Source organism: Streptomyces sp. NPDC006314 (genome assembly GCF_040613075.1).
Lineage (GTDB): Bacteria > Actinomycetota > Actinomycetes > Streptomycetales > Streptomycetaceae > Streptomyces.
On record NZ_JBEXRL010000027.1, the window covers coordinates 1 to 54937 of the forward strand.

General features: G+C 71.7%; 56 protein-coding genes and 1 pseudogene (1 of these 57 cut by a window edge). 32 read left to right on the forward strand and 25 right to left on the reverse strand.

Annotated features, from left to right (window positions below):
- Positions 1–156 precede the first annotated feature (156 nt).
- From ABZ079_RS32875 to ABZ079_RS32890, 4 genes and pseudogenes are all read left to right on the forward strand, one after another.
- A complete protein-coding gene (locus ABZ079_RS32875; protein ID WP_356943112.1) occupies positions 157–306 on the forward strand; it encodes a hypothetical protein in 150 nt (49 codons plus the stop codon).
- 150 nt (positions 307–456) lie between these two features.
- Positions 457–858 (forward strand): ester cyclase, encoded by a 402-nt coding sequence (locus ABZ079_RS32880; protein ID WP_356624158.1) that lies wholly within the window; start codon positions 457–459, stop codon positions 856–858.
- A 14-nt stretch (positions 859–872) separates the two neighbouring features.
- Positions 873–1499, forward strand: a complete 627-nt coding sequence (locus tag ABZ079_RS32885) for a hypothetical protein (protein ID WP_356943113.1) — start codon at positions 873–875, stop codon at positions 1497–1499.
- A 101-nt stretch (positions 1500–1600) separates the two neighbouring features.
- Positions 1601–1708 (forward strand): annotated as a pseudogene (locus ABZ079_RS32890) (IS5/IS1182 family transposase); the annotation flags it as partial.
- 186 nt (positions 1709–1894) lie between these two features.
- Here the strand turns inward: ABZ079_RS32890 and ABZ079_RS32895 are convergent.
- From ABZ079_RS32895 to ABZ079_RS32905, 3 genes are all read right to left on the reverse strand, one after another.
- Positions 1895–2686 carry an enoyl-CoA hydratase-related protein gene (locus ABZ079_RS32895; protein ID WP_356943114.1) on the reverse strand — a complete coding sequence of 264 codons (792 nt, stop codon included), beginning with the start codon at positions 2684–2686 and terminating at the stop codon, positions 1895–1897.
- A complete protein-coding gene (locus ABZ079_RS32900) occupies positions 2677–4914 on the reverse strand; it encodes an acetate--CoA ligase family protein (protein WP_356943115.1) in 2238 nt (745 codons plus the stop codon). The genes ABZ079_RS32895 and ABZ079_RS32900 overlap by 10 nt, the downstream gene beginning before the upstream one ends.
- A gap of 108 nt (positions 4915–5022) precedes the next feature.
- Entirely contained in the window at positions 5023–6201 is a 1179-nt protein-coding gene (locus ABZ079_RS32905; protein ID WP_356943116.1) for an NAD(P)/FAD-dependent oxidoreductase, read from the reverse strand.
- Between the two features lie 254 nt (positions 6202–6455).
- Here ABZ079_RS32905 and ABZ079_RS32910 point away from each other — a divergent pair, with 254 nt between their 5' ends.
- Entirely contained in the window at positions 6456–6905 is a 450-nt protein-coding gene (locus tag ABZ079_RS32910) for a DoxX family membrane protein (protein ID WP_356943117.1), read from the forward strand.
- Positions 6905–7327 (forward strand): Zn-ribbon domain-containing OB-fold protein, encoded by a 423-nt coding sequence (locus tag ABZ079_RS32915; protein ID WP_356943191.1) that lies wholly within the window; start codon positions 6905–6907, stop codon positions 7325–7327. Before ABZ079_RS32910 ends, ABZ079_RS32915 begins: the two co-directional genes overlap by 1 nt.
- Positions 7328–8200: 873 nt before the next feature.
- Here the strand turns inward: ABZ079_RS32915 and ABZ079_RS32920 are convergent.
- Together ABZ079_RS32920 and ABZ079_RS32925 are read right to left on the reverse strand one after the other, a co-directional pair.
- Positions 8201–8869, reverse strand: a complete 669-nt coding sequence (locus tag ABZ079_RS32920; protein WP_356943118.1) for a pyridoxal 5'-phosphate synthase — start codon at positions 8867–8869, stop codon at positions 8201–8203.
- A gap of 77 nt (positions 8870–8946) precedes the next feature.
- Positions 8947–10119, reverse strand: coding sequence for an acetyl-CoA acetyltransferase (locus ABZ079_RS32925; protein WP_356943119.1), 1173 nt, complete (start codon positions 10117–10119; stop codon positions 8947–8949).
- Positions 10120–10232: 113 nt separating this feature from the next.
- Between ABZ079_RS32925 and ABZ079_RS32930 the strand changes: the two genes are divergently transcribed.
- Both ABZ079_RS32930 and ABZ079_RS32935 read left to right on the forward strand, forming a co-directional pair.
- A complete protein-coding gene (locus ABZ079_RS32930; RefSeq protein WP_356943120.1) occupies positions 10233–11417 on the forward strand; it encodes an acyl-CoA dehydrogenase family protein in 1185 nt (394 codons plus the stop codon).
- Entirely contained in the window at positions 11417–11902 is a 486-nt protein-coding gene (locus ABZ079_RS32935; RefSeq protein WP_356943121.1) for a nitroreductase family deazaflavin-dependent oxidoreductase, read from the forward strand. Before ABZ079_RS32930 ends, ABZ079_RS32935 begins: the two co-directional genes overlap by 1 nt.
- A 68-nt stretch (positions 11903–11970) precedes the next feature.
- Here the strand turns inward: ABZ079_RS32935 and ABZ079_RS32940 are convergent, their stop codons facing one another.
- Positions 11971–12591, reverse strand: a complete 621-nt coding sequence (locus tag ABZ079_RS32940; RefSeq protein ID WP_356943122.1) for a LysE family translocator — start codon at positions 12589–12591, stop codon at positions 11971–11973.
- A gap of 82 nt (positions 12592–12673) precedes the next feature.
- Between ABZ079_RS32940 and ABZ079_RS32945 the strand changes: the two genes are divergently transcribed.
- Positions 12674–13126, forward strand: coding sequence for an Lrp/AsnC family transcriptional regulator (locus ABZ079_RS32945; protein WP_356943123.1), 453 nt, complete (start codon positions 12674–12676; stop codon positions 13124–13126).
- A gap of 76 nt (positions 13127–13202) precedes the next feature.
- On the opposite strand, the gene ABZ079_RS32950 is transcribed toward ABZ079_RS32945, so the two are convergent.
- Positions 13203–13838: a TetR family transcriptional regulator gene (locus ABZ079_RS32950; RefSeq protein WP_356943192.1), complete on the reverse strand. Its 636-nt coding sequence runs from the start codon at positions 13836–13838 to the stop codon at positions 13203–13205.
- 135 nt (positions 13839–13973) lie between these two features.
- On the opposite strand from ABZ079_RS32950, the gene ABZ079_RS32955 reads away from it, so the two are divergent.
- The 3 genes from ABZ079_RS32955 to ABZ079_RS32965 all read left to right on the forward strand — a co-directional run bounded on the left by ABZ079_RS32955 (position 13974) and on the right by ABZ079_RS32965 (position 17953).
- Positions 13974–14708, forward strand: coding sequence for a VOC family protein (locus ABZ079_RS32955; RefSeq protein ID WP_356943124.1), 735 nt, complete (start codon positions 13974–13976; stop codon positions 14706–14708).
- Positions 14709–14877: 169 nt separating this feature from the next.
- The gene (locus ABZ079_RS32960) at positions 14878–17220 is read left to right on the forward strand and encodes a serine/threonine-protein kinase (protein ID WP_356943125.1); all 2343 of its coding nucleotides are present in this window, start codon (positions 14878–14880) and stop codon (positions 17218–17220) included.
- Positions 17221–17344: 124 nt separating this feature from the next.
- A complete protein-coding gene (locus tag ABZ079_RS32965) occupies positions 17345–17953 on the forward strand; it encodes a hypothetical protein (RefSeq protein WP_356943126.1) in 609 nt (202 codons plus the stop codon).
- Here ABZ079_RS32965 and ABZ079_RS32970 read toward each other — a convergent pair.
- From ABZ079_RS32970 to ABZ079_RS32980, 3 genes are read right to left on the reverse strand one after another with little or no spacing between them, the layout of a single operon-like run.
- Positions 17950–18723 carry an enoyl-CoA hydratase/isomerase family protein gene (locus tag ABZ079_RS32970; RefSeq protein ID WP_356943127.1) on the reverse strand — a complete coding sequence of 258 codons (774 nt, stop codon included), beginning with the start codon at positions 18721–18723 and terminating at the stop codon, positions 17950–17952. The two genes, ABZ079_RS32965 and ABZ079_RS32970, sit on opposite strands and share 4 nt — an antisense overlap.
- The gene (locus ABZ079_RS32975; RefSeq protein WP_356943128.1) at positions 18720–19127 is read right to left on the reverse strand and encodes an OB-fold domain-containing protein; all 408 of its coding nucleotides are present in this window, start codon (positions 19125–19127) and stop codon (positions 18720–18722) included. Before ABZ079_RS32975 ends, ABZ079_RS32970 begins: the two co-directional genes overlap by 4 nt.
- A 2-nt stretch (positions 19128–19129) precedes the next feature.
- Positions 19130–20284 carry a lipid-transfer protein gene (locus ABZ079_RS32980; protein ID WP_356943129.1) on the reverse strand — a complete coding sequence of 385 codons (1155 nt, stop codon included), beginning with the start codon at positions 20282–20284 and terminating at the stop codon, positions 19130–19132.
- A gap of 81 nt (positions 20285–20365) precedes the next feature.
- On the opposite strand from ABZ079_RS32980, the gene ABZ079_RS32985 reads away from it, so the two are divergent.
- Complete coding sequence (locus ABZ079_RS32985; RefSeq protein ID WP_356943130.1) at positions 20366–21964, forward strand: FadD3 family acyl-CoA ligase; 1599 nt, start codon at positions 20366–20368, stop codon at positions 21962–21964.
- 161 nt (positions 21965–22125) lie between these two features.
- Here the strand turns inward: ABZ079_RS32985 and ABZ079_RS32990 are convergent, their stop codons facing one another.
- Positions 22126–22305: a sigma-like protein gene (locus tag ABZ079_RS32990; protein WP_356943131.1), complete on the reverse strand. Its 180-nt coding sequence runs from the start codon at positions 22303–22305 to the stop codon at positions 22126–22128.
- Between the two features lie 203 nt (positions 22306–22508).
- The gene (locus tag ABZ079_RS32995) at positions 22509–25490 is read right to left on the reverse strand and encodes a BTAD domain-containing putative transcriptional regulator (protein ID WP_356943132.1); all 2982 of its coding nucleotides are present in this window, start codon (positions 25488–25490) and stop codon (positions 22509–22511) included.
- Between the two features lie 189 nt (positions 25491–25679).
- Between ABZ079_RS32995 and ABZ079_RS33000 the strand changes: the two genes are divergently transcribed.
- The 6 genes from ABZ079_RS33000 to ABZ079_RS33025 all read left to right on the forward strand — a co-directional run bounded on the left by ABZ079_RS33000 (position 25680) and on the right by ABZ079_RS33025 (position 33123).
- Entirely contained in the window at positions 25680–26912 is a 1233-nt protein-coding gene (locus tag ABZ079_RS33000) for an amidohydrolase family protein (RefSeq protein WP_356943133.1), read from the forward strand.
- The gene (locus ABZ079_RS33005; protein WP_356943134.1) at positions 26909–27832 is read left to right on the forward strand and encodes a TIGR03619 family F420-dependent LLM class oxidoreductase; all 924 of its coding nucleotides are present in this window, start codon (positions 26909–26911) and stop codon (positions 27830–27832) included. The genes ABZ079_RS33000 and ABZ079_RS33005 overlap by 4 nt, the downstream gene beginning before the upstream one ends.
- Before the next feature lie 16 nt (positions 27833–27848).
- Positions 27849–28619, forward strand: a complete 771-nt coding sequence (locus ABZ079_RS33010; protein ID WP_356943135.1) for an SDR family oxidoreductase — start codon at positions 27849–27851, stop codon at positions 28617–28619.
- A gap of 113 nt (positions 28620–28732) precedes the next feature.
- Positions 28733–29851, forward strand: coding sequence for an LLM class flavin-dependent oxidoreductase (locus ABZ079_RS33015; protein ID WP_356943136.1), 1119 nt, complete (start codon positions 28733–28735; stop codon positions 29849–29851).
- Positions 29852–29944: 93 nt separating this feature from the next.
- A complete protein-coding gene (locus tag ABZ079_RS33020; protein ID WP_356943137.1) occupies positions 29945–31675 on the forward strand; it encodes a D-aminoacylase in 1731 nt (576 codons plus the stop codon).
- Positions 31672–33123, forward strand: a complete 1452-nt coding sequence (locus tag ABZ079_RS33025; protein WP_356943138.1) for an aldehyde dehydrogenase family protein — start codon at positions 31672–31674, stop codon at positions 33121–33123. Before ABZ079_RS33020 ends, ABZ079_RS33025 begins: the two co-directional genes overlap by 4 nt.
- A gap of 88 nt (positions 33124–33211) precedes the next feature.
- Here the strand turns inward: ABZ079_RS33025 and ABZ079_RS33030 are convergent, their stop codons facing one another.
- Both ABZ079_RS33030 and ABZ079_RS33035 read right to left on the reverse strand, forming a co-directional pair.
- Positions 33212–33403, reverse strand: coding sequence for a hypothetical protein (locus ABZ079_RS33030; RefSeq protein ID WP_356943195.1), 192 nt, complete (start codon positions 33401–33403; stop codon positions 33212–33214).
- Positions 33404–33422: 19 nt separating this feature from the next.
- Entirely contained in the window at positions 33423–33818 is a 396-nt protein-coding gene (locus ABZ079_RS33035; RefSeq protein WP_356943193.1) for a nitroreductase/quinone reductase family protein, read from the reverse strand.
- 151 nt (positions 33819–33969) lie between these two features.
- Here ABZ079_RS33035 and ABZ079_RS33040 point away from each other — a divergent pair, with 151 nt between their 5' ends.
- Genes ABZ079_RS33040 through ABZ079_RS33065 form a run of 6 tightly spaced genes read left to right on the forward strand, consistent with a single transcriptional unit; the run spans position 33970 to position 37883 of the window.
- Complete coding sequence (locus ABZ079_RS33040) at positions 33970–34344, forward strand: hypothetical protein (protein ID WP_356943139.1); 375 nt, start codon at positions 33970–33972, stop codon at positions 34342–34344.
- Positions 34345–34358: 14 nt separating this feature from the next.
- Positions 34359–35945: a peptidoglycan-binding protein gene (locus ABZ079_RS33045; protein WP_356943140.1), complete on the forward strand. Its 1587-nt coding sequence runs from the start codon at positions 34359–34361 to the stop codon at positions 35943–35945.
- A 2-nt stretch (positions 35946–35947) separates the two neighbouring features.
- A complete protein-coding gene (locus tag ABZ079_RS33050; protein ID WP_356943141.1) occupies positions 35948–36469 on the forward strand; it encodes a protease inhibitor I42 family protein in 522 nt (173 codons plus the stop codon).
- Positions 36470–36491: 22 nt separating this feature from the next.
- Positions 36492–36899: a hypothetical protein gene (locus ABZ079_RS33055; protein WP_356943142.1), complete on the forward strand. Its 408-nt coding sequence runs from the start codon at positions 36492–36494 to the stop codon at positions 36897–36899.
- Positions 36896–37465 carry a protease inhibitor I42 family protein gene (locus ABZ079_RS33060; RefSeq protein WP_356943143.1) on the forward strand — a complete coding sequence of 190 codons (570 nt, stop codon included), beginning with the start codon at positions 36896–36898 and terminating at the stop codon, positions 37463–37465. Before ABZ079_RS33055 ends, ABZ079_RS33060 begins: the two co-directional genes overlap by 4 nt.
- Positions 37466–37487: 22 nt before the next feature.
- Positions 37488–37883, forward strand: coding sequence for a hypothetical protein (locus ABZ079_RS33065; protein ID WP_356943144.1), 396 nt, complete (start codon positions 37488–37490; stop codon positions 37881–37883).
- 215 nt (positions 37884–38098) lie between these two features.
- Here the strand turns inward: ABZ079_RS33065 and ABZ079_RS33070 are convergent, their stop codons facing one another.
- Complete coding sequence (locus ABZ079_RS33070) at positions 38099–38659, reverse strand: hypothetical protein (protein ID WP_356943145.1); 561 nt, start codon at positions 38657–38659, stop codon at positions 38099–38101.
- Between the two features lie 106 nt (positions 38660–38765).
- Here ABZ079_RS33070 and ABZ079_RS33075 point away from each other — a divergent pair, with 106 nt between their 5' ends.
- Positions 38766–39278: a PadR family transcriptional regulator gene (locus ABZ079_RS33075; RefSeq protein ID WP_356943146.1), complete on the forward strand. Its 513-nt coding sequence runs from the start codon at positions 38766–38768 to the stop codon at positions 39276–39278.
- Here ABZ079_RS33075 and ABZ079_RS33080 read toward each other — a convergent pair.
- Complete coding sequence (locus ABZ079_RS33080; RefSeq protein WP_356943147.1) at positions 39271–40665, reverse strand: CehA/McbA family metallohydrolase; 1395 nt, start codon at positions 40663–40665, stop codon at positions 39271–39273. The two genes, ABZ079_RS33075 and ABZ079_RS33080, sit on opposite strands and share 8 nt — an antisense overlap.
- Positions 40666–40879: 214 nt before the next feature.
- On the opposite strand from ABZ079_RS33080, the gene ABZ079_RS33085 reads away from it, so the two are divergent.
- Entirely contained in the window at positions 40880–43465 is a 2586-nt protein-coding gene (locus tag ABZ079_RS33085) for a bifunctional FO biosynthesis protein CofGH (RefSeq protein ID WP_356943148.1), read from the forward strand.
- Between the two features lie 58 nt (positions 43466–43523).
- Positions 43524–44084 (forward strand): hypothetical protein, encoded by a 561-nt coding sequence (locus tag ABZ079_RS33090; RefSeq protein ID WP_356943149.1) that lies wholly within the window; start codon positions 43524–43526, stop codon positions 44082–44084.
- On the opposite strand, the gene ABZ079_RS33095 is transcribed toward ABZ079_RS33090, so the two are convergent.
- Genes ABZ079_RS33095 through ABZ079_RS33105 form a run of 3 tightly spaced genes read right to left on the reverse strand, consistent with a single transcriptional unit; the run spans position 44081 to position 45622 of the window.
- Positions 44081–44587: a DUF2165 domain-containing protein gene (locus tag ABZ079_RS33095; RefSeq protein ID WP_356943194.1), complete on the reverse strand. Its 507-nt coding sequence runs from the start codon at positions 44585–44587 to the stop codon at positions 44081–44083. The genes ABZ079_RS33090 and ABZ079_RS33095 overlap by 4 nt on opposite strands.
- A gap of 37 nt (positions 44588–44624) precedes the next feature.
- Positions 44625–44813 (reverse strand): DUF397 domain-containing protein, encoded by a 189-nt coding sequence (locus tag ABZ079_RS33100; protein ID WP_356943150.1) that lies wholly within the window; start codon positions 44811–44813, stop codon positions 44625–44627.
- Positions 44810–45622 (reverse strand): helix-turn-helix transcriptional regulator, encoded by an 813-nt coding sequence (locus ABZ079_RS33105; RefSeq protein WP_356943151.1) that lies wholly within the window; start codon positions 45620–45622, stop codon positions 44810–44812. Before ABZ079_RS33105 ends, ABZ079_RS33100 begins: the two co-directional genes overlap by 4 nt.
- Positions 45623–45734: 112 nt before the next feature.
- Here ABZ079_RS33105 and ABZ079_RS33110 point away from each other — a divergent pair, with 112 nt between their 5' ends.
- Positions 45735–46142, forward strand: a complete 408-nt coding sequence (locus ABZ079_RS33110) for an ATP-binding protein (protein WP_356943152.1) — start codon at positions 45735–45737, stop codon at positions 46140–46142.
- 131 nt (positions 46143–46273) lie between these two features.
- Here ABZ079_RS33110 and ABZ079_RS33115 read toward each other — a convergent pair whose 3' ends face one another.
- From ABZ079_RS33115 to ABZ079_RS33125, 3 genes are read right to left on the reverse strand one after another with little or no spacing between them, the layout of a single operon-like run.
- The gene (locus ABZ079_RS33115; RefSeq protein WP_356943153.1) at positions 46274–47065 is read right to left on the reverse strand and encodes an ABC transporter permease; all 792 of its coding nucleotides are present in this window, start codon (positions 47063–47065) and stop codon (positions 46274–46276) included.
- A complete protein-coding gene (locus ABZ079_RS33120) occupies positions 47062–48018 on the reverse strand; it encodes an ATP-binding cassette domain-containing protein (protein WP_356943154.1) in 957 nt (318 codons plus the stop codon). Before ABZ079_RS33120 ends, ABZ079_RS33115 begins: the two co-directional genes overlap by 4 nt.
- A 13-nt stretch (positions 48019–48031) precedes the next feature.
- Positions 48032–48700, reverse strand: coding sequence for a DUF4097 family beta strand repeat-containing protein (locus ABZ079_RS33125; protein WP_356943155.1), 669 nt, complete (start codon positions 48698–48700; stop codon positions 48032–48034).
- 223 nt (positions 48701–48923) lie between these two features.
- Here ABZ079_RS33125 and ABZ079_RS33130 point away from each other — a divergent pair, with 223 nt between their 5' ends.
- On the forward strand, positions 48924–49679 hold the full coding sequence (locus ABZ079_RS33130; protein ID WP_356943156.1) for a helix-turn-helix domain-containing protein: 756 nt from the start codon (positions 48924–48926) through the stop codon (positions 49677–49679).
- A gap of 94 nt (positions 49680–49773) precedes the next feature.
- On the opposite strand, the gene ABZ079_RS33135 is transcribed toward ABZ079_RS33130, so the two are convergent.
- Positions 49774–50799: an alpha/beta hydrolase gene (locus ABZ079_RS33135; protein WP_356943157.1), complete on the reverse strand. Its 1026-nt coding sequence runs from the start codon at positions 50797–50799 to the stop codon at positions 49774–49776.
- A 104-nt stretch (positions 50800–50903) separates the two neighbouring features.
- Between ABZ079_RS33135 and ABZ079_RS33140 the strand changes: the two genes are divergently transcribed.
- Both ABZ079_RS33140 and ABZ079_RS33145 read left to right on the forward strand, forming a co-directional pair.
- Entirely contained in the window at positions 50904–51644 is a 741-nt protein-coding gene (locus tag ABZ079_RS33140) for a TetR/AcrR family transcriptional regulator C-terminal domain-containing protein (protein ID WP_356943158.1), read from the forward strand.
- A gap of 140 nt (positions 51645–51784) precedes the next feature.
- On the forward strand, positions 51785–52900 hold the full coding sequence (locus ABZ079_RS33145; protein ID WP_356943159.1) for an ADP-ribosylglycohydrolase family protein: 1116 nt from the start codon (positions 51785–51787) through the stop codon (positions 52898–52900).
- Positions 52901–53136: 236 nt separating this feature from the next.
- On the opposite strand, the gene ABZ079_RS33150 is transcribed toward ABZ079_RS33145, so the two are convergent.
- On the reverse strand, positions 53137–54696 hold the full coding sequence (locus tag ABZ079_RS33150) for a sodium:solute symporter family protein (protein WP_356943160.1): 1560 nt from the start codon (positions 54694–54696) through the stop codon (positions 53137–53139).
- Positions 54697–54822: 126 nt separating this feature from the next.
- A protein-coding gene (locus tag ABZ079_RS33155; protein WP_356943161.1) for an SDR family oxidoreductase crosses the window boundary here: on the reverse strand, positions 54823–54937 show its end. It continues 674 nt past the right edge of the window; 115 of the gene's 789 nt are visible here — the last part of the coding sequence; its start codon lies off the right edge, out of view; it ends in the stop codon at positions 54823–54825.

Sequence of the window (54937 nt, forward strand, 5' to 3'; positions counted from 1 at the left end):
AGATCTGGAGACAACGGGCGAAGGCTTGAAAGACACAACATCAGGCTCCCACCAGCTAGCCCGTCATACCCACTGAACTAACGAAAAGATCAGTAAGACACCGTTTCTTATGGCGCGAGGGAGCTCCCACACCCGGGATCGCTCAGATCGGCGGAAGTGACGAGAACATACGGCTCCTCCGAGCCGCGTATAGCGGAGATCGCCGAGGGGCAGTGGGCGGGCAACACCGTCCGCGACGCGATCCGCAACATGCAGGCGGCGGTCGCGACGGTCACCACGGTCGCCGCCGTCACCGCGGCGACCTGAGCGCGGACCGGCCGCAGAGCCGAGACTCCCGGCTGCCGTCAGAGAACTCGGCATGGTGTCCTCCAGATGGCGGGCACCACCGGGCGTCCGCCGAGCGGCGCGATGGACGAGACCATAGATTCGGCCCTGTCGTCCCACAGAGGAGCCCCCATGACAGCGGAGTCCGACAAGGCACTCGTCCGCCGATTCTTCGAGGAGGTGTGGAATCAGAACAATCTCGAAGCGGCGAGGGAGATCGTCCACGAGAACTACGAGTCGCCCGAGGGGCAGACCTTCGCCGGGCTTCCCGGGCTCGACATCCTCGCGGCGGACCTGAAGCTGTACGAATCGCTCTACCGCGATCTGAAGTTCACGATCGATCGGATGTTCGTCGAGGACCACGCTGTGTGGACGGTCTGGCAGGCGACGGGCGAGTCGAAGATCCACACCTTCACCGACCGGCAGGGCAACAATCGGCCGCAGGAGCTGGGTGCCAATGGCGTGAGCCTGACCGAAGTACGGGACAGCAAGGTCGCCTCGCATCGGCTTCTCTGGCCCCTCACCCATCCATAGAACGGAATCCATCCATGGCATCCGCAGAGCGCACCGTGATCGCGCTGGAACTCCACCCCAAGAACGGCGTGACGCCCGAGGACATCAAGAGCGCCGTGGTGAACCACGTTGTCAGCGCCATGCGCGAGCTTGGCCGGTTCGGCAACGTCAGCGCGGTACGCCTGCTGCAGGACCGCGCCGACAGCCGCCACCTTCTGCTGGTGTCCACGGACAGCTCCTGGAATCCGACCACCACGATCGGGAACCTCGGGGCTATCACGCGGATCGACCACCTGGGCTCGTTCCACTTCGTCGCTCTGGCCTCGCTCGACGGCACGGAGACCTCCGGGCAGACCGACCCCGGCCGGGACCTCGGCAACGACGTCCGCCTCTTCGAGCTGCGCCCGACCTCCGGCCGTACCGCCGACGACCTCGCCGAAGCGGTCGACACACAGCTCGCCACCCGTGTCGGCGCACCCTCCACCCGAAGCGGAAACGTCCTGAACGTCTCACTGCTCCGGCAGAACGACGCCGACCGCCATCTCCTCTTCTTCGGCGTGGACACCGGTACGTCCCCCAACAACGAGAGCCGCCTCGCCGCCCTCCGCGACACCGCGGACGTCAAGGAACTCGGCTCGTTCATCCAGCAGCCCCTGCCCTAACGAGCTCGTGCATGGTTGGCGGTGAGACGTCGAGGGCCCGGCCCGGTTGGGTTTTCAGCTCGGTCGTGCCAGGTCGAGGTCGGCTGTCTGCTGGTGCGAGAGCAGGCCGGCGACGGCCTGGACACCGCTACGAGCGCAAGGCTGAACACTTCCTCGCCTTCGTCGGCATAGCTGCTGCCCTCATCTGCCACCGCCGCCTCACCAAATGAAACGACCTCTCAGCTGCGGCCATGGGGTGGGAGCACGTGCGCGAGCGGGTCCGGGCGGCCCGGCCGCTGCGGGGGGCCGGTGACCTGCCCGCGGCGATCGCCGTGAACGCGCTCAGTTGCCGGCGGCCGGGCTGTTGTGGTGGAGCGGGAGACTCCGGTGGCGGTGGCGCCTTGGGGGTCTGACCCTCACCGCCCCCGGAACCGTGGGCCCCTGCGCTCCGCGAACGCCCGCAGGCCCTCCTGGGCGTCCTCGGTCGTCAGGTTGATCTCCTGGGCCCAGGCCTCCGCCGCGAAGGCGGCCGGGCGGTCGGCGTCCAGGGCACTGTTCACAAGGTGTTTGGTCAGCGCCAGCGCCCTTGTCGGGCCGGAGGCCAGGCGGGCGGCCCACTCGCGGGCCGTCCTCGTCAGCTCCCCGTCCGGTACCACCCGGTTGACCAGCCCCAGCCGTTCCGCGTCCGCCGCCAGGAGCGCGTCCCCGAAGAACATCAGCTCCTTGGCCCGCTGCGGACCGACCAGCCGGGGCAGCAGATAGGCGCCTCCCGCGTCCGGTACCAGCCCGCGGCGCACGAACACCTCGATGAAGCGGGCGGATTCGGCGGCCAGGACGAGGTCGCAGGCGAACGCCAGGTGCGCGCCGAGGCCGGCGGCCGTGCCGTTCACGGCGGCCAGTACCGGTTTCTCGCAGTCCAGCACGGCCGCGATCAGGCGCTGGGCGCCGAGCCGCAGGGTGCGGGCGACGTCCCCGGGGACCCGTTCCCCGCCGGTGGCCCCGCCCCGCAGGTCCGCGCCCGCGCAGAACCCGCGCCCGGTGCCGGTCAGGACGACCGCCCGTACGTCCGGGTCCGCGGACGCCTGGGCCAGCAGCTCGACGATCCGGTCCCGCAGGGCGGGGGTCAGGGCGTTGAGGGAATCCGGGCGGTCGAGGGTGAGGTACGAGACGTGCTCGCGGACCTCATGGGCGATCCCGCTCACCGGCACACCACCAGTGCGTCCAGTGCCACGGCGCCCTGCCCGCGGGGCAGCACCATCAGCGGGTTGATGTCCAACTCGGCGATGTGATCGCCGAGTTCCAGAGCCATGCGCTGGACCCGGAGGACCACCTCCACCAGCGCGTCCCGGTCGGCCGGCGGCCGGCCCCGGACCCCGTCCAGCAGGGCCCGGCCGCGCAGGTCGGTGAGCATGTCCCGGGCCCGGTCCTCGCCGAACGGCGGGACGCGGACCGCCACGTCGCGCAGCACCTCCACCAGCACCCCGCCGAGCCCCACGGTCACGGTCGGCCCGAACAGCTCGTCGTGCGTCACCCCGACGACCATCTCCACGCCCCGCTCGACCATCTGGCAGACCAGGACGCCGTCCAGGGAGACACCCTCGTAACGGGCGATGTCGGTCAGCTCGCGGTAGGCGTCCCGGACCTGGCTGGCCGAGGTCAGCCCGATCTTCACCAGGCCGAGTTCGGTCTTGTGGGCGATCTGCGCGCCGGAGGCCTTCATCACCACCGGGTAGCCGACCTGCCCCGCCGCGCGGACGGCCGCCGCCGCGCTGGTCACCAGCTGCTCGCGCGGCACCCGGATGCCGTAGGCGCGCAGCAGCTGCTTGGCCGCGTGCTCGCTGAGCTGCCGACCGGGCCGCATCAGGGCCTCGGCCTTGCGGAAGGAGGGCGAGGGGGTGCGCGGGGCCTCGTCGAAGGGGGAGCGGTAGTCGCTCACGAAGCGGTGGTGGTCCAGCCAGGCGCGGACGGCGGTCAGGCAGTTGCCGACGGTCCGGAACGTGGCCACGCGGGAGGAGCCCAGCAGGACCTCCCGGTACGCGGGCTCGGTGCCGACCGGCGAACCCCACACCACGCACACCAGCTTGCCGGTCTCCTCGGCGGCCTCGACCAGGTCCGACACGAGCTTGTCGCTGAGCGGCGGGAAGGGGCCGGTGACCGGGCAGATCAGCACCCCGACCGCCGGATCGGCGAGGATCGCGTCGATAATCCTCCGGCCGCGCCGGTCACCGACCGGGTGGCCGCCGTTGTCCACCGGGTTGGCCACGCTCAGGTATTGCGGTATCCACTGGTGCAGTTCGGCCTGCTTGGCCTCGGACAGGCGCGGGAGGTGCAGTCCGGCCGCTGAGGCGAGGTCGGCGACATGGGCGCCCGTGCCGCCGGAGATGGAGTAGACGGCGACCCCGTCCGCCTGCGGGGTCCGGGCCCGCGCCAGCAGGGCGGCGGTGTCCTGGAGTTCGTCCAGACCGTCGACGCGGATCACGCCGTACTGCCGCATGGCCGCGTCCACCACATCGTCGGTGCCGGTCAGCTTGCCGGTGTGCGAGGCGGCCGTACGGGCCCCGGCCTCGGTCCGGCCCACCTTCACGGCGACCACGGGCACCTTGCGGCGGGCGGCGCGATCGGCGGCCAGCAGGAAGGCACGGCCGTCCTTCAGCCCCTCCACGTAACAGGCGATGGCGCCGACCTCGGGCTGCTCGGCGAAGTAGGAGATGAAGTCGGCGGTCTCCAGGTCGGCCTCGTTGCCGGTGGGTGCCCAGTGCGAGAGCCGGATGCCCAGCTCCTGCAGGGCGAAGACCGGCCGGCCCTGGTGCCCGGACTGGGTGATCAGCGCGATGGCCGGCCCTTCCAGGTCCTCCCGGAAGCGTTCGAAGGCGTTGAGGTTGGTGTTCGGGCCGAGCAGCCGGAGCCCCGAGCGCCGTACGGCGTCCGCGAGCCGCTGCTGGGCCTCGGCGCCCGCCGCACCGGTCTCCGCGAAACCGGAGGCGAAGGCGACGGCGAACTTCACCTTCGTCTCGGCCAGTTCCCCGATCACCGGGAGCGGGTCGGCGACCAGCAGGACGGCCAGGTCGACCTGTTCGGGCAGGTCGGCGACGGAGCCGACGCAGGGGACGCCGAACACGGACGGCCGGCCCGGATGCACCGGGTGCACCCGCGCGCCGACCCGCTCTGCCCACGCCAGCAGCTGCCGGGTGATCCCCGTGTTGGGCCGCCCCTCGGCGTCGGAGGCGCCGATCACGGCGACGGACTCGGGCCGGAAGAGGCGGGAGAGGTCCGGTGCGTCCGCGTGCAGCGGGCGCCCGCCGACGTCGAGGCCGGCCCCCCCTTCGAGGTCGTCGGTCCGGCCGTGGACGGCGGGTCCGGGCCGTTGCTCGCCGCAGGCGATGGCCCGGGCCCGGCGGGAGTCGGTGGTGAGGGTGCCGTGGGTTGATCCAAGCATCGTTCCGCCCGCTCCTGTGAGAGACAGCCAAAAAACTGACGCTCTGTCAGGTTACTGAACGGGCGGGAAGCCAGGAATGGCTCGGAACGGCAAAGTTGCGGGGCGGTACTACCCCAGCCGCTTCGCCACGGCCTTGGCGATCTTCCCGGCGTCGAGCGCCATCTCCCGCAGCATTCCACTGATGGGATTGGTGAACCCGGTGAAGTACAGGTCCGGTGCCCGTCCCGGCGTACGGCCGCCGTGCACCACCGGCCTGCCGCGCTCGTCCAGCACCCCGAGATGCCCGACCAGCCCCTCCAGTGCCCGCACATACCCCGTGGCCGCGATCACCGCGTCCGGCGAGACACGGCTGCCGTCGGCGAGGACCACCTTCCCGTCCTCGAACGCCTCGACGGCGGCCACGATCTCCACCTTCTTCTTGCGTACGGCGTCGATCAGGCCGACGTCCTGGACCGGGATGGCGCCCTGCCTCACCCTGCTGTACAGGCCGGTGTCGGGGCGCGGCAGCCCCTGCGCGGACAGGTCGGGGGTGCTGATCCGGCCCACCGGACCGGCGAGCCGGTCCACGAGCCGCACCGGCAGCCGCCGTACCAGCACGCCCGTGTACTGGGCGGCCCAGCCGAAGGTCGACCGGCGCAGGATGTGCGGAGCCGTGCGCACGGCCAGCCGCACCCGCGCGGCCCCGCCCTCCGCCAGGTCCACGGCGATCTCCGCGCCGGTGTTGCCGATACCGACGACGAGCACGTCGCGGCCGGCGTACGGTTCGGCGTTGCGGTACTCGCCGGCGTGCCGGAACTCCCCTTCGTACGCCTCCCGGCCGGGCCAGTCGGGGATGCGCGGGGTGTGGTTGTAGCCGGTGGCGACGACCACCGCGCTGCCGGTCAGCTCCCGCCCGCCGGAGGCGTGCAGCAGCCAGCCCGTGCCGTCCTCGGTCCGCTCGACGCGGTGGACCTCCACGCCGGTGACGATCTCCAGCTCGTGGTGCTCGGCGTACTTCTCCAGGTACCGCACCACGTTGTCGCGGGAGACCCAGCGCCCGAACCTCCGGGGTATCGCGAGGCCGGGCAGCGCGGACAGCCGCCGGGTGGTGTGCAGATGGAGCCGGTCGTAGTGCCCGCGCCAGGAGGCGCCCACCTGGCCGGACTTCTCCAGCACCACGGCCCGTATGCCCCGCGCCCGCAGCGCGTACGCGGCGGCCAGGCCGCCCGGACCGGCGCCGATGACGTAGACCGGGCGGTCGGCGGGGGTCGGGGAGAGGTGCACGGAAGTGAGACGGGAGACTGCCATGAGCGGGAGCGTAATCACGCACCCGCTTGATGGGTCTCGGTCAAGACCGGAATCGGTTGCGGATTGGTCACGTGTGGGGAGAAGCGACCGTCACGCGTGACGCAGCCCACACGGATGAGGGGAAACCCTCCGGAGGGGGTGCGGGGGCCGCTTCACGGGCGATCCACGGCTGCCGGCCGATTCCCCGGCGCCTGCGCGGCGAACCTCCGGCGGAAGGCTCGGCAACCCGCCTTGTCTGACGTACCGTCAGATCCATGGACGCGATAGGGCTGGACGGCGCGGAGTGGCTGGCGGTGTTGCGTACAGGCCTCGGCCTGTGGTGGCTGGAGAGCTGGCGGCACAAGGACAAGAAGGCCTGGTTCCAGCGGGAGAGCGGCATCGCCTGGGCGGCGGACGTGGCGGCGAAACACCGGTGGGCCCCGGTCCGGACGGGCTTCGACACGGTGGTCAGGCCGCACCCGAAGCTCATGGCGTACGTCGTGGCCTACGCCGAGCTGTCCCTCGGCCTCGGCCTGATCCTCGGCTTCCTGACCCCGGTGGCCCTGCTCGCGGGCCTGCTCCTGAACGCGATCTACTTCATCCTCATGATCCACGACTGGGCGGAGCAGGGTCAGAACTCGATGATGGCGCTGATCTCGCTCGTCTGCTTCTTCGGGATGGCGTGGCAGACCTGGTCGGTGGACGCGTGGACCGGGTGGTTCTGATGGGCGGCCCGCGCTACGACCTCCCGGAGACCGACGCCTTCACCCGCCCCTACTGGGAGGCGGCTGCGCGGGGCCGTCTGCTGATCCGCCGTTGCGGGGCCTGTGGCCGGGCGCACCACTACCCCCGGGAGTTCTGCCCGCACTGCTGGAGCGGGGCGGTGGCGTGGGAGCGGGCGAGCGGTCACGCGACCCTCTACACCTGGTCCACGATCCACCGCAATGACCTGCCCCCCTTCGGGGACCGCACCCCGTACACGGCGGCCGTGGTCGACCTGGCGGAGGGGCCGAGGATGATGACGGAGGTGGTGGAGTGCCCGGAGCGGGAGCTGGTGGCCGGGATGCCGCTGAGGGTCACCTTCCGGGAGGGAAAACCGGTGTTCCGCCCCGGGACCCGACCCGGATCACGACCGCACGCGCCCTGAGAGCCGGCACCTGACCGAAGACCTCGACGACTTCCTCTCCCGGGCGGGCGACTTCCTCCGCTCCCGCCCGGCACCGCACACGGTGCCGCCGACGGTGACGGACGACTCCGCCGCGGCGGCCTGCGCCTCTGCGGCGGCGAGTTGCCCCTTTCGGCACGCGGGAGGCGGCGGACGGCACGGTGCGGGCGGTGCTGCTCCACACGCGGCCCTTCGCCGTCCACGTCACACCGCTCGCCCCGCCGCCACACCGCTCGCCCCGCAGGAGGCCGACGCGCCGTCCGCCCGGCCGCGGACCTGGGCCCACCGGGTTCCGGGGGTCTCCGCGGAACGGGAGACGGCGGCGGCCTTCACGAAGGCCCGGCAGCGGCGCACCGGCACGCGGGATCCGCCGGCGTCGACGGCTGTACCCGCCGGACGGGTCGACGGTGCCGGAATACAGGCCGGAGGGCCGGGCGCGGATCGGGGACCGGAAGACCGGGAACCGCTGATGCGCTGGTACGGGGAGTTCATGGACGCGGTGGGGCGGCGCGCCGGGGACCCCTCCGAGTGGACCGGCGCCCGCCTCGGCCACGGCGGCGTCGCCCGCCGGGAGGCCCCTGACGGCACGTCCGTCTCCCTCGCCGGAGTGACCCCGGAAGGCCGCCGGCCAGGCCCGGATCGCCCCGGTGTACACCCCGGCCCGCCTGCGCGGACGCGGATGCGCGGGCGCGGCGGCCACGGCAGAGGTGAGCCGAGCGGCGCGGACTCCGGCGTACGGGAGATCCTCCTCTTCCGGGCCTGGCCGATGGGACGAGCAACGCCCTGGACCAACGCATCGCTCACCGTCGGCTCGCGGACTTCACGGTGGGGGAGTCCGGGGAGTGAGGGAGCTTCTCACGGCCAGAGCAACACCCTGCGCCAGCCGAACTCCGTGCTCCGGTACTCCAGGCGTACGTGCCGCCTGTCCGCATCCCCCTGGAAGAACTCCACCGTCTCCGGGTGCAGGCGGTACAGGGTCCAGGTCGGGGAAGGCTCGCCCGGGTTCTCGCGGGCCCTCTCCCAGGCCCCTTCCGAGACCCGCCGCAACTCCTCCAGCGAGGACAGCTCCTCGCTCTGCCGCCCGGTGAGCGCCGCCGCAAGCGCCCCCGTGGACCGCGCGTGCAGGTCGGCCTGGCTCTCCTCGGAGGGCGCCGACGTGACCGGCCCCCGTACCCGGATCTGGCGCCCGAGCACCGGCCAGTAGAAGGCCAGGGCGGCGTACGGGTGGGCGCTCAGGGCGCGGCCCTTGCGGCTCGTGGCGTGCGAGGCGAAGGACCAGCCGTCCGCGTCGGCGCCGTGCAGCATCACGATGCGTACGTCCGGCCTGCCTTCCTCGTCCACCGTCGCCAGCGACATCGTGTGCGGCTCCGGCTGGCCCGCGGCCACCGCCGCCGCGAACCAGTTCGTGAACAGCGCCAACGGTGTGGGAGGGGCCGTATCCGGGTCGAAGGGGCGCAGCTCCGTCGTCTCGGGCGCCCAGACCCGCAGCGACCGAAGCAGCGTGTGGAGATCTTGTTGTGCCATGGGGCGAGTATCACCCCGGACCCCGGGGCGGCCCGGGTCGGACGGCACGCCCGCGCGCCGCGCGGCCGGGTCCCTTCTCACCCCCGCCCCAGCACCACCGTCCCCGACGAGCAGAACCAGCCCCCCGTCCCCGACGCGACGCCGAGCCTCGGCAATCCGCCGTCCCGCGCCCGCACTTGACGGTCACCGGCCTCGCCGCGCAGCTGTCGTACCGCCTCCACCAGGAGGAAGAGGCCGCGCATTCCCGGGTGTTGGGCCGACAGGCCGCCGCCGTCCGTGTTCACCGGCAGGTCTCCGCCCCGCACCAGCAGGCGTCCCTCCCCCACGAACGCCCCGCCCTCGCCCTTGGCGCAGAAGCCCAGGTCCTCCAGGGTCACCAGGGTCATGTAGGTGAAGGCGTCGTAGATCTCGGCGAAGTCGATGTCGCAGGGGCGGACACCGGCGCGTTCGAAGGCCAGGCGACCGCTCACCGCCGCCGGGGAGACCGTGAAGTCCGGCCACTCGGACATCGTGGCGTGGGAGACGTGCTCCCCGCTGCCGAGGATCCAGACAGGGGCGGTGCGGCAGTCCCGGACGTACTCCTCGGCCGCCAGCAGGACAGCCGCCCCGCCGTCCGAGCGCAGGCAGCAGTGCAGTTTGGTGAAGGGGTCGGCGATCATCGGGCCGGAGAGGACGTCGTCGACGGTGATCGGGGCGCGGAACATCGCTTCCGGGTTCAAGGACGCGTTCGCTCTCGCCTGTACCGCCACCTCCGCCAGCTGCTCGATCGTCGTGCCGTACTCGATCATGTGGCGGCGGGCCGCCATCGCGTACTTGGCGATCAGCGTGTGGCCGTAGGGGACCTCGAACTGGAGGGGGCCCCGGGCACCGAAGGAGAGGTCGCCCGTTCTGCGGCCCGCCTTGATGTCCGCCCGCGCGGTCGAACCGTAGGCGAGGAGGACCGCGTTCGCGCGGCCCGCCGCTATCGCGTCCGCCGCGTGTGCCGCCATGACCTCCCAGGTCGAGCCGCCGACGGAGGTGGAGTCCACCCAGGTGGGGCGCAGGCCCAGGTACTCGGCGACCTCAACCGGGGCCAGCGTGCCCAGGCCCGCCGAGGCGAAGCCGTCCACCCGGGCGCGGTCCAGGCCGGCGTCCGCGAGGGCGCGGCGGGCCGCCTGGGCGTGCAGGGCGTACGGGGTCGCGTCGTCCACGCGGCCGCAGTCGGAGAGGGCCACGCCCACCACGGCGGCTTTCCTGCTCCCTTGCTCCATGGATCTGACGGTACATCAGGTATCGGTGCCGGCGGCAGGGCCGTGTCTCTGGGCATCCCCGCGGGGACCCCCTAATATGACGCACCGTCAGATCCGGTCCGGAGGGATCAGCCATGGACACGCGCTTCACCGCCGAGCAGGACGAGATCCGCCGGACCCTGCGCGAGCTGCTGCGTGAACGCTGTGGCTCCCGGGAACTGCGGACCGCCGCCGACAGCCCGGCCGGGTACGACCCGCTCCTGTGGTCCGCCCTCGCCGGCCGGCTCGGCCTGCCGGGGCTCGCCCTCCCCGAGCGGTACGGCGGTGTCGGCTGCTCGGTCACCGAGCTGGCCCTGGCCTGCGAGGAGACGGGACGCGCCCTGGCGCCCTCACCGCTGCTGGCCACGTCCGTCCTCACCGCACCGCTGATCCTCGCCCTGGGGACTCGGGCCCAGCGTGCCGAGCTGCTGCCCCGGCTGGCCGCCGGGCAACTCACCGCCGCCCTCGCCGTCCCCGGACCCGCCCTCGCCACGGCCCTCGCCCTGACCGGAGGCAACGCCGGGTACTCCGCCGGCGGGGGGCGGGCGGGGGGCGTACAGGCCCGGTGGACCGCCGCCGGGTGGACCCTGTACGGGCAGGTCGACCAGGTGCTGGACGGGCACAGCGCGGGACTGCTGCTCGTCGCCGCGCACACCGGCGGGTTCGCCCGGTCCCGGACGCGCCTGTTTCTGGTGGCGGGCGACGCCGCGGGGCTCGTACGGATCCGGCAGACCGCTCTCGACGCCACCCGGCCGCAGGGGCGGGTGCAGTTGCGCGACGTCCGCGCCGAGCAGCTGGGGGAGGACGACACCGGCGTCCTGCCCGCGCTCGCCGCGCTCGGGGACTCCGTCGCCGCCGTGCTCGCCGCCGAGGCCGTGGGGGCGGCCGGCCGGGTGTTGGAGCGGACCGTGGAGTACGTCGGGCAGCGGGTGCAGTTCGGGCGGCCCATCGGGTCCTTCCAGGCGGTGAAACACCGGCTGGCGGATGTGTATGTGGGAGTGCAGGCGGCGCGGTCGGCCGCCTGCTACGCGGCCTGGGCGACCACTCAGGGGGAAAGGGCGGGCGGAGTCGCGCTCGCGCAGGCGCTGGAGGCGCTGCGGAGCGCCGCCGCCGAGGGCATCCAGCTGCACGGCGGGATCGGTTTCACCTGGGAGCACGACGCCCACCTGTACTTCAAACGGGCGGCCGGGGACGAGCTGCTGTTCGGGCCGGTGCACCGGCTGCGGGACCGGGCCGCCGAGACGGCGGGGCTCTTCGTACGCGGGGAGGCGGCGGTCTGATGGCCCTCCCCGCCGGCCTCCGGCTCGTGCAGAAGGTGTCGTCCACCCGGCTGTTCGCGAAGGTGGCCCCGCATGTGATCCCGGCCCTCGACCGGGGCGTGCACCGGCTCACCCGGGGAAAGGTGCTGCTCAGCGCCCAGCTGCTGCCGGGGGTGGTCCTCACCTCTACCGGCGCCCGCAGCGGGCTGCCGCGCCGGACCCCGCTGGCGTGCATGCCCGAGGGCGACGGCAGGAGCTGGATCCTCGCCGGCTCCAACTTCGGGCGGACCGGCCACCCGTCCTGGACCCACAACCTCCTCGCCCACCCGGACGCCTCGGTCAGCTGGAAGGGCCGGGACATCCCCGTCACCGCCCGGTTGCTCACGGGGGAGGAGCGGGCCGCCGCCTGGCGGGCGCTGCTGGCGTTCTGGCCGCCGTACGCCACCTACCAGGCGCGGGTGGAGCGGGAGATCCGGCTGTTCCGGCTCACTCCGAGGGAGCCCTGAGACGCGGGCATCTCGGGCGCGCCGAGGACGACGGTGTCGCCGTCGCCGGATGCCGCGGGGATGCGCAGCTAGAGCGTCGCCAGCCGCTCCACCAGCAGGAACGCGCCGATGCCCAGCATGGCCGCGCCCGAGGTGCGGGTCACCGCCCGGGCCGCCAGCGGGCGAGCCGCGAGCAGGGCGCGGGCCAGGGTGCCGACGGTGAGGTAGACGGCCGCGCAGCACGCCATGTGGAGCAGGCCCAGGGACGCCGTCTGAGCGGGTACGGGCAGGTGGGCGCCCCGCAGGGTGAGGAACTGGGGGAGCACGGAGAGGTAGAGCAGCAGGCCCTTGGGGTTCAGGCCGCTGATCGTGGCGCCCCGGAGGAACAGCCGCCGGCCGGCCCCGGGGGTCTCGTCCGCGGCGCCGGGGACCGCCGGGCGGCGCAGCACCGACCAGCCCAGCCACAGCAGGTACCCCGCGCCCGCCACCGTCAGGGCCGTCAGCAGCCGGGGCGAACCGGCCACCAGGACCGCCAGGCCCGCTGTCGCCAGGACCGTGTGCAGGGCATATCCGCTGACCAGGCCCGCCACGGCGCGCAGCACCGAGCGGCCCCGCACGGCGGTCGCGATGACGTACGCCCAGTCGGCGCCCGGTACACACACCAGCAGCAGGTCCACGGCGAGGAAGGAGAAGAGCAGTCCCGAGTCCATGCTGGCGACATTAGGCGCGATTGGCTCGAAAGTGTTCCTGAAGTTTGCCCGTGATCGGCTTTTCTGAGCAACTATCTGTCTCATGGACGAAGTGGACCGGAAAATCCTTGCCGAGCTGCAACAGGACGGGCGGCTGACCGTGACCGAGCTGGCCGCCCGGGTGCGCCTCAGTGTCTCGCCCTGCCACCGGCGGCTGCGCGAGCTGGAGCGCTCCGGTGCCATCCAGGGCTACCGGGCGGTGGTGGACGCGGCGGCGCTCGGGCTGACCTTCGAGGCGCTGGTCTTCGTGTCCATGCGGCAGGAGGACCGGGACACGGTCGCCGAGTTCGAGCGGGCGGTCAGCGAACTGGATCATGTGCTGGACGCCCAGCGGCTGTTCGGCGAGCCCGACTATCTGCTGCGGATCGCCACCGCCGACCTCGCCGCCTTCCAGCGGCTGTACGACGAGCGCCTCGCGACCCTGCCCGGGGTGCAGCGGCTGACGTCGACGCTGGTGATGAAACACGTGGTCCGGGACCGGCCGCTGCCCGCATAACAGCGCAGGCGGTGGTTCACATCCGGTGAACCACCGCCTGCCAGACAGGACTTGGAACCTGGAAAAGGGGTGCGAGTTATTTGCTCGGCTTCTTGCCGGTCACACCCAGGTGGACCAACAGTGCCAGGTTCGGCTTGAGTTCGGCCTGCTTCACACCCCAGGACGAGAAACCCTTCTGGTGTGACGCCACCGCCGCGAGCATCGCGACCAGCGATCCGGCCACCGCCGCCGGGTTCACGTCCTTGTCGACCCTGCCCTTGGCCTGCAGTTCCGTGATGGAGTCCGCGAGGGAGTTGTTGACCGTGTTAAGGATCTTCATGCGGATCTTGTAGAACCGTTTGTCCCCCTCGGCCGCGCCGAGGTCGACCACGCGCAGGATCGCGTCGTTCTTGCGCCAGAACTCCAGGAATCCGTCCACGAGTTCCTGCGCGGTCTGCCAGCCCGCCTTGCCCGCCCAGGTGCGCCCCTCGAGGAGTTCGGTCAACCCGGCGCCCTCGGAGGCCATTTGCTCGGCGATCTCCAGGACGGCGCCTTCGACGTCCGGGAAGTACTGGTAGAAGGTCGCGGGCGAAGTGCCCGCCTTCCGGGCGACATCGATGACCTTGACGTCCCGGTAGGGAGAGGAGCTGAGCATCTCGCTGAGGCAGTCGAGCAGCTTCTGCCGGGTCGCCTGCCCACGCCGGCCGGCCACGCGGCCGTCGACGGTACGCACTTGTCCTGTCATGCCCGTCAGCTTACCGAGGGGTGATCGGAGCGCGATTCGGCCGACTGCAAATGGGGTGCACGGGTGCTCTGGGGGTGGTGTGCCTGGTCTGCGGGGTGCGCGCGGCCCGGTTACTTTGACGACATGGCCGAAAACAGGGCATCCGGGCATGAAGAGGCATACGGGGAGGGTGTCCCCTGCTGGGTGGACGCCCAGCTTGCCGACGTCGAGGCGGGCAAGCGGTTCTACGGTGAGCTTTTCGGGTGGTCCTTCGAGGAGGCGTACGGCTCCTCGGTGTGGGCCCGGCTGGACGACGACCTCGTCGCCTCGCTGGCCCCCAAGACGGACGGCCGTATGCCCACCGTCTGGACGGTCTCCTTCGCGACCTCGGACGCCGAGGCCCTCGGCCGGCGGATCACGGCGGCCGGCGGGCAGGTGGTCATGGCCCCGTTCCCGGTGGGTGGACTCGGCACCGCCGCCCTCGCCGCCGACCCCGAGGGAGCGGTGTTCGGGTTGTGGCAGGCCGGCAGCCACCCGGGGTTCGAGCGGCGGCACGAGCCCGGCACCTTCGTCTGGGCCGAGCTGTACACCCGGGACACCGCCGCCGCCAACGCCTTCTACGGCAGGCTCTTCCACGACGCCCTGTTCGGCGCCGGCGCCGGGCCCGACTTCGGCCGTGCGAACGTCACCGACGTCTTCCCCGCCGAGATGCCCCCGCACTTCCTCACGCACTTCCGGGTCACGGACCTGGACGACGCCGTCGGGGCCGTGCGGCGGCTCGACGGACGGGTGCAGGCGCCACCCTTCGAGACGTCGTACGGACGAGTGGCCGTCGTCACCGACAATCAGGGGGCGTCGTTCGCATTGCTGCAGCGCTGATGCGTCCGCTTTGACGTAAGACACCCCGATTTCTCACCGGGTTCGCAACCGGCGGTCCGGCCAGGAAGAATCGGGGTGCGTGCCGCCATGGCGGTGCGGTGGTGAGACGCTGCACTTCGGTCGCGTACATATGTGGGTGGCGCGGCTCGTACGGGGAGGTGGCAGGCAAGTGGTGGATCAGCTGACGCAGCACGATCCGCGGCGGATCGGGCCGTTCGAGGTGCTGGGCCGGCTGGGCGCCGGCGGCATGGGGCTGGTCTATCTCGCGCGCTCGGCGTCCGGCCGGCGCGTGGCGATCAAGACGGTGCGCACCGAGCTGGCCGAGGACCAGCTCTTCCGTGTGCGCTTCACCCGCGAGGTGGAGGCGGCCCGCGCGGTCTCCGGGTTCTACACGGCGGCCGTGGTCGACGCCGACCCGCGCGCCGCCGTTCCCTGGCTCGCGACCGCCTACGTCCCCGCGCCCTCGCTCGAGGAGATAGTGAACGAGTGCGGGCCGCTCCCGGCCCAGGCCGTGCGCTGGCTCGCGGCGGGCGTCGCGGAGGCCCTGCAGTCCATTCACGGCGCCGGGCTGGTCCACCGGGACCTCAAGCCCTCCAACGTGCTCGTGGTCGAGGACGGCCCCCGGGTGATCGACTTCGGCATCGCCTCCGGCGTCTCGAACACCCGTCTGACGATGACGAACGTCGCCGTCGGTACCCCCGCCTACATGTCCCCCGAGCAGGCCAAGGACTCCCGCAGCGTCACCGGCGCCAGTGACGTCTTCTCGCTCGGCTCCACCCTGGTCTTCGCCGCCACCGGCCATCCGCCCTTCCACGGCGCCAACCCGGTCGAGACGGTCTTCATGCTGCTGCGCGAGGGCCCGGACCTCACCGGGCTGCCGGACGAGCTGCGCCCGCTCATCGAGGCCTGTATGCAGATGGAGGCCTCCGGCCGCCCCACCCCGGCCGACCTCCAGGCCCAGCTCGCCCCGCACCTCTTCGGCTCCGGCTCCGACGACAGCGGCACCGCCTCCGCCTGGCTGCCCGAGAAGGCCGTCGGCCTCATCGAGTCCCGCCGCGGCGGCCGCCCCGCGGTCAGGCCCGCTCCCACCGCATCCGGTTCCCGCGGCGGCGGCCGCGCGGCCGTACCCCCACCGCCCCCGTACGACCCCCCGGTCCCGGCCCCCGCACCGGCCGGCGCCCCCGACACCGGCCCGGTCCGGCTGGCCGGCGCCCAGTTGCCCATCGGCCCCGGCCCCCGGGTCGCCGACGCCCGCGCCGCCGCCGTCAAGGCACCCCCGCCCGAGGCCGGCCTGGTCGCCAGCTGGTCCCGCCCGCGCCCCGGGGTGAGCGGCGCCGACTCCGCCGTGCCGCCCGCCCCGCCCGCGCCCCCGGAGGCGGCGAGTGGCTGGCGCCCCTGGCGTTTCCGCATGTCCAACGACGTCTGGGGTACCCCGTCGGTCGACGGCGACCTCGTCTACGTCACCTCCTTCGAGGTGCACGCCCTGGACGTCGGCACCGGACGCCGCCGCTTCAAGACGCGGGACGTCGCCTGGTCGATGGCTGTGGCTGACGGCCGTATCCACGCCTCCGACGGCCCCACCCTCTTCACCCTGGACGCCCGCGAGGGCGCCGACCTGTGGCGGCTGTCCACGGACGCCTGGGTGTACTCCCTGAAGGCCGACCACGGCACCGTCGTCACCGGCACCCGTGGCGGCGGTGTCCAGGCCTGGGAAGCCGCGGGCGGGCAGAAGCTGTGGGAGATCACCGGCTGCCAGACCGACTTCGAGTCCCCCGAGGCCGGCCCCCTCGTCCACGACGGCACGGTCTACGTCTGGCAGGAGGCCAGGCTGCGCGCACTGGAGGCCCGCACCGGCGAGGAGCGCTGGTCGTACCCCATCGGCGACGCGGCCTCCTGCGGTGGCGTCCCGGTCCGTCTGGCCCCGGCGTCCGACGGCTACGTCTACGTCTCCGCCGGTACCCGCGTCCTCGCCATCGAGGCCGCGAGCGGCATGGTGCGCTGGCACTTCGAGGCTCCGGCGGTCTTCCTGAGCCCGCCGGCCTTCGCGCCCGGCCCGGCCGTCACCGGCGGCGGCGTCTACCTCGCCGACTACCTCGGCACGGTCTACGCCCTCGACGCCACCGACGGCCGCGACCGCTGGCGCATCGCCACCGAGGCCCGCTCCTCCATCGAACCGGTCCTGGTGGCCGCCGGCCACGTCCACGTCGGCAGCGGCAAGGGCCTCTACACCCTGGACGCGGTCACCGGCACACCCAAGTGGCGCTTCCAGGCGGGCGGTGACGTGGTGGGTGCTCCCGTGGTGGCGGAGGGCCGCATCCACTTCGGTTCCACCGACCACCTGCTGTACACCCTGAAGGCCGACGACGGACGGCTGCGCTGGAAGCTGGCCACCGGCGGCGAGATCACCGGCTCCCCGGTGGTCAAGGACGGCGTGGTGTACGCGTGCAGCAAGGACCGGTGTGTGTACGCCCTGGACGCGGAGAAGGGCACGGGCACGGCACGGACCACGTGAGTGCGTGACGGCCGTCGTACCGGTCACACGGAAGGGCATCGGACGGCGGCCGTCACCAGGGCTGACGCTACCCCCGGCGCCGGGCACCCGCCAGGCCGTGTGGGCCGGTGGATATGGTGATGGCATGCCCATGCATACACGGACGCGCGCGCTCAGGTTCACGGCCGTCCTGACCTTCGTGGTCCTCGGCCTCACCGGTTTCTCGACGGGCCGGCACCACGGCAGCCGCGGCGGCGGAGGCGGGGGCGGATGCAGCAGCTCCCACCAGGATCACGACAGTTCGTCGTCGTCCACCACGGGGGGCGGGCCGTACGGCGACCCGGACGACGACTCGTCCGGCGACAGCTACCGCAGCGGCGGTATGAGCACGAGCGGCGGCACCAGCGGTGGTTACCACAACCGGCGCCCGACCCACCGGGCCACCTCCACACCCTCCGGCGGCAGCGGCAGCGGCAAACGGCTGCGGGACGGGACGGCGAAGCTGATCAGCTGTGCCACTGAGAAGAAGCCGTATGCGACGGTCGAGATCACGAACCCGAACAACCGCGAGGCCGAGTTCCAGACCCGCGTCACCTTCTACGACGACGAGGGTACCGAGATCCTCGACAACGCCTCCTACACGGTCACGGTGCCCGCGAAGGGCAGGGCGACCACCCAGGTGACCGTCGGCGACCGCCTCCTGCTGAAGGTCGACCACTGCGAGGCGGACACGGAGGCCCTGCTCAGGCCCTAACGCACCCGGTACTCCCTCGGCCGCCCCGCGAACAGCTCCGCCTGCCGCTCGGCCGGCAGATTGCCCAGCGCGATGAGATGCGGCGCCTGCGCGAACGCCTGCGCCCGCGCCGCCTCCTTGGCCGCCCACAGCGCCCGCACGGTCCCTTGCACCCCCTCGGCCGGATACCCGGCGACGACGGCGGCACAGCGCACGGCGGCCGCCAACGCCGCGCCCGGCTCGGTCACCTCCGAGACCAGACCGATGTCGTAGGCCCGCCGGGCGGAGATCCGCTCGGCCGTCCCCATGAGCATCATCCGCGCGACCTCCCCGTACGGCATCCGGTGCGCCATCAGCACGGACTCGTACGCGCTGACCATGCCGTACGTCGTGTGCGGGTCGAAGAAGACGGCCGTGGCGTCGGCGATGACGAACTCGCTCTCCCCGAGCAGGTAGAAGGCGCCTCCGCAGGCCATCCCGCGTACGGCCGCGACGACCGGCTTCCACAGGTCGTTCGCCTTCGGGCCGGCGCCCAGCAGCGGATCGTCCTGCATGTACGGCGACGACGGCTGCGGAACGACGGCGTCCCGGTCGATCCCGGTACAGAACGCCCGTTCCCCGGCCCCGGTGAGTACGACGGCCCGCACGGAGTCGGCGAACCGCAACGCCCGCCAGGTGTCCGCGAGGTCCCGCACCATCTCCTGATCGATGGCGTTGAGCCGCTCGGGCCGGTCCAGCGTGACGACGGCGACTGCGGTGTCCTCGTCGATGTCGAGGCGCACGGTGTTCACGCGAGCACCCACTGCGGAAGCCCGCCCGAGAAGACCACCCGCACCGGCGCACCGATCCGTATCCCGCCGGGATCGCAGGAGTTGAGCGGCGCACCGGGGCCGCTGACCACATTCCCGACCAGCCGTATCCGAGGGGCGTCCGCCAGTTCCACGAGGACGACGTTGTACGGAGCCCGTGCCGCGTAGTCGGGCAGCAGCGGTGGATGCGGAACGACGTACGACCACACGCGCCCGCGCCCCGACACCGGCAGCCACTCGCTCGCGAACGACTGGCAGTGCGGGCAGCAGGGCCGGGGCGGGAAACGGGGCTCGGCGCAGTCGGCGCAGGCCTGGACGCGCAGTTCTCCACGGGCCGCGTACTCCCAGAAGGGCGCGCCGTCGGCGTCGGTGACGGGGCTCAGCATGGTCAGCTCCTCAGCAGCAGCGCGGAGGTGGGGACGCCCTCGCCGGCCGTGACCAGGCAGGTGGCGGCGCCGGGGACCTGCGCGGTGCTGGTGCCGCGCAGCTGCTTCACCCCTTCGTTGATGAGGTTGAAGCCGTGCACATAGGCCTCGCTGAGCCCGCCCCCGCCCGTGTTGAGGGGCAGCCGTCCGCCGATCTCCAGGGCGCCCTGCTCGGTGAAGGGGCCCCCTTCGCCTCTTCCGCAGAAGCCGTAGCCCTCCAGGGAGAGGGGGATCAGGGCCGTGAACGCGTCGTAGATCTGCGCCACGTCCACGTCGTCCGGTGTGAGGTCGGCGTGTTTCCACAGGTGCCGGGCGGCGGTCCAGGCGGGGCCGGTGAGAGGGTCGTCGTTCCAGTAGTTGACCATGCCGTGGTGCTGGGCGGGCAGCCCCTGGGCGGCGGAGTGGACGTAGACGGGCTTTGCCGCGCAGTCCCGCGCGCGCTCCCTGCCGACGATCACGCAGGCCAACGCCCCGTCCGTCTCCAGACAGTTGTCGAAGAGGCACAGCGGCTCGCTGATCCACCGGGAGGTCATGTACATCTCGCGGGTGAGCGGCCGCTCGTACATGACAGCCGCCGGATTCTGATTGGCCCGGTTCCGGCAGGCGAGGGCGACGTTGAACAGGTGGTCCCGGGTGGCGCCGTACTCGTGCAGGTACCGGCGGGCCAGCATGGCGATCTCGTCGACGGGCCGGAGGAGCCCGAAGGGCCGGGTCCACTGGGCCGGTGTGGGCAGCTGGACGGCGGTGCCCGTCCACGGCCGGGGCCCGCTGCCCCGCTTCCGGGACCGCCACGCCACCCCCACCGTGGCCATCCCGGCGGTGATGGCGGCGGCGAGGTGCGCGACGGTGGCACAGGACCCGCCGCCTCCGTACCCCACCTTGCCGAAGAAGGTCAGATCGCCGAACCCGACCGCCTTCGCCAGCTCCACCTCGTCGGTCTCCTCCATGGTGTAGGAGGCCAGGGCGTCGACCTCGCCGGGCGCGATGCCGGCGTCGTCGAGCGCGGCGAGCACGGCCCGGCAGGCGAGCGTCCTCTCGTCCTCCGGGAGGTGTCTGGCGAAAGCGGTCTGTCCGATGCCGACGATGGCGGTGGCGTCCTTGAGTCCCGTTCCTGCCATGTGTGGCCCCTCTCCTGACAGGGCGTCAGATTACAGCTAACCTGACGGATCGTCAGCAACTTGTGCGAGGCGGAGGCTGCCATGAGCGACTGGGGCACCGTCCCGGGTCTGGTGCGGTCGTCGGCCGAGCGGTACGCGGACGCCGAGGCCGTGGTCGAGGGCCGTACGAGGATCACGTACGCCGAACTGGGCGCACGGGTCGGGCGCGCGGCGGCGGCCTGCCTCGCCTGTGGGGTGGCGGTGGGCGACCGGGTGGCCGTCTGGGCGCCCAACTCCCTGGACTGGATCGTCGCGGCCCTCGGGGCGGTCTCGGCGGGCGCGGTACTGGTACCGCTGAACACCCGCTTCAAGGGTACGGAGGCGGCCGACGTGCTGCGCCGCAGCGGGGCCCGGCTCCTCTTCGTGACGGGCACGTTCCTCGGCACGTCGTACGTGGCCTCGCTGCGGCGGGCGGCGGGTGAGGGTGTGCCGGACGGCCGGGGCCCGCTGCCGGGCCTGCCGGCGCTGGAACAGGTGGTGGTCCTCTCGGGCGACGCGCCGGCCGACTTCCGCACGTGGAAGGGGTTCCTGGCGGCGGGGGAGGGCGTGGACGCGTCCCGAGTACTCGCGCGCGAACGGGGCTTGACGGGTGCGGACATCTCGGACATCGTCTTCACCTCGGGTACGACGGGCCGCCCCAAGGGTGCGATGACCACCCACGCCCAGACCCTGCGGGCGTACGAGATCTGGGCGGACCTGGCGGGCCTGCGCACCACCGACCGCTACCTCATCGTCAACCCCTTCTTCCACACCTTCGGCTACAAGGCGGGAGTGATCGCCTGCCTCATGCGCGGGGCGACGATGATCCCGCAGCCGGTGTTCAACGTGGACACGGCGCTGGCGAACATCGCGGCGGAACGGATCTCGGTCCTCCCCGGTCCCCCGACCCTCCACCAGTCACTCCTGGACCACCCGGCCCGCGACGCCCATGACCTCTCGGCGCTGAGGCTCGTGGTCACGGGCGCGGCCGTCGTCCCCCTCCGTCTGGTGGAACGCCTGCGCGCGGAACTCGGCATCGGCACGGTCCTCACGGCCTACGGCCTCTCGGAGGCCAGCGGCATCGTCACGATGTGCCGCCGCGGTGACGACCCCGCGCTGATCGCCTCCACCTCCGGCCGGGCGATCCCTGGCACACAGGTGCGTGTGGTGGACGCCACGGGCACGCCGGTGCCCGCCGGCACCCCCGGAGAGGTGCTGGTCAGCGGCTTCAACGTCATGCGCGGCTACTACGCCGACCCGGCGGCCACGGCGGAGGCGGTGACCCCCGACGGCTGGCTGCGCACGGGCGATGTGGGGGTCCTGGACGGCGCGGGCAACCTGCGCATCACCGACCGCCTCAAGGACATGTTCATCGTCGGCGGCTTCAACGCCTACCCGGCGGAGATGGAGCAGCTGCTCGGCACCCATCCCGACGTGGCGGACGTGGCGGTGATCGGCGTACCCGACACCCGGCTGGGAGAGGTCGGCAAGGCGTTCGTCGTCCGCCGCCCGGGATCGCTCCTGACGGCCGACGACCTGATCGCCTGGTCCCGGCGCGAGATGGCCAACTACAAGGTGCCGAGAACGGTGGAGTTCGTGGAGGAGCTACCACGAAACGCAAGCGGCAAGCTGGTGAAGGGGTCGCTCCGGGAACGACGGTGACGGCGTTGCCGCGGACGGTGCCGCGGAACCGGCGTGGACGCCCTCTCGGCGGTGCCGCCAGGTCTCGTCGCTCCTGCTGAGCGCCTACGTCTTCGGATACACCTCGGCCGCGACGGCATCCCCTCCGCGCCGCCGCGGCCGACCCCCGTCGGGGTGGTGGCTCACTTGCCGTCGAGGTCCAGGGCCGGCGGCGCCGGGGTGTGCTGGTCCATCGTGGTGACCGGCTCCTCCAGGGCGGGCGGGGCCGGCGTGTGCTGGTCCATCGTGGTGACCGGCTCCTCCAGGGCGGGCGGGGCCGGCGTGTGCTGGTCCAACGTGGTGATCTTCTGGTCCTTGCTCATGGCTGGTACTCCAAGGGATATGTAACGCATGGGACGGAGCGCCCGTTCGGCAACTCCCCCGTGTGCCGCCGAACGGGCGTTCCAGGAGGCCTCAGAGTAGCCGTGAGGCCCAGCGGATCCGCCTGCCCCCGATAGCGGCGGATCGACTCGTCGAGAGTGACAGGCGCCCATAAACGTTCGATGAACGACGTGGCGGCAGACGCTCAGGCCGCTGCCAACGGTGACAGCAGGGCGCGCACTTCGGTGACTTCCGGTGAGCCCGCCTCCTCGTACAGTGCGAGCGCTTCATGCCAGCAGGCGCGGGCTCGGTCGGACTGGCCGAGTGCTTCCAGGGCCCTTCCCAGCATCGTGAGGGTGTTGGCCCTCATCCAGTCTCCGCCGATGCAGCCGATCGCCAGCGCCTGTTCGGCGTGCTGGGCTGCCAGAGAAGAGCGCTGGGACACCAAGTGCACCTGTGCGATGCGGAAGTGAGTGGTTCCTTCCCAAAGACGCTGCCGGCTGTCGGTGAACATGCGGAGAGCCTCGGTCAGCTGTACCAGCGCCTCGGGCAAGGACCCGGCCTGGGTGAGCACCGTGCCCAAAGCGTAGTGCGCGTTGGCCAGGCGAACGCTCATGCCGAGTTCGTCATAGATGTCGACACCCCGCTTGGCCAGCTCCACGGCCTCCTTGCTGCGGCCCATCGAGGCGAGGGCGCGGGACAGGTTGCACACGGCACTCGCTTCCCCTGGTTTGTTGTCATCGGCGCGGAATGCCTCGATGGCCCTCTGCAGATAGACCACAGCATCCGGGAACCGACCCGTGCAGTTGGCGATGATCCCCAGCTGATTGGGTGCCGTACTGCTCGTCCAGGGGTCCTCGGCGGCCTTGTTCAACAAGTCCGCGTGTTCGGCCTCGAGCCTGGCCTCATCGAACCGTCCGGACTGGCTGAGCACCTGGGCCAGCGTGATCCGCGAACGTGTCTCGGCGTGGGCGTCGCGGAGGCCGGCGGCCGCGTCTCGAGCGGCCACGGCCGTTGTCTCGTACCGGCGAGCGCTGGCTCCGGACTCCGCCAGATCTATGGTGGCCAGCAGGAGGTCCACGGCTCGCCGCAAAGTGGGCGCCTTGAGTGACTGCTGTACACACGCGAGAAGGGGCTCGGCCTCCGTGTGCAGCCAGTCCAGGGCCGCCGAGGCGCTGGGAAAGGCGCTGGCCGGGCATCGGACATGTTCCAGATGGGCAACCGTCCGGTCTCCCGGCCGCTCCATCGCGTACACCCGTGCCGCCGTACCCAGATAGAAGTCCAGCAACCGCGCCATCGCAGCCTCACGTTCGCCGGGCGGCTGTTCGTCCCGTTCCGCGCAGGCGCGGGCGTAGAGGCGGACCAGGTCGTGGAAGCGGTAGCGGCCGGGGGCCGCCGACTCCAGGAGGGACGTGTCGACCAGGGACTCCAGGAGGTCCTCCGTCTCCTCCGCGGGGAGGTTCAGGACCGCCGCTGCGGCGGGCAGGGAGATGTCCGGGCCGTCGGCGAGGCCGAGCAGGCGGAAGGCGCGGGCCTGCGCCGGCTCCAGCTGGCCGTAGCCGAGTTCGAAGGTGGCCTTGACGGCGAGGTCGCCCGCCTGCAGCTCGTCCAGCCGGCGGCGTTCGTCCGCGAGCTTCGCCGCCAGGACCGACACCGTCCAGGTGCGGCGGGCCGCCAGGCGGGAGGCGGCGATGCGGATCGCCAGGGGGAGGAAGCCGCAGGCGGCCACCACGTCCAGGGCGGCCTCGCGTTCCGCGGCGACCCGCTCCTCGCCCACGATCTTCGTGAAGAGGGACAGGGCCTCGTCGGGGGACATCACGTCCAGGTCGACCAGGTGGGCCCCGGCGAGGTCCAGCATCCGGACCCGGGAGGTGACCAGGGCCGCGCAGCCGTCCGTGCCGGGCAGCAGGGGCCGTACCTGGGCCGCGTCCTTCGCGTTGTCCAGCAGGACCAGGACCCGGCGGCCGTCCAGGACGGAGCGGTACAGGGCCGCCCGTTCCTCCAGCGAGTCCGGGATCGCCGACTGCGCTGTGCCGAGAGCGCGCAGGAAGGAGCCGAGGACGGTCTCCGGCTCGGCGGGGCGGGGGCCCGCGCCCTGCAGGTCCACGTACAGCTGGCCGTCGGGGAAGGCGGGGCGCGCCCGGTGGGCCACGTGGACCGCCAGGGTCGTCTTGCCGACGCCGCCGATGCCCGCCAGCGCCGATACCGCCATCACCCGGCCCTCCGTCTCGGACGCCGAGGACAGCACCTCGCTCAGCTCGCTCACGAAGGTGGTGCGGCCCGTGAAGTCGGGGACGGAGGCGGGAAGCTGGGCCGGGCGCACGGGGGCCGCGGCGGGTTCGGCCGCCGGCGCGGAGGGTTCCGCCAGCGCCGGGTCCGCCTGGAGGATGCGCTGCTGCAGCTCGCGCAGGCCCGGGCGTGGGTCCACGCCCAGTTCCTCCGCCAGCAGGCGGCGGGTGTCCGCGTACACCGCGAGGGCTTCGGCCTGGCGGCCGCTGCGGTACAGGGCCAGCATCAACAGTTCGCGGAGGCGTTCGCGCAGCGGGTGTGCCGCCGTCAGGGCCGTCAGTTCCGAGACCGCCTCCGCATGGCAGCCCTGTTCCAGGTCCATGTCCAGGCGGGACTCCACCAGGTTCAGGCGCCACTCCTCCAGCCTGGCCCGCTGGGCCTCGGCGTACGGTCCGGGCACGCCGGCCAGGGGTTCGCCGTCCCACAGGGCCAGGGCGCGGTTCAGGACCTCGCGAGCGTGGCACAGGTCCCCGGCGCCGCGCGCCTTCTCCGCCTCCACCGCCAGTTCCTGCGCGACCGCCAGGTCCAGGGCGCCCTCGCCCAGTGAACGCACCGCGTAGCCGCCGGACTCGCTGACCAGGACCCCGGGGTCGAGGATCTTGCGGAGCCGGGAGGCGTAGGTGCGCACCGCCGCCAGTGCCTGGGAGGGCGGCTCGGTACCCCACAGCGCGTCGATCAGTTCCGCCGCCGTGGCCGTACGGCCCTCCCGGAGCAGCAGGGCGGCCAGCAGGGCGCGTTGCTGGGGGGAGCCCGTGTTCAGCGCGTCCGCACCGCGCCAGGCCCGCACCGGACCCAGCACGCTGAAGCGCAATACATCCGACTCCGCGATGGCGCCGGTCTCGGCCATGGCCACGGAGCCGGCACGCCGCTGCTCAGGTACTCGCGGCACACCGTCCATGCGTTCGTCCCCCTCGGCATCACGAACAACCCCGTCAGTTTGCCTTGTTCGAGGCGGTTGCGTCAGCCGTGGGAGACACCGATCACAGGGTGGCACACCTCGGTGCACAAGGTCCTCACACCCTCTTCGCATCCGCGGCCCCGACCGCAGGAGCTGACGGTACGTCAGATCAGCGCTACGGTGAGCGCCATGGAGACCACACAGTTCCCGCTGATCATCTCCGTCGACGACCACACCGTGGAGCCCGCCACCCTCTGGCAGGACCGGCTGCCGAGGAGGTATCTGGACGTCGGGCCCCGGATCGTGCGCGCGCCGCTGAAGGAGATGACCTTCCTGGGCGGGCGCTTCAAGCCCGTCATGGGTGAACCCGGCGGCACGGACGGCCCCCTCGGCGACTGGTGGGTCTACGAGGACCTGCACCGCCCTCTCACCCGTCTCGACACCGCCGTCGGGTACGACCGGGACGAGATCCGCCTCGAGGTCATCACCTACGAGCAGATGCGGCCCGGGTCGTACGACGTCCCCGCCCGTCTCGCCGACATGGACGTCAACCACGTCCAGTCCGCCCTCTGCTTCCCGACCTTCCCCCGCTTCTGCGGGCAGACGTTCACCGAGGCCCGGGACCGGGATCTCGCCCTGCTCTGCGTCCGCGCCTACAACGACTGGATGGTGGAGGAGTGGTGCGGGGCGGATGCGCGGGGCCGATTGATACCGCTCACGCTCATACCCCTGTGGGACGCCCGGCTGGCGGCCGAGGAGGTACGGCGGAACGCCGCGCGCGGTGTGCGGGCCGTGGCCTTCTCCGAGATACCCCCGCATCTCGGTCTGCCGTCGGTCCACACCGACGACTGGGACCCGTTCCTCGCGGCCTGCGACGAGACCGGCACGGTCGTCGCCATGCACATCGGCTCCAGCAGCAGGATGCCCTCCACCTCCGCCGACGCCCCGCCCGCCGTCGGCTCCGCGATCACCTTCGCCAACTGCTGCTTCTCGATGGTCGACTGGCTGATGAGCGGCAAGTTCGAGCGGTTCCCGAACCTCAGGGTCATGTACGCCGAGGGGCAGATCGGCTGGATCCCGTACATCCTCGAGCGCGCCGACGTGGTGTGGGAGGAGAACCGGGGCTGGGGCGGGGTCGCCGACAAGGTGCGCCGGCCGCCGTCCGAGCTGTTCACCGAGCACGTCCACGGCTGCTTCTTCGACGACGCCTTCGGGCTCAGGAACCTCGACTCCATCGGTGTCGGGAACGTCCTCTACGAGACCGACTACCCGCACTCCGACTCCACCTGGCCCAAGTCCCGCGAGGTCGGCGAGGCGCAGATGGGGCATCTGGCGCCGGACGTGGTCGAGCGGATCGTGCGGGGCAACGCCATACGGCTGCTGGGCCTGACGGAGGACGGGCTGTGGAAGGGGTCCGCGTGACCCTCGCCTACGGCATCCAGCTGCCCGTCCAGTCCCAGAGCACCCTCTACGCCGAGGCGTGGGAGGCCGGGGCCGGGCCGGAGGACCTGGTCGCGGTCGCCCGGGCCGTGGACCGTGCCGGGTTCGACTACCTGGCCTGCTGCGACCATGTGGGCATCCCGCGGCGGCTGGCCCCCGCGATGAGCACGGTCTGGTACGACCCCGTCGCCACCCTCGCCCACCTCGCCGCCGTGACCGAGCGCGTCCGCCTGCTCAGCCATGTGGCCGTCGTCGGGCTGCGGCATCCGCTGCTCACCGCCAAGCAGTACGCCACCCTCGACCATCTCTCCGCCGGGCGGCTGATCCTCGGCGTCGGGGCGGGACATGTGCGGGAGGAGTTCGAGGTGCTCGGGTCGGACTTCGAGCGGCGGGGGGCCGTGCTCGACGAGAGCGTCGACGCCCTGCGGGCCGCCCTGGGGCCGGAGGAGTTTCCCGAGCACCACGGCAAGCTGTACGACTTCGCCGGCCTGGGGCAGCGGCCCCGGCCCGTGCAGCCGGCCCTGCCGGTGTGGGTCGGCGGCTCGTCGCCCGCCGCCGTTCGCCGGGCCGCGCTCAAGGGCGACGGGTGGCTGCCGCAGGGGGACCCCCGGGAGCGGCTGCCCGCGCGGATCGCGCGGATACGGCGGCTCAGGGCGGAACACGGCATCGAGGGTCCCTTCACCGTGGGCGCCATCACCGAACCGCTGTACGTCGGCCGGGCCGGCTGGGACGTCGGCGGGCGCGCCCTCACCGGCGCGCCGGAAGGGATCGCCGAGTCGCTGCGGGCGTACCGGGCGATGGGCGTGGACCAGATCCAGGTGCGGTTCCGCAGCCGGAGCCGGGCCGAACTCATCGAGCAGATCGACCTGTTCGGGGCGGAGGTCGCGCCCCGGCTGGGCTGAGCAGCGAGGAGCTGGCATGGGCAGGCTGGACGGGCGGGTCGTCATCGTCACCGGGGCGGCCCGCGGACAGGGCGAGCAGGAGGCGCGGCTCTTCCGGGCGGAGGGGGCGCGGGTGGTCGTGGCGGATGTGCTGGACGGCCAGGGGAAGGCGCTGGCCGAGGAGATAGGCGCGTTGTACGTCCATCTCGACGTGGGCGCGGAGGAGGGGTGGCGGGAGGCCGTCGCGGCCGTCAAGCGGGCGTACGGGCGGATCGACGGGCTGGTCAACAACGCCGGCATCCTGCGTTTCAACGCCCTCGTGGACACTCCGCTGGAGGAGTTCATGCAGGTCGTGCAGGTCAACCAGGTCGGTTGCTTCCTGGGGATGAAGACGGTGGCGCCGGAGCTGGCGGACGGCGGGACCATCGTCAACACCGCCTCCTACACGGCGCTCAGCGGGATGGCGGCCGTGGGCACGTACGCGGCCACCAAGCATGCCGTGCTCGGGCTCACCCGGGTGGCCGCACTGGAGCTGGCGGGCAGGGGGATCCGGGTCAACGCCATCTGCCCGGGCGCCATCGACACCGCGATGTCCAATCCGGCCCGGCTGGATCCGCACGCGGACCCGGAGGAGATGAGCCGGGCCCTGGACGAGCTGTACCGCAAGCTCGTGCCGCTCGGGCGGGTCGGACAGCCCGAGGAGGTGGCCCGCCTCGCCCTCTTCCTCACCTCGGACGACTCCTCGTACATCACCGGGCAGCCGTTCGTGATCGACGGGGGCTGGCTGGCGGGGGTCAGCGTCATCTGAACGCCCTTATCTGACGGACCATCAGCTATTGACGGCCGGCGCGGCCGGTGCGACAGTCGGCCGACATAGGTTTCTGACGCTTCGTCAGAAAAACTGAGGGACGGTGAACCGCCGTGGAATTCGGGCTCTTCGTACAGGGATACGTGGGCAAGCGTGCCGAGACCGACCCGCTGGCCGAGCACAAGGCGCTGATGGAGGAGACCGAGTACGTCATCCAGGCGGACAGATCCGGCTTCAAGTACGCCTGGGCTTCGGAGCACCACTTCCTGGAGGAGTACTCGCACCTTTCCGCCAACGACGTCTTCCTCGGCTACCTCGCCCACGCGACCGAGCGGATCCACCTCGGCTCCGGGATCTTCAACCCGCTCGCCCAGGTCAACCACCCCGTGAAGGTCGCCGAGAAGGTCGCCATGCTCGACCACCTCAGTGAGGGCCGGTTCGAGTTCGGCAGCGGGCGGGGCGCCGGCAGCCACGAGATCCTCGGCTTCCTGCCCGGCATCACCGACATGGACCACACGAAGGAGATCTGGGAGGAGACCATCGCCGAGTTCCCGAAGATGTGGCTCCAGGACGAGTACGCCGGCTTCCAGGGCAAGCACTGGCAGCTGCCGCCGCGGAAGATCCTGCCGAAGCCGTACGGGAATTCGCACCCGGCGATGTGGTACGCGGCCGGGTCGCCGCCCTCGTACGCCATGGCCGCGAAGAAGGGGCTCGGTGTCCTCGGCTTCAGCATCCAGAAGGTCTCCGACATGGAGTGGGTGCTGGAGCAGTACAAGACGGCGATCGTGGACGCGGAGCCCGTCGGGGACTTCGTGAACGACAACGTGATGGTGACGACCACGGCCATCTGCGCGCCGACCCATGCGGAGGCGATCGAGAGCGCGGTCAACGGCGGGCTGCACTATCTGCCGTCGCTGGTCTTCCGGTACCACGACACGTTCCCCCGCCCCGAGGGCTTCCCGGTGTGGCCGGAGACGTTGCCCGCGTACACGCCGGAGTTCGTGGAGTTGCTGATCGAGGAGGAGTTGCTGATCTGCGGCGATCCGGACGAGGTGCTGCGGCAGTGCAAGCGGTGGGAGCAGGCAGGGGCGGATCAGCTGAGCTTCGGGCTGCCGGTGGGGGTGCCCAAGGAGGAGACGCTGCGGACGATCCGGCTGATCGGTGAGCACGTGATCCCGAAGATCGATACGGATCCCGTTCACCGGACCACCCGCTTCCGGGCGGCTGTGTGAGCGCCGTCGCGGGGTGCGGGTGCGTGGCCGGTCTCCCGCGCAGTTCCCCGCGCCCCCAGGGCTTTGCGGCTCCGCAGTCGAGAAGGAGGCCCCGTGCTTGATCACGTCATCAAGGGTGCGACCGTCGTGGACGGGACGGGCGCCCCCGCGTTCACCGCGGACGTCGGCATACGCGACGGCCGTATCGCCGGCATCGGCCAGGTCACCGAAGGCTCCCGCACCACCGAGGACGCCACCGGCCTCGTCCTCACCCCCGGCTTCGTCGACCCCCACACCCACTACGACGCCCAGCTCTTCTGGGACCCGTACGCCACTCCTTCCCTCAATCACGGGGTGACGACCGTGGCCGCCGGGAACTGCGGCTTCACCCTCGCGCCCCTGAACCCCTCCCGCCCGGAGGACGCCGACTACACCCGTCGGATGATGTCCAGGGTGGAGGGGATGTCCCTGGTCGCACTGGAGGAGGGAGCACCCTGGAGCTGGCACTCCTTCGGGGAGTACCTGGATGCCCTCGAGGGGCGGATCGCCGTCAACGCCGGGTTCATGGTGGGGCACTGTGCACTGCGGCGGTACGTGATGGGTCCGGACGCGGTCGGCGGGCAGCCGAGTGGGGAGCAGCTCCGGCGGATGCTCCGGCTGCTGCACGAGGCCATGGACGCCGGCGCCTGGGGGCTGTCCACCACCCAGTCCAGCACCCACTCCGACGGCGACGGGCAGCCGGTCGCCTCCCGGCATGCCCGGCCGGCGGAGCTGCTGGCGCTCTCGCAGGCCGTCGGCGAGCACGAGGGCACGCAGATCGAGGCGATCGTCGCCGGCTGCCTGGACCAGTTCAGCGATGCCGAGATCGACCTGCTGGTGGAGCTGAGCGCGGTCGCCGGGCGGCCACTGAACTGGAACGTCCTCACCATCGACGCGGCCGTGCCGGAGCGCGTGCCCCGGCAGCTGAGCGTGAGTGAGCGGGCCCGGAAGGCGGGTGGCCGGGTGGTGGCCCTCACCATGCCGATCCTCACCCCGATGAACATGTCCCTGGGCACGTTCTGCGCCCTGAACCTCATCCCGGGGTGGGGGCCCGTCCTCGGGCTGCCCGTTCCGGAGCGCATCGCCAGACTCCGTGATCCGGGCGTCAGGGAAGAGATGCTGCGGCGGGCCGGGTCGAAGGAGGCGGGCGTCTTCCGGCGGCTCGCGGACTTCGGCCGGTACGTCATCGGCGACACCTACAGCGAGGCCAACCGCGGGCTGACCGGCCGGGTCGTGCGGGACATCGCGGCCGAACGCGGACAGGACCCGTTCGACTGCCTGGTGGAGATCTGCACCCACGACGAGCTGCGTACGGTGCTGTGGCCGATGCCGAGCGACAACGACCCCGCCTCCTGGGCGCTGCGTGCCGAGACCTGGCAGCACGAGGACGTCCTGCTGGGCGGTTCGGACGCGGGCGCCCACCTGGACCGGATGTGTGGTGCGCCGTACACGACCCGGTTCCTCGGGGACTGCCTGCGCGGCCGGGGGCTGGTCGGTCTGGAGCAGGCGGTGAGGATGCTGACCGACGACCCGGCGCGGCTCTTCGGGCTGCGTGAACGGGGGCGGGTGAAGGAAGGCTGGCATGCCGACCTGGTGCTGTTCGACCCGGAGCGCATCGACGCGGGCCGGGCTCGCCTGGTGCACGATCTGCCGGGCGGCAGCCCCCGGCTGGACTCCAGGGCGCTGGGGGTGCGGGCCGTGTGGATCAACGGGGCCGAGGCGATCCGGGACGACGTGGTGACCGGGGCCGTACCGGGCAAGGTGCTGCGGTCCGGGCGGGACACGCGGACGGTGAGCACGCGGTGAGCGAGGGGCAGAGGCTGTTCGTCGGCGGGGAGTGGGTCGAGCCGGCCGGCGGGCACTACCCGGTGACCGACCCGGCCACCGAGGGACTGGTCGGCTGGGCGCCGGAGGCCTCGCCGGAGCAGGTGCGGGCGGCCTGCGCGGCGGCCAGGGAGGCGTTCGGGGCGTGGTCGCGGACCCGGCCGGAGGAGCGGGCGGCGGTGCTGGGGCGGGCCGCGGAGATCATCCGCGGTTCCCTGGAGCCGTACGCCGACCTGGCCCGCGCCGAGACCGGGGCGACGGCCGGGACGGCCCGCGCGATGCAGGTCGGGGTGGCCGCCGCCCGCTTCCGCCGGTACGCGACGGTCGAGCCCGCCGAGTGGGCCATACCCCCGCAGATCAACGAGGCGGGCCCGATGGGCAAGGCGGGCGTCATGGGCGCGCTCGCGGTACGGCAGCCCGTCGGGGTCGTCACCTGCGTCACCTCCTACAACAACCCGTGGGCCAACCCGGCCGGCAAGGTCGCCCCGGCCCTGGCCATGGGCAACACGGTGGTGGTGAAGCCCGCCCCGCAGGACCCCCTCTCCGTCTACCGGATGGCGGAGGCGCTGGAGGCGGCCGGGGCGCCGCCGGGCGTGGTGAACGTCGTCTCGGGGCGGGACGTGGCGGTGGGCGAGGCGGCGGTGGCCTCCGGCGACGTCGACATGGTCAGCTTCACCGGCTCCACGGCCGTCGGCCGGCGCATCGCCGAGGTGTGCGGGCGGGACATGAAACGCCAGTTGATGGAGCTGGGCGGGAAGGGGGCGGCCGTTGTCTTCGAGGACGCCGACCTCGGCTCGGCCGTCGCCGGCATCGGCACCACCTTCTCCTTCTACAGCGGGCAGATCTGCACCGCCCCGACCCGGGTGCTGGCCCAGCGGGGGGTGTACGACCGGCTGGTGGAAGAACTGGCCTCCTGTGCACGGCGGTCGAAGGTCGGTGACCCGAGGGAGCCGGACACCGTGGTGGGGCCGGTGATCTCGGACGAGCACCGGACGCGCGTGGAGTCGTACGTCGAACTCGGGCGGAAGGAGGGCGCCGTGGTCGTGGCCGGGGGTGAACGGCCGTCGCAGGAGCGCGGCTTCTATGTCCGGCCCACCGTCCTCGCCGACTGCGGCAACGACATGAGGGTGGCCCGGGAGGAGATCTTCGGGCCGGTCGTGGTGGTCATCCCGTTCGAGGACGAGGAGGAGGGGGTGGCCCTCGCCAACGACTCCGAGTACGGGCTCATCGACTACGTCTGGTCCGGTGACGTGGCCCGCGCCTTCCGGGTGGCGCGGCGGTTGCGGGCCGGCGGGGTCGGGGTGAACACCGTCGGCCGCAACATGGAGGCCCCGTTCGGCGGGTTCAAGAAGAGCGGGGTCGGCCGGGACGTGGGCTCCTACGCCCTGCACGCCTACAGCGAGGTGCAGGCGATCGTGTGGCCCGGCTGACCGGCGGCCGGGGTGGTGAAGAACGACGCCGGATGCCGGGGGTCCGCCGAGCAGACGAACAGGCCCGCGTGGCTGCCCCGGCCGACGCTCATGCCGACCGCTCGCGCGAGGGGTCCCCGGCCTGGTGCTCGGCTCCCGGCAAGGGGCCGCCGATGTGGCTGTCGCGGGCGCCGGGCACGCCGGGGCGCGGATGCAGCCGGACGGCCGGGCGGGCATGGGGCAGCAACTCCGGGAAGTCGCGGGCCGGTTCGACGGCGGACGGGGCGGTGGTGAGCTTCACGCCCGCGGTTTTCCCGGGCTCAGTCCTCCAGGTCCACCCGCACCGTCAGCAGGTCGGTGCCGAACGCCCGTACCACCGCGCTGTTGAAGCGGGGCAGGGTGCGCAGCCGGGCCAGGGCGTCGTCGTGGGGGAGGAGGTGGGCGGTGCCCTGGTGCCAGCGGCCGGCGATGCGGACCCGGACCCGCGGGTCGGCCTGGATGTTGCGCACGTACTGGGACCTGAGGCCGAACTCCGAGACCAGCCAGAAGGAGTCGCCGGCCCGGCGTCCGCCGACCGGCGTCCGCCGGGGCAGGCCGGATGTGCGTCCGGTGGTCTCCAGAAGGGTCTGGAAGGGCAGCCGGCGGTTGAGCGGATTGGCGAGGTGGCGCTGGAAGCGGGTCACGAGGCGGTGCTTGAGATCGGTGCGGCCTGACATCATCTTTCCTGCTCTCTCGAATACCGTGTCTGCCGCATCTCGCGTGGATGCTGTGGCAGCCGTGTAGGGGGCTTGTGCGGCGCGAACGGATGCGCGAACGACGCGTGTTAGCCTCCTCCGCGGTCGTGATCTATTGCAACGGGGGAGCCTGATGGGCGCGTCTTCGGACGGTTACACGGTCAAGTCCGGAGTGTCCGGACAAGCCAAGGAACTGGACGGCGCGGGCAAAGACGCGGGGAAGATCCGCAAGGCGATCCAGCCCGCCCTCTGCTACATGGACGACGCGCTCGGCGGGCCGGACGCCGCCGCGGCGTTCAACGCGTATGCCGCCGCCTGGGAGACGGAGGCCAGGACGCTGGAGTCGGCGTTGCATGAACTGGCCGACAAGGTGCGGCTGGCCAAAGGGGCGTACGCCGGCAGCGACGGCCTCGTCGACACGAGCGTCCGCAGCGTGCCCGCCGGCGACGGCTACCTCACCACGATGCCCGCCTATGCCACCCGCCCGTCGGCGCTGGCCGGTTACTGAGGGGGCGGCGCACGATGACGGAGTCCACGGGCGACCGCCGCAAGCGGCTGGGCGAGCTGCATCACAGCATTTCCACGGCCGGCAGCAAGAACGATCTGATCGACGCGATCGAGGACGCGCTCGGCGTGTCCGCCCCGGTGGGCGACCCGGCCACCTTGGAGGGGCTGGGCAAGACGTACCGCCGCCAGATCGACGACGTGGGCCGGCTGGGGGAGCGGGTCGGCAAAGTGGCCCGCAAGGGCCTGCCCGATGTGTGGGCGGGTGACACCAGCGTCCTCGCCTCCGACGCGGTGGCCGCGGCCGGGCGCGAAACGACGCGGATGTCGGACGCGTTCGAAGGCGGCGGCAAGGCCCTGATCAGGCTGGCCGACTCGATCAAGGACGCCCAGAAGCAGGACGGTGACGGGCGGGCCAAACTGCGCGAGGCCCGCACCATGCTCGGCGGCAAGGACGGCTTCTTCGACGACTGGCACGAGGACGACGACGAGGAGGCCGAGCGGCTGAAGGCCCGCTCGGTCGCCTCCGCGGGCGCCGACCTGCTGCACAAGGCCGCGATCACCGCCGACGACGCCGCCCGCGCCGCGGCCCGGGACCTCAACAAGTGGGCCTCACAGGCGCGGGCCGGGAAGCTGGACGGCGCCGACGGGCTCACCGCCGTCGACCGGCTGGCGCTGGCCGACACCAGCAACGTCGACGGCGACCCCGAGATGAACGAGATCCTCAGCGCCAACGACCTGGAACGCTCCAGCCGCGCCATGGACCGTCTCTCGGCCGCCGACCGGGGCCGCATGGACCAGCTGATGGCGAACGCCTCCACCCCGCAGGAGAAGGCGTACATCCTGAAGGCCCTCGCCTCCGGCCACGACGTGAACGAGGTCGAGAAGTTCGCCGGGAAGATCCACGGCAAGGATCCGGCGTGGCTGGAGGACCACCTGGCGCCGATCACCACGCAGACCGACAGCATGGTCAACGAGGGCAAGAACAGCGACGGCTCCAACCGCAACAAGGACGACCAGACGTTCCGCTCCCAGGGCTGGACCCAGGGCGGCAACGGCCGGGAGAGTACCTGCGTCGCTTCGTCCACCGTCACCGCCCGCGCCATGGTGGACCCCGTCTACGCCCTCTCGCTCACCGGTGGGCCCAGCGGGCAGGAGGACGACCCCGCGGCCTTCCGGCGGCGCCTGGTGGACGAACAGCACCGGGTGCACGTGGAGGGCGACGGCGGCGACAACTGGACCGGCATGGACCTCGAGGGCAAGACCGAGGTCGTCAACAAGGAGATCAGCCCGCAGACCGGCAGCAAGTACGAGTTGCGCGAGGTCCGCGACGCGGACGCGCGGCGCAACGTCCTGCCGGACATCGAGAAGGCGGTGGCGGAGGGCAAGCCGGTGCCCATCGGCGTCGAGGGCTACAACGCCAAGGGCGAGCGGTCCGGCCACGCCATGACGATCATCGGGCAGGAGGGCGACAAGCTGGAGATCTACAACCCGTGGGGTACGACCACCTGGGTCAGCGAGGACGACTTCATCAACGGTGGCATGGCCAAGGCCAGCAACAACTCGATGCCCAACGCCTACGCCGTGCACATCCCCCAGGACTGACCATGACGAAACGTGCACCACTGATCGGCTCGGCCGCCCTGGCCTGCCTGCTCGCCCTCACCGGATGCGGCGGGAGCGAGGGGGCCGCTGCCGACTACGGCGTCAAGGACCGGGCCATCACCGTCGAGCCGGGCAAGAGGTTCTCCCTCACCGTCCCGGCGTCCCCGGGCCTGGGCGAGCACTGGTACCTCACCGACCCGAAGCCGGACGCGGACGTGGTGAAGTACCGGGGCGAGCGGGAGGACTGGAAGGGGGGCAGCGACGCCGACGGCGGCACCCAGGGCACCCAGTCCTTCGACTTCACCGCCGTCGCGAAGGGCAAGGCCGCGGTACGGCTGCTGTACTGCCCGGCGAACACCTGCCACGGCCCCACCGACACGGCGAGCCCGTACCCCACCGGCACCGCCGCCTCGTCCCCCACCCCCGACGGCACGGTGTCCCCGTCGCTGTCTCCGTACCCCACCGCGACCGGCGCCCCGGGCGCGCAGGCCGGCTTCTACGTCTTCACGATCACCGTCCGCTGACCGGACCGGAACCGAGGCCCTCATGCCCCCCGCCCCCGAAAGCCGTACCGACGACGAGGTCCTGGCCGACACCGACGTCGCCGTCCTGCTCCGCTACGGCCTGACCCAGGACGCTTTCCGTACCGCCCTGTTCGGTGACGGCGCCGTGGCGGCCGCCGTCACCCTCGACCGGCTGGGCGTACTGCCCCGCTCGGTGGTGTTCGTCGCCGAGATCGTCCGGTCCGGCGGCCTGGCGTACGCGGCCGGGCTGCCCGAGTCGTTGCCGTCCCCGGAGCCGGCCGCCGTGCTGCGCGACTGGCTGAGCGGTGCCGCGCAGACCGCCACCACCCCGGAGGCCGAAAGCCGGGCCGCCCGCTGGCTGGAAGCTGTCGCCGAGATCATCGCCCTGCGCCGCGCCACCCGGGACCCGGAAACCAGCGACCCGTCATGACTTCACGTGCACCACTGATCGGCTCGGCCGCCCTCGCCTGCCTGCTCACCCTCACCGGCTGCGGCATGGAGGGCGGTACCAGCGGTACCGCGGGAACCGGTGCCACCGGTACACCGAGCAAGACCGCCGAACCCGGCCCGGGCCAAGCCAGCGCCGAGTACGGCACCGAGGACCGGGCCATCACCGTCGAGCCGGGCAAGAGGTTCTCCCTCACCGTTCCGTCGGCCGCGACCCTGGGCCAGCACTGGTACCTCGCCGACCCGAAGCCGGACGCGGCCGTGGTGAGGTACCGGGGCGACCGGGAGACCGGTGACGGCAGCGGCACCGCCGGCGGCACCGGCGGCACCCGGTCCTTCGACTTCACCGCCCTGGCGAAGGGCAGGGCCACGGTACGGCTGCTGTACTGCCCGCTGTACACGTGCACCGGCCCCCGCCCCGGCGACCGGTCCACCCTGCGCCCCACCCCCGACGGCACGGTGTCCCCGTCGCTGTCTCCGTACCCCACCGCGACCGGCACCCCGGGCGCGCAGGCCGGCTTCTACGTCTTCACGATCACCGTCCGCTGACCGGACCGGAACCGAGGCCCTCATGCCCCCCGCCCCCGAAAGCCGTACCGACGACGAGGTCCTGGCCGACACCGACGTCGCCGTCCTGCTCCGCTACGGCCTGACCCAGGACGCTTTCCGTACCGCCCTGTTCGGTGACGGCGCCGTGGCGGCCGCCGTCACCCTCGACCGGCTGGGCGTACTGCCCCGCTCGGTGGTGTTCGTCGCCGAGATCGTCCGGTCCGGCGGCCTGGCGTACGCGGCCGGGCTGCCCGAGTCGTTGCCGTCCCCGGAGCCGGCCGCCGTGCTGCGCGACTGGCTGAGCGGTGCCGCGCAGACCGCCACCACCCCGGAGGCCGAAAGCCGGGCCGCCCGCTGGCTGGAAGCTGTCGCCGAGATCATCGCCCTGCGCCGCGCCACCCGGGAGAACCACCCCTAGGCATCCCGGTCGGCCTCCCGTTGCGGTGGAAGCCGGACGGCACCCGGGCCGGCAGGTGGACCCCTCGGCGACCGGGGCGGTGCCGGCCGGGTTCGGGCCGCTGCGCAGGTACCAGCCGGTCAGCTCGGGCGGGATCGTGCCGGTCACCGGCACGTCGTGCGCGGTGAGTTCCCCGGTGACCGGGGCGTGGTTGCCGGAGAGGTGCCGCATGGTGGTCATCGGGCCACTTGCGCGGCCTTCGCCTGGACGTGGGCGACGTAGCGGACGGTGAAGACCATCGGGACGGCGAAACCGGCGATCTGGACGAGTGTCGCGGGGGCCGAGTGGCCGTGCCCGGCGCGGGCGACCAGGGCGAGGACGACGGCGGTCAGGGCGAAGGCGGCGGTCCATACGGCGGTGATGACCACGTTGGTCCGGATGAACGGCTTGAGGCCCCACAGCTCGCGCGGAGTGGTGCGCTTGGCGATGCCCAGCGTGAACGGCCGGCCGATGGCCAGCGAGACCCCGGCGACCACGGCGAGGGTGCCGGAGGAGAGGGCCGCGGAGTAGTCGTGCACGCCCGAGTGCGGGTCGGCGAAGGCGACGGCGGCGAGCACGGCGAAGAAGACCGCCGAGCCGGACTCGGCGATGAGAGCGTCGAACCCGCTGCCGGACCGCTTTTCCCGGGCGATGATCCCCACGGCCACCATCAGGGCGATGAGCGCGCCCCACTGCCAGTCGTCCGAGGGGATGACGGCGAAGACGATCCACGGCAAGAACGTGCGCAGGTACGACATGGGGTCCCCCGAGTGGTCTGAGTGTCGCGTCGAGTTCCTCTTTCGACATGTCAAAACTAGAAGGTCGGCTCACGACATGTCAATAGTGGAATGTAGAGTGGGTGGCATGAGCCTCAGACACGCACTGCTCGGTCTGCTGGCCGAGCGTCCCGCCAGCGGCTACGACCTGCTGAAGACGTTCGAGACCTCGCTGGCCAACGTCTGGCCGGCGAACCAGAGCCAGATCTACACCGAGCTGACCAAGCTGGCGGGTACCGGCCTGATCACGGTGGCCGCCGAGGGCCCGCGTGGCCGCAAGGAGTACGCCCTCACCGACGAGGGCCTGGCCGAGCTGCGTCACTGGCTGACCGAGACCCGGCCCCAGCGCAACACACGCAGCGACATCCTGCTGCGCGTCTTCTTCCTCGGGGTGCTGCCGCCCGAGGAGGCGCGCGGTTATCTGACCCACCTGATCGAGATGTCCCAGGACGGATACGAGCAGTTGCGGCAACTCGTCGACTCCATCGACTGGGACGACGACAACCTCTCGGTCTACGGCCGGATCGCCCTGGAGTACGGCCTGCGCTTCAACGCGATGCGGCGGGAGTGGGCCGAGTGGGCGGCGGAGCGGATCACGTAGCGCCGAGGAACACCGGGTTGGTGAACGCCGCCATCGCCCCCGGCACCGGTCCCAGTGCCGTCTCGTGCCGCAACTCGGCGCGCACATACGCCGCGTGGGCCGCGGTCGTACGCCACTCCACGACGCCCGCGCCCGCCACCGGCAGCGGACCGCCGGTGAACGGCACGCCTTGGTCGGTGACGAAGCGGACCGTGCAGCGCGGAGCCCCCGAGGCCTCCAGGCGGACCGTCACCGGCGCGTCGGCGGGGGCCGCCAGCCGCTCGCCGATGCCCGCCTGTCCGCCGCCGTCGGTGGTCACGGTGAAGGTCAGGGAGACGGTCCTCGACTCGGCCACGTACGAGCGGCCCGCCCGCAGGCCTTCCAGGATCGCCTCCCGGGTCAGATCGTCGGCCAGGACGACCGTCTGGGGGTGGCCGACCGCATCCGGGTCGCGATGGGCGTCGCTGGCGCCCATCGCCGGAAGCCACGCCCTGTCCTCGCGTACCGGGGCGACGAGCAGGCCGTCCCAGGCGGCCAGGGCCATCTCGTCGTCGGGCGTCCACAGCCCGTTCCACACCTCGACCGCGTCCGCCTCGGCGAACCCGAACTTCCATGCGCACCCGAGGCAGTCGGCGTACGGATGGGCCGGTACGACCAGACCCCCGGCGCGGCGGACCTCCCGGGCGAGGTGGGCCCAGTGGTGGTCCCGGGCCCGGTGGCGCCAGTCGACGAAGGTGCCCGGCTCGGTGCCGACGGCCAGGACGTGGCCGTTCCTGGTGGTGACCTCCTCGCCGAGCAGCACCAGCAGATCCTCCCCCGCCGCCTCGGCCCAATGGGCATGCGCGGCAACGGTGTTGTGGTCGGAGCTGTTGATGAAGTCGAGCCCGGCCGCACGCGCCCGCGCAGCGATCCCGTCCGGACTCCGGCGGCCGTCGGAGTGCCAGGAGTGCAGATGGCAGTCGCCCCGGTACCAGTCCCGGCCCCGGCCCCGGGCGCGCGGCGGCGGGTACACCGGCTGAGGGACCTCGCCGCCGGGCTCCCCCTCCGTCAGCGTGACCGTCACCTCGTACGACAGCCCCTGCGGCGCCACGGTGTACGGCCCGAGCGCGATGTGCCAGGTGCCGGGGTTCAGCGGCCCGGGGAGATAGCCGGGCGTCGCCTCGTCCGCCCGCACGAAGAACTCCGTACGGGCACCCCCGGACCACCCCCGGAACCCACGCCCGCCCAGCCCGGTGCCGCGCTCGTCGAAGAGCCCGATGTCGAGCGCGTTGCCGGGGGTGCCGCGCGGGACGGGGGGCTTGTCGTAGGTGTAGGAGACCTTCAACTCGGCGGTTCCGGGCGGGACGTCGAAGGGCAGGTACACATAGTCCGGTGAGCCCGGTGGCAGGGTGCCGCGGATCGTTGCCACCCCTCCAACGTAAGCCGGCCGAGAGGCGCGGGGAACCGCGCGACCGGCCACCGCGACCCGCACCCGCCGGCGACGACCGGCCGGCCCCGCCATCGCGCTTGCGGCCCTCGCGTTCGCCCGGGCGGCGGCCGTCACCGAGAGCCCTGGCCCGCCGGGAGCCTCCTGGGCAGGGCGGAGCCCTCGTCGCTGATCACGCCGAACGTATGCTCAAGGGATGACGACATCCGCGACCTCCGGAACCGGGCCGACCGAGAACTCGATGCGTCGCGCGCTCAAGCGCGCCCGGGACGGCGTCGCCCTGGACGTCAGCGAAGCGGCGGTGCTGCTCCAGGCCCGTGGCGAGGCCCTCAGCGACCTCGCCGCGTCCGCCGCCCGGGTGCGGGACGCGGGCCTTGAGGCGGCGGGCAGGCCCGGCGTCATCACCTACTCCAAGAGCGTCTTCATCCCCCTCACCCGGCTGTGCCGGGACAAGTGCCATTACTGCACGTTCGTCACCGTCCCCGGCAAGCTGCGCCGGGCGGGCCACGGGATGTTCATGTCCCCCGACGAGGTGCTCGACATCGCCCGCAAGGGCGCCGCTCTCGGCTGCAAGGAAGCCCTGATCACCCTCGGGGACAAGCCCGAGGACCGCTGGCCGGAGGCGCGGGAGTGGCTGGACGCGCACGGCTACGACGACACCATCGCCTACGTCCGCGCCGTCTCCATCCGCATCCTGGAGGAGACGGGCCTGCTGCCCCACCTCAACCCGGGCGTGCTGACCTGGACGGACTTCCAGCGTCTGAAGCCGGTCGCCCCGTCCATGGGCATGATGCTGGAGACGACCGCGACCCGGCTCTGGTCCGAGCCCGGCGGCCCGCACCACGGCTCCCCGGACAAGGAACCGGCCGTACGCCTGCGGGTGCTGGAGGACGCGGGCCGCTCCTCCGTCCCCTTCACCTCCGGCCTCCTCATCGGCATCGGCGAGACGTACGAGGAGCGCGCGGAGTCCCTCTTCGCCCTCCGCAAGGTCTCCCGCGCCTACCACGGCATCCAGGAACTGATCATCCAGAACTTCCGTGCCAAGCCGGACACGGCGATGCGCGGCATGCCGGACGCCGAACTGGACGACCTGGTCGCCACGGTGGCCGTGGCCCGGCACATCATGGGACCTTCGGCGTGTCTGCAGGCACCGCCCAACCTGGTCGACAGAGAGTACGAGCGGCTGATCGGCGCCGGCATCGACGACTGGGGCGGGGTCTCGCCGCTGACCATCGACCACGTCAACCCCGAGCGCCCCTGGCCGCAGATCGAGGAGCTGGCGGCGAAGTCGGCGGCAGCGGGCTTCGAACTGCGCGAACGCCTCTGCGTCTACCCGGACTTCGTCCGTCGCGGCGAGCCCTGGCTGGACCCGCGCCTGCGCCCGCACGTGAGCGCGCTGGCCGACCCGGAGACGGGCCTGGCCCGCGCCGAGGCGCTCCCGGAAGGCCTGCCGTGGCAGGAGCCGGAGGAGTCCTTCCTGCCGACCGGCCGCACGGACCTGCACCGCACGATCGACACCGAGGGCCGCACCACCGACCGGCGTGACGACTTCGACGAGGTGTACGGCGACTGGGAGGCCCTGCGCGAGGCGGCCGTCCCCGGCATGGCACCGGAGCGCATCGACACGGACGTACGGCAGGCCCTGCGCACCGCGGCCGACGACCCGACGAAGCTGTCGGACGCCGAGGCGCTGGCCCTCCTGCACGCGGACGGCCCGGCGCTGGACGCGCTGTGCAAGGTGGCCGACGACGTGCGCAGGTCGGCGGTCGGCGACGACGTCACCTACATCGTCACCCGCAACATCAATTTCACCAACGTCTGCTACACCGGCTGCCGCTTCTGCGCCTTCGCCCAGCGCCGCACGGACGCCGACGCCTACACGCTCTCTCTGGATCAGGTGGCGGACCGCGCCCAGCAGGCGTGGGACGTGGGCGCGGTCGAGGTCTGCATGCAGGGCGGCATCCACCCCGACCTGCCGGGCACGGCGTACTTCGACATCGCGAAGGCGGTCAAGGAGCGCGTCCCCGACATGCACGTCCACGCCTTCTCGCCGATGGAGGTGGTGAACGGCGCGACCAGGACGGGCATGTCCCTGCGTGAATGGCTGACCGCGGCGAAGGAGGCCGGCCTGGACTCCATCCCCGGTACGGCGGCGGAGATCCTGGACGACGAGGTCCGCTGGGTGCTGACCAAGGGCAAGCTGCCCACGGCCACCTGGATCGAGGTGATCAGGACGGCACACGAGCTGGGCATCCGCTCGTCCTCGACGATGATGTACGGCCACGTGGACCAGCCCCGCCACTGGCTCGGCCACCTGCGCACGCTCGCCGGGATCCAGCGCGAGACGGGCGGCTTCACGGAGTTCGTGACGCTCCCGTTCATCCACACGAACGCGCCGGTGTACCTGGCGGGGATCGCCCGCCCGGGTCCGACGACGAGGGACAACCGCGCGGTCACGGCGATGGCGCGGCTCCTGCTGCACCCCTGGATCCCGAACATCCAGACGAGCTGGGTCAAACTGGGCATGGAGGGGGCGGCGGAGATGCTCCGCTCCGGCGCGAACGACCTCGGCGGAACCCTGATGGAGGAGACGATCTCCCGCATGGCGGGCTCCTCCTACGGCTCCTACAAGTCGATCCGCGACCTGGTCGCGGTGGCCGAGGCGGCCGGCCGCCCGGCGAGGCCGCGCACCACGCTCTACGGCGAGGTCCCCGAGGAGCGGCAGCGGGCCGCCGAGGCGTCCGACGGGCACCTGCCGGATCTGCTGCCGGTCCTGGACTGAGTACGATGATCCGACCCCCGATCCCGTAGGGGCCCCGTAGCGGAGGAGATGCGTACCCGTGGCTGCCCGACTGCCCTCGTGGGCCTGGGTCACCGGTCTGACGGCGGGAGCGACCGCGGCCGTGATCGCCCTCGCCGTCCAGGCGGACCACGGGCCGCAACCCACGGCCGCGGTCAAGCCGCGTCCGCCGGCGTCGGCGGGCGCCCACGCGCCCGCGACACCGAGGACACCGTCGGCGCCCGCCCTGCCGGACGAGTCAGGGACGGGCCGCCGGATCGTCTACTCGCTCGGCGAGAAGCGGATCTGGCTGGTCGACGCCACCGGCAGGGCGGCCCGCACGTTCACGGTGTGGCCGGGCACGGTGAGCCCGCGGCCGGGCCACTACTCGATCACCCTGCGCACCCAGTCCCTCAAGGGCTCGGACGGCGTCGAGATCGAGCACATCATGTACTTCACCAAGGTGCAGGGCGTGAACATAGCCTTCTCCAACGCCCTCGACGGCACCTCGCCGCCGCCCGCGAACGGCAAGAAGCTGGGCGGCATCCGCCTCCACAAGGAGGACGGAGCCGCACTGTGGTCCTTCGGCGACCAGGGCACCAAGGTGGCGGTGGTCGACTAGGCGTCGTGCCGCCCGCCGCCCGGCAACTGGTTGACGATCAACGCGACCCCGCTGAGCAGGAACACCCGGGTGGCGGCGTCCAGCCCGTTCCACGTCTTCGACTGCCACATAGCGAACCACTCGCCGCCGATCGCGATGAACCCGGCACCGAAGAGCAGCAGCATCATCAGCAGTCCGTAGGTGGAGACGCGCCGGGCGAGGTCGTGCCTGCGCCGCGCCCAGAGCCAGGTGCCCCACATCAGCACGAGTGCCGCCGCCGTCTCCCACACGATGATCAGGACGTAGGCGGTGTCCTCGAGGGCGGTACTCGTGATGGCCCGCCACATCAGGTCGTCGTCCTTGAACGTCGTGTCCATCGCCAGTACATGCCGTACGAACTGCTGGTTCGTCCCGAAGTCGGTGATGTTCCCGAGGGCGACCAGGGCGATGTAGAGGGCGAGTATGCCGGTGAGCACACCGGCGGCAAGTCTGAGGCCGGCATGGGGGGTGGTGGTGGTGGGCATGGTCATGACCGGGATTCTCGCCGATCGCCCCCGCCCATCAGGCAGATTCGGCCACGAAGACCACGAACTCCGTCCATGACGTGCCGCCGACGGTCACTCGGACGCCGTCCCGGTGCTTGGAGTCGCGGATGTGGATGGTGGCGGGGGTTATGGCTACTTCGACGCAGTCGGGCCCGTCAGCGCTGCTGTAGCTGCTCTTGAACCACGTCAGGGTGGAGGTGGTCATGCGTCTTCTCCCAGCACTTGCTCGATGAACACCATCGACTCCCGGGGCGAGAGAGCCTGCGACCGGATCATTCCATAGCGCATTTCGAGGATCTGTACTTCCCGGGGGTCGCTGATCACTCGGCTGTGCAACTGAACTTCCAAGTGCCCCAGTGTCTTACCGCTCTTGAGTTTCAGCAGTCGGATGGGGCCGCTCAGACCCGCGTGGTCCTCCCGGTCGGTGGGCATGACCTGGATCTCCACGTGAGGCAACCGCGACACTTCCAAGAGGTGTTCAAGCTGGCGCCGCAGTACGGCCCGCCCACCGACGGGCCTCCGCAGCGTCGCCTCCTCCTGGACGAACGTGATCTGCGGGCGCGGGACCCTGTCGAAGACCGACTTTCGTGCCATGCGTGCTGCGACGTGCCGGTCAATCTCGTCCTCGGTGTACGCCGGGCGCCGCAGGGCGTACACCGCCTGGGCGTATTCAGCTGTCTGTAGCAGGCCGTGGATGTGGTAGCTGACGTAAGCCCCCATCTCCACCGACTCATCCTCGAGCTTCTTCAAGTCCCGGACGTTCTTCGGGTACCGAGCCTTCTCCACGTCCTCCCTCATCACGGACAACTTCCCGCCCGCCCCGAGCACTTCATCGGCCTTGTGCAGGAAGTCCGGCTTGGGGATCCGCCGCCCGCGCTCCACCGACGACACCATCTCGGCGCCGTACCCGATGGCCGCCCCGAGTTCCGCCTGCTTCAGTCCGGCGGACTCCCGCCACAACTTGATCTGCCGACCGACCGCCCTGACAACGGCCTCGGCCTCCTCGTCCTCCACCTTCGCCCTCCCGTCGTACAAGCCGGACGACCACCCGAGGCAGCCGGACAGTCACGCTGCGTACCGTGGTCGTTGCTGTTCAGAGTAGGGACGGGCGGCCACGCTGGGTGACATGAATCAGAAATCCCACCTCACGATCCAGCTGTCGGCGACCCGCAGAGGCGCCCGGCTCGCGCGTCTCCTCACCGAGCGTCAACTGGACGAGTGGGGGGTGCCGTTCGAGGAGGCGGCGCAGGTCGTGGCGGAGCTGGCGTCCAACGCCGTACTGCACGGGCGGGTGCGGGGAAGGGACTTCCGGCTCGGGCTGGCGCTGCACGACGACGGCAGCCTCCGTATCGAGGTGACCGACGCCCGGGGCGACCGGGTCCCGCGGCTGCACGACCCGGTGGCCGGCGATGCGGAGTCGGGCCGGGGATTACGGATCGTCGAGGCGTACGCGCACCGCTGGGGCGTGACGCGGGCACCGGCCGGCGCGAAGGTCGTCTGGGCCGAACTGACACCGGGACGCGGTGGGCCGTGACCCGGCGGTTCCCGACGGCCGGGCGGCGATGGCTGAGAACGCCGACGGGGCGGCGTACGCCGACGCGGTGTCGGTGTATGCCCCCCGGAGGCGGGACGGGTTGCGGGAGGTGGCCCGCGTGCTCATGCCGGCTACTTCGGGTCGCGGTCGAACACCGCCTTCGACCAGCGGTAGCCGAGGACGGTCAGCGCCAGGCACCAGGCGATCGCGAGCCATCCGTTGTGGCCGATCTCGCTGCCGAGCAGCAGGCCCCGCAGGGTTTCGATGGCCGGCGTGAACGGCTGGTACTCGGCGATCGGCCGGAACCAGCCCGGCATCGCGTCGACCGGGACGAAGGCGCTGGAAATGAGCGGCAGGAAGATCAGCGGCATCGCGTTGTTGCTGGCCGCCTCGGCGTTCGGGCTGACCATGCCCATCCCGACCGCGATCCAGGTGAGCGCCAGGGCGAACAGCGTGAGCAGCCCGAATGCCGCCAGCCACTCCAGGGCCGTGGCGTCCGTGGACCGGAAGCCGATCGCCACGGCGACGGCGCCCACGAGGACCACGCTCATGATCGACTGCAGCACGCTGCCGATGACGTGCCCGACGAGCACCGAGCCGCGGTGGATGGCCATCGTGCGGAAGCGGGCGATGATGCCCTCGGTCATGTCGTTGGAGACGGACACCGCGGTGCCGATCGTGGTGCTGCCGATGGTCATCAGCAGCAGGCCCGGCACGAGGTAGGCGATGTACTCGGAGCGGTCGGCGCCACCGCCGCTGATGCCCGCGCTCATCACGTCGCCGAAGACGTAGACGAACAGCAGCAGCAGCACGATCGGCGTGAGCAGCAGGTTCAGCGTCAGGGATGGATAGCGCCGCGCGTGCAGCAGGTTGCGGCGCAGCATCGTGGACGAGTCGCGTACGGCGAGGGAGAGGGAGCTCATCGGACAGCTTCCTTGGACTGGCCGGGGATGCCGGCGCCGGCGGTCAGGGCGAAGAACACGTCGTCGAGGTCGGGGGTGTGCACGGTCAGCTCGTCCGCCTCGATACCGGCCGAGTCCAGCCAATCGAGGATGGAGCGCAGCTCGCGCTGGCTGCCCCCGCTGGGGATCTGCAGCGACAGCGACTCGTCGTCCCCGGTGGCCTCGCGCAGCGCGCCGACGGCGGACTGGTAGGCGGCCGGGTCGGTGAACCGCAGCCGGACGTGCCCGCCCGGGACGAGCCGCTTCAGCTCCTCGGCGCTCCCCTCGGCGGCGATCTTCCCGTCGTTGAGCACGGCGATCCGGTCGGCGAGCTCGTCGGCCTCCTCCAGGTACTGCGTGGTGAGGAACACGGTGGTGCCGCCGGAGACCAGCTCGCGGATGATGCCCCACATGTTGTGCCGGGAGCGTGGGTCCAGGCCGGTGGTCGGCTCGTCCAGGAAGATGATCCGCGGGTCGCCGACCAGTGTCATGGCGATGTCCAGGCGGCGCTTCATGCCGCCGGAGTAGGTGGAGGCGGGCTTCTTCGCGGCCTCCACCAGGTCGAAGCGCTCCAGCAGCTCGGCGGCGGCCCGACGGCCCTCGCTGCGGGAGAGGTGGTGCAGGTCCGCCATGAGGAGCATGTTCTCCTCGCCGGTGATCAGGCCGTCGACTGCCGAGAACTGGCCCGTGACGCCGATCGCGGCACGGATCGCCTGGGGGGCGGCGGCCAGGTCGTGGCCGGCGACGCGGATGCTGCCGGCGTCCGCGGTGATCAGGGTGGAGAGGATGTTGACCGCGGTGGTTTTGCCGGCGCCGTTCGGGCCGAGCAGGGAGAAGATCGTTCCTTCGGGGACGGCGATGTCGATGCCGTCGAGCACGGTCTTGTCGCCGTAGGACTTGCGCAGCCCGTTCGCCGCGATGGCCAGGTTGGTCACGATGGGTGCTCCGTTACAGGCTGCGGGCGGTGATGCTGCCGTGGTCGGTGGTGGCGTGGATGGTCAGGTCGGCGGTGCCGTCGGTGTTCTTCAGGGCGTTGTGGATCCGGCCGTAGCCGGTGCCGGCGTCCAGGGAGGCGGAGACTCCGGGGGCGGCGCCTACCGTCACGTCGCCCATCCGGGTGCGCAGCACGACGGTGCCGGAGGTGGCCTCGGCGATGTGGATGTCGCCCTGGTGGGTGCTGATCTCCGCGGGGCCGGTGAGGCGGCCGACCGAGACGTCACCGGCGTGGGCGGCCAGGCGCACGCTCGCGGCCTCGTCGATCTTGACCGCGCCGTGTGCGCCCTCGCAGGCGACGTCGCCGAGGCGTCCGACGCCCCGGAACTCGGCGCAGGACGCCTTCGTCTCGATGCTGGAGCCGGCGGGCAGCTGGATGGTCACCTCGATGGACCCGGAGGGGCCGAAGTACTGGTTCCTCGCCGCCGGGGCCTCGATCCGCAGGACGCCGTCGCCGTAGACGACCGTGGCCTGCTCCGCCGCCTTCACATCGCGGCCCTTCGAGGCGTTGGCGGGCACGACCTCGACCGTGGTGTCGGCCCGCTCGGCCGCGATGAACTGGATGCGCCCCGCGGGGATGTCCAGCACGGCGGTGATCGGGGTGGGGGTGTCGAACTTCTGCATGGTGTCCTCCGGTGCACTTCGTTTCTGACGTTTGAAACGCTACGTTGCATTCCAAGTTTGCTCAACTAACTCGTTGCAGTAAAACATCATCGTTGCAGGTCAGAGCTGCTAAATCGTTGCAACGACCCTGCGGCTTAACGCAACATCGGCCCCTGGTCTGTTGCAATGAGTTGAAGGTGAACGCTATGCTGGGGGTATCGGGGAAGCGTGAAGGGAGATCGTGATGCCGGGGGGCAGGCTCACCCAGCAGGAACGCCAGCAGATCGCACTGGGGTTGGCCGACGGGCTCGCCTACGCGGAGATCGCCCGAGGTCTCGAGCGCCCCACCTCGACGATCACGCGCGAGGTGATGCGCAACGGCGGCCCCACCGCCTACCGCGCCGACCTGGCCCACCGCGCCACCGAACGCCGCGCCCACCGGCGCAGGCAGGCCGCGCCGCGGGAGCAGGGGGCGTCGGCGCAGGCCCACGGACGCCACGACGAGGCCGTGCGCGAGTACGAGGAGGCGTTCACCACCGTCCTTATGCAGTCAGGCCTGCCCAAGATGATGGCCCGGGTGCTGACCTGCCTCTATACGAGCGACACCGGCGGCCTCACCGCCGCCGAGCTCGTCCGGCGCCTCCAGGTCAGCCCGGCGTCCATCTCCAAGGCCATCACCGCGCTCGAGGGCATGACCCTCGTCCGCCGGGAACCGGGCGAACGCCGCCGCGAGCGCTACGTCGTCGACGACGACATCTGGTACCAGTCGATGATCGCCAGTGCCCGGTCCAACGCCCAGCTCGCCGAGACCGCACGGCAGGGCGTCGGCATCCTCGGCCGCGGCACCCCGGCTGCCGCCCGCCTCGAGAACATCGCCCGCTTCCTCGACTTCATCAGCGAAAGCGTCATCCGCGCCGCGGAGCAGGCCCGTGAGGTCCTCTACACCAAACCCGAGGCGACCTCGGGCGGCACCGCCGAGCCGAGTTCACATCGCGGATAGGCCGCCGTCTTGAAGGCCCCGGCCGGCGGTGGCCGCGCCGGAACCCTCCCCATGGACCGAGCCCATCGCGCCCGACCTCGCCCTGCCCTCCGGCTCAGTGCCCCACCGCCTCCCCCGTCACCACCGGCCGGACCTTCCCCAGCATCAGCTTCAGGAACTGGTCGGGTTCGCGGAACGAGGCGAAGTGGCTCGCACCGGTGATGAGGGCGAAGTCCTTCACCGGGGCGGTGACCTCCTCGTAGAAGCGGCGGGCCGGTTCCGGCGGGGTCAGGACGTCGCTGTCGCCCTGGAAAAGGAAGAAGGGGAGGCGGAAGGTGGTGCCCTCGGCTCGTTCGTCGATCGTGATCGCCTGCGGGCCCAGCTGTTCCGAGAAGTTCATGCCCTTCATGTACGTGCGCAGGCCGCGCAGGTTGTGGAAGGGAGAGAACCACAGGGAGCGGATAACGACCGTCTTCATCGTGTCGTAGGTCAGCGGGTCGGTCGTGACCACGGTCTTCGCGTACTCCGCCCACTCGTGGCCCGACCAGGCGGAACGGTCCGGTCCCATCGCCGCCACCTTCGCCCGCTCCCTCTTCTTGCCGGCCTTCTCCAGTCGCGCCAGCAGTGCCTCGTAGGACGAGGTGTCGCGGCCGCCCGCGATGATGTTCTGGTCCGTGCCGACGTACGCCGAGTACAGCTCGGGGTGGCTGCGGGCCAGCCGCAGGCCGGTGACGGTGCCGAAGCTGTTGGCGACCAGCAGCACCTTGGCGACGCCGAGGCGGGCGCGGATGTGCTCGGTGACCTCCAGGGCGTCCTCGTGGAGGCGGTCGAGGGTCATCTCACCCTGTTCTGCCGGGCCGCCCGCCGCGAAGGTCTTGCCGGCGCCCCGCATGTCCCAGCGGACGATCGTGAAGTGCCGCTCCCAGGCGCGGGTGAGCGGGGTGAAGACGAGGTTGGAGGCGCCGGGGCCGCCGTGGATCTCCAGTATCACCGGGTTCGCCAGGTCCTCGCCGCGGATCGAGATCCACTGGTCGATGCCGCCGATACGGACGTACGAGGACTCGTCGATGCCGTTCGGGGTGGTGATGCGCAGCTTCTTGGCGTGAGTGCGGCGCTTGAACGCGCGGTAGGTGAGCAGCATGGTGTTCCCCTTAAACTGTTTATGTCGTCATCGGTTTCGTTTACGGTATATACAGTTGGTGGGCGGAGTCAACGGGCTGCGCCGGAGTGGAGTGGAGGAGCCCCATGGCGGGACGTGGCAGGGAGCAGGACAAGATCCGTGATCCGCGGGCGGGCCTCGCGCTGCTGTGGGGCGAGCAGGAGCAGCCCACCCGCGGCCCCAAGCCACAACTGACCCCGCAGCGCATCGCCGCGGCCGCCGCCGAACTGGCCGACAGGGAAGGGCTGGACGCCGTGTCCATGAACAAGGTCGCCGGCGGGTTCGGGGTCTCGGCCATGGCCCTGTACCGGTACGTCCCCGGCAAGACCGAACTCGTCGAGCTGATGGTGGAGTCCGTACTGGCCGAAGGCCCGGACCTGACCGGAGTGCCGGACGGCGACTGGCGCGCGGCCGTGCGGGAGTGGACGCGGCAGTGCGCGCGTGTCTACGCCGCCCACCCCTGGCTGCTCAACGCCACCGCCATGCGCCGACAGATCATGGGCCCCTGTCAGCTGCGCTGGCTGGACGCGGCCCTCGCCGCTCTGGAACCCACCGGTCTCGGCGGCGCCCCGCGCCACCAGGTCTTCCTGCTGCTGATCGGACTCGTCCGCAACCTCGCCCAGCAGCGGAGCGATCACGAGGAGGAACGGGAGGGGGAGTGGAACCGGCTCGCCGGTGAACTGCTCGCCCGGCACGCCGACCGCTTCCCCGCCCTCACCAGGGCCATCGCCGAGGGCGCCTTCGAACCGGACGGCACCGATCCGCTCGCGTTCGGGCTGGACCGGATCCTGGACGGAGTCGAAGCGCTCGTCGCCGCTCACCGGTGACGCGGACCGGCCGGGGGAGAGATGCGGAAGTACTGGACGGGAATGACCCCTCGGGGCCGGTTTGCCCCACTGAACGGGCCGTTCCCGGTCGATTACAGTGCCTAGCGTCGTACGGGCGGTCGGTGCCGTGGGGAGGTCTGGTGGGTGCGACATCCGGCGCCGTCTGGGGCCGTGCCGAGCAGCAGGATTTCCGCAGCCGGGTGCGCGGCACCCTGCTCGGGGCCGCCGTGGGCGACGCGCTGGGCGGCCCGGCGGACGCCCTGTCCCTGGAGGAGATCCGGGCGGCCTACGGCCCCGAGGGGCTGCTCGACCTCGCCTTCGGGCACGGGCGGCGGGGCACGGTCACCCACCACACCCAGCTGACCCTGTTCACGGTGGACGGGCTGATACGCGCCCAGGTGCGCCGCGACACCGGTGCCTGGCATCCGCCGACCGATCTGCACCGGGCGTATCTGCGCTGGGCGGCCACCCAGCGGGACTGGGGGCCGGACGAGCGCCGCAAGGACGACGGCTGGCTGGCCCGCGAGGAGTGGCTGTACGCCCGCCGCGAGCCGACCCGCGCCCTGCTCATCGGGCTCGGCGACGAGACCATGGGCACGCTGGAGCAGCCCAAGAACCCCGGTGAACTGGGGCCGGAGGCCGTCGCCCGCTCGGCGCCCTTCGGGCTGCTGGTCGGCTGGGAGCCGCAGCTCGTCGTCCAGCTGGCGCTGGAGTGCGCCGCCCAGACCCACGGGCACCCCCTCGCCTACCTGTCGGCGGGCGCGTACGCCGTGATCGTGCATGCGCTGGCCCGCGGGGACAGCCTGGACGGCGCCGTGCAGCGGGCCCTCGCCCTGCTCGCCGCCCGCCCCGGCCACCAGCCCGTCTCCGACGCACTCCAGCACGCCCTGGGCGCGGTGCGGCAGGGGATACCGAGCCCGACGCGGGTGGAGGAGCTGGCCGGGGACGGTACGGCGGACGGGCTGCTCGCGGCTTCGGTGTACTGCGCGCTGGTGGGGGAGGACGTACGGCACGGCCTGTGCCTGGCCGTGAACCAGAGTGGCCCCTCGGCCGCGGCGGGCGCCCTCACCGGTGGTCTCCTCGGCGCCCTGCACGGCGAGACGGCCCTCCCACCGGCCTGGCTGACCGAACTGGAGGGCCGCCCGACGATCCTCGAACTCGCCGACGACTTCGCGATGGAGATGACCCAGGGCCCCGCGCTGCACGGGCCGGCCGGATCGTCCCCGGGCTGGCTGGCCCGGTACCCACGAGCCTGAGCCGACCCGTTGGCGGGGTGCCGGCCGGGGACGGGACCGCTCGCCCCCGCCGGCGGGGTGCCGCTGCGCCCGCCCGTGCCGCCCCAGCGGCACGACCGCCCGCAGCTACGTACACCCTGCCGGACCGCCCGCGGCTGCGGCGCCTTTGCCGGTGGCGCCGCTGCGACTCCCTGGGGGCGCGGGGAACTGCGCGATCAGCCACGACGGAGCCGCAGCCGAATCCCCGGGGGCGACCCCTACGGCGCTCCCACCACGTCCTCACCCGCGGCGGCCGGCACCGGCACAGCCGGCGCAGCGTCACCGTCGGTGTTGACGCGCTCGATGACGGCCAAGCGCTCCGGCGTGTCCTCCGGCTTCAGGAAGCCGATGAGGATGTACAGGACCAGGGAGACCGCGAGCGGCACCGAGACCTGGTACTGGAGCGGGACTCCGCCGTCGACGTTCCAGTTGATGGGGTAGTTGACCAGCCAGAAGGCCAGCAGGCCCACCGCCCAGCTGGTGAGGGCCGCCGTCGGGCCGGAGCGGCGGAACGGGCGCAGCAGGCCCAGCATCATCGGGATCGCGATCGGCCCCATCAGACCGGCCACCCACTTGATGACGACCGTGATGATGTCCTCGAAGGTGGGCGAGTCGACCTGGGTCGCGACCGCCATCGACAGGCCGAGGAAGACGACCGTGGTGACCCGGGCCGCGACCAGGCCCGAGCGTTCACCCCACGCCCGCGCCTTGGCCGACAGCACCGGCGCCACGTCACGGGTGAACACCGCCGCGATCGCGTTGGCGTCGGAGGAGCACATGGCCATCGTGTGCGAGAAGAAGCCGACGACGACGAGGCCCAACAGGCCGTGCGGCAGCAGCCGTTCGGTCATCAGGGCGTAGGAGTCGGAGCCGTCCGGCTTCTGCGCGTGGACCAGGAGCGGGGACATCCACATGGGGAAGAAGAGGACCACCGGCCAGACCAGCCACAGGATCGCCGACAGGCGGGCCGAGCGCTCGGCCTCGTACGCGCTGCCCGTCGCCATGTAGCGCTGGGCCTGGTTGAGCATGCCGCCGTTGTACTCGAAGAGCTTGATGAACAGGAACGCCAGCAGGAACACCGTGCTGTAGGGGCCGACCAGCGGCTCACCGTGGCCGTGCAGCGCGGGCTCGTCCCAGGCGCCGAAGAAGCCGATGTGCTGGTCGCTCAGTTTCACCACGACCGCGACGAACATCGCGATGCCGGCCAGCAACTGGATCACGAACTGGCCGAGTTCGGTCAGCGCGTCCGCCCACAGACCGCCGATCGTGCAGTAGACGGCGGTGATCGCGCCGGTGATGAGGATGCCCTGGTTCAGGGACACACCGGTGAACACCGACAACAGAGTGGCGATCGCCGCCCACTTGGCGCCCACGTCCACGATCTTCAGCAGCATGCCGGACCAGGCGAGGGCCTGCTGCGTGGGGAGGTTGTAGCGGTTCTTCAGGTACTCCAGTGGGGAGGCCACATGGAGCCGGGAGCGCAGCCGGTTGATGCGCGGCGCGAACAGTTTCGAGCCGATGGCGATGCCGAACGCGATGGGGAAGGACCAGGTGATGAAGGAGGTGACGCCGTAGGTGTAGGCGATCCCCGCGTACCCCGTGAACATCACCGCGCTGTAGCCCGACATGTGGTGCGAGATGCCGGAAAGCCACCAGGGCATCTTGCCGCCGGCCGTGAAGAAGTCGGAGACGCTGTCCACGCGCTGGTGCGACCAGACGCCGATCGCGACCATCACGCCGAAGTAGCCGATGAGTACGGCCCAGTCGAGACTGTTCATGAGCCCGATCGTGGGTCCACCCACGTGAACACAACAAGCAACCGTAAGGTCAAGTCACGGCAAAGATGTTCTCCTTGTTGATTGGTATTCATGAATCTGAACACCACTCAGGTGGAGTCGACTGACTCAGCGCATCAGCTCTCCCGCATTGACCAGCAGCGACTGCCCCGTGATCGCCCGCGCCCGGTCCGAGGCGAGGAACACCGCCGCGTTGGCCACATCCCCGTCCGTCGCCAGATCG

Coding starts and splice junctions, on each gene's coding strand:
- ABZ079_RS32880 (WP_356624158.1), top strand. CDS start 457: ATGACAGCGGAGTCCGACAAGGCACTCGTCCGCCGATTCTTCGAGGAG.
- ABZ079_RS32885 (WP_356943113.1), top strand. CDS start 873: ATGGCATCCGCAGAGCGCACCGTGATCGCGCTGGAACTCCACCCCAAG.
- ABZ079_RS32900 (WP_356943115.1), bottom strand. CDS start 4,914: ATGCTTGGATCAACCCACGGCACCCTCACCACCGACTCCCGCCGGGCC.
- ABZ079_RS32905 (WP_356943116.1), bottom strand. CDS start 6,201: ATGGCAGTCTCCCGTCTCACTTCCGTGCACCTCTCCCCGACCCCCGCC.
- ABZ079_RS32910 (WP_356943117.1), top strand. CDS start 6,456: ATGGACGCGATAGGGCTGGACGGCGCGGAGTGGCTGGCGGTGTTGCGT.
- ABZ079_RS32915 (WP_356943191.1), top strand. CDS start 6,905: ATGGGCGGCCCGCGCTACGACCTCCCGGAGACCGACGCCTTCACCCGC.
- ABZ079_RS32920 (WP_356943118.1), bottom strand. CDS start 8,869: ATGGCACAACAAGATCTCCACACGCTGCTTCGGTCGCTGCGGGTCTGG.
- ABZ079_RS32925 (WP_356943119.1), bottom strand. CDS start 10,119: ATGGAGCAAGGGAGCAGGAAAGCCGCCGTGGTGGGCGTGGCCCTCTCC.
- ABZ079_RS32930 (WP_356943120.1), top strand. CDS start 10,233: ATGGACACGCGCTTCACCGCCGAGCAGGACGAGATCCGCCGGACCCTG.
- ABZ079_RS32935 (WP_356943121.1), top strand. CDS start 11,417: ATGGCCCTCCCCGCCGGCCTCCGGCTCGTGCAGAAGGTGTCGTCCACC.
- ABZ079_RS32940 (WP_356943122.1), bottom strand. CDS start 12,591: ATGGACTCGGGACTGCTCTTCTCCTTCCTCGCCGTGGACCTGCTGCTG.
- ABZ079_RS32945 (WP_356943123.1), top strand. CDS start 12,674: ATGGACGAAGTGGACCGGAAAATCCTTGCCGAGCTGCAACAGGACGGG.
- ABZ079_RS32955 (WP_356943124.1), top strand. CDS start 13,974: ATGGCCGAAAACAGGGCATCCGGGCATGAAGAGGCATACGGGGAGGGT.
- ABZ079_RS32965 (WP_356943126.1), top strand. CDS start 17,345: ATGCCCATGCATACACGGACGCGCGCGCTCAGGTTCACGGCCGTCCTG.
- ABZ079_RS32975 (WP_356943128.1), bottom strand. CDS start 19,127: ATGCTGAGCCCCGTCACCGACGCCGACGGCGCGCCCTTCTGGGAGTAC.
- ABZ079_RS32980 (WP_356943129.1), bottom strand. CDS start 20,284: ATGGCAGGAACGGGACTCAAGGACGCCACCGCCATCGTCGGCATCGGA.
- ABZ079_RS32985 (WP_356943130.1), top strand. CDS start 20,366: ATGAGCGACTGGGGCACCGTCCCGGGTCTGGTGCGGTCGTCGGCCGAG.
- ABZ079_RS32990 (WP_356943131.1), bottom strand. CDS start 22,305: ATGAGCAAGGACCAGAAGATCACCACGTTGGACCAGCACACGCCGGCC.
- ABZ079_RS32995 (WP_356943132.1), bottom strand. CDS start 25,490: ATGGACGGTGTGCCGCGAGTACCTGAGCAGCGGCGTGCCGGCTCCGTG.
- ABZ079_RS33000 (WP_356943133.1), top strand. CDS start 25,680: ATGGAGACCACACAGTTCCCGCTGATCATCTCCGTCGACGACCACACC.
- ABZ079_RS33010 (WP_356943135.1), top strand. CDS start 27,849: ATGGGCAGGCTGGACGGGCGGGTCGTCATCGTCACCGGGGCGGCCCGC.
- ABZ079_RS33035 (WP_356943193.1), bottom strand. CDS start 33,818: ATGTCAGGCCGCACCGATCTCAAGCACCGCCTCGTGACCCGCTTCCAG.
- ABZ079_RS33040 (WP_356943139.1), top strand. CDS start 33,970: ATGGGCGCGTCTTCGGACGGTTACACGGTCAAGTCCGGAGTGTCCGGA.
- ABZ079_RS33045 (WP_356943140.1), top strand. CDS start 34,359: ATGACGGAGTCCACGGGCGACCGCCGCAAGCGGCTGGGCGAGCTGCAT.
- ABZ079_RS33050 (WP_356943141.1), top strand. CDS start 35,948: ATGACGAAACGTGCACCACTGATCGGCTCGGCCGCCCTGGCCTGCCTG.
- ABZ079_RS33055 (WP_356943142.1), top strand. CDS start 36,492: ATGCCCCCCGCCCCCGAAAGCCGTACCGACGACGAGGTCCTGGCCGAC.
- ABZ079_RS33060 (WP_356943143.1), top strand. CDS start 36,896: ATGACTTCACGTGCACCACTGATCGGCTCGGCCGCCCTCGCCTGCCTG.
- ABZ079_RS33065 (WP_356943144.1), top strand. CDS start 37,488: ATGCCCCCCGCCCCCGAAAGCCGTACCGACGACGAGGTCCTGGCCGAC.
- ABZ079_RS33070 (WP_356943145.1), bottom strand. CDS start 38,659: ATGTCGTACCTGCGCACGTTCTTGCCGTGGATCGTCTTCGCCGTCATC.
- ABZ079_RS33075 (WP_356943146.1), top strand. CDS start 38,766: ATGAGCCTCAGACACGCACTGCTCGGTCTGCTGGCCGAGCGTCCCGCC.
- ABZ079_RS33085 (WP_356943148.1), top strand. CDS start 40,880: ATGACGACATCCGCGACCTCCGGAACCGGGCCGACCGAGAACTCGATG.
- ABZ079_RS33095 (WP_356943194.1), bottom strand. CDS start 44,587: ATGCCCACCACCACCACCCCCCATGCCGGCCTCAGACTTGCCGCCGGT.
- ABZ079_RS33100 (WP_356943150.1), bottom strand. CDS start 44,813: ATGACCACCTCCACCCTGACGTGGTTCAAGAGCAGCTACAGCAGCGCT.
- ABZ079_RS33110 (WP_356943152.1), top strand. CDS start 45,735: ATGAATCAGAAATCCCACCTCACGATCCAGCTGTCGGCGACCCGCAGA.
- ABZ079_RS33115 (WP_356943153.1), bottom strand. CDS start 47,065: ATGAGCTCCCTCTCCCTCGCCGTACGCGACTCGTCCACGATGCTGCGC.
- ABZ079_RS33125 (WP_356943155.1), bottom strand. CDS start 48,700: ATGCAGAAGTTCGACACCCCCACCCCGATCACCGCCGTGCTGGACATC.
- ABZ079_RS33130 (WP_356943156.1), top strand. CDS start 48,924: ATGCCGGGGGGCAGGCTCACCCAGCAGGAACGCCAGCAGATCGCACTG.
- ABZ079_RS33135 (WP_356943157.1), bottom strand. CDS start 50,799: ATGCTGCTCACCTACCGCGCGTTCAAGCGCCGCACTCACGCCAAGAAG.
- ABZ079_RS33140 (WP_356943158.1), top strand. CDS start 50,904: ATGGCGGGACGTGGCAGGGAGCAGGACAAGATCCGTGATCCGCGGGCG.
- ABZ079_RS33150 (WP_356943160.1), bottom strand. CDS start 54,696: ATGAACAGTCTCGACTGGGCCGTACTCATCGGCTACTTCGGCGTGATG.